We start from the raw sequence: 54,742 nt of genomic DNA, 5'->3' as shown, positions 1-54,742 counted from the left end.
CACGGCAAGTGCGAACTCGGAGGTGAGCAGCGCCTCGACCTCCGGCGGCGTCCGGTCGAGTTGCAACACGTACATCGTCGGGACACTATCGCGCAAGCGGGGTTAAACCTTGTCAGTTCGCCCGGTATCCGGCGTCTCAGCTAGGGGCGACGGGTCCGGTCGGGGGACGGGCCACCGAACGCTGATGTGCCTCGGCGTCGACGGGGAGACATGGACGCCGGACGCGTGGCGTTTCTGGCCGTCGCGTTCCTCACCCACGGCGCCGTCGGCTACGCGCTCGTCCGGGCGTTCACCGACGTCGATCCGGCGGTCGGGTTCGTCCTCGGGATCGTCCCCGACGCCGACTTCCTTTTCCCGGCGGCGTGGGGCATGCCGTTCGTCCACCGAGGGATCACGCACACCCTGTTGTTCGTCGTCGCGGTCGTCGCCGTGACCTCCCCGTGGCGCTCCCCGAGGCGGATCGGACCCGCGAGCGCGCTGGCGGTGGGCTCGCACCTGGTGATCGACTCGGGGTCGGCGATGGGCGTGGCGTGGCTGTTCCCGCTGGGGATCCGCGCGAGCGGGGACCTGCCCGTTCACGGGCCGGCGGGGACGCTCGCGTTGTGGGGCCTCTCGGTCGGGCTGCTCGTGTGGAGCGGCGAGTGAGGCGTCACGCCAGCGTGCGAGCGCTGAACGCAGCCATCGACCCCCCACCGATCAGCACCGGCAGCCAGTAGATCGTCCCCCGGTAGATCAGGACGGCCGCGGTGACGGTGGCGGCCGGGAGCCCCGTCGTCGGAACCAGCAGCGCGACGAACGCCGCCTCGATCCCGCCGAGTCCGCCCGGCAGCGGGGCCGCCCCGGCGAGGTTTCCGAGCGGGATCACGAAGATCAGGACGTACACCGGGACGACGTGGCCGATTGCCGCGAACGCGGCCAGCAGCGCGGCGGCCTGCAGGAGCCACCCGAGCAGCGAGAGGCCGAACGCGACGGCGAGGCGTCGGCGCTGGGCGGCCATCCGCTCGATGTGCTCGAAGAACCGCTCCATGCGCCCCGAGAGGTCCTCGGCGACGGCGTCGGGGTCCGAGGGGCCGACCGGGAGTCGGGCGACCCTGTCGGCGACGCCCTCGGAGACCCGGTCGACGATCTCGCCCTGATAGCGCCAGGCGAGAAACAGGAGGGCCCCGACGGCGACGACGACCCCGAGCGCCGACGCGACCGCCGTCTGGAGGCGTTCGCCGACGATGGCGGTCGTCGCGTAGTAGCCGACGCCGACCAGGATCAGCGAGAGCGAGGAGACGACGTTGAGCACGTCCACGGTCGCGATGCCGACGAGGCCGGTCTCGTAGCGGGCCTTCGAGACCTTCGAGATGAGCAGCGCCGCGACCGGTTCGCCGCCGGCCTGCCCGAACGGGGTGACGTTGTTCGCGAAGACGGCGCTGGCGTAGACGAAGAACACCCGCACGACCGGGATGGCGACGTCGAGGGTCTCGAGCACCGTCCGGAGCACGAGCGCCCACGCGCCGAGCCAGAGGAGGGCGACGGCGAGCGTTGCGGCGACCAGTGACGGCTCGGCGCTCGAAAGCGAGTCGAGGACGTCGTCCGCGCCGACGAGGAAGAACAGGCCGACGAAGAGGGCGATCGCCCCCGCGAAGCCGACGATCAGCGCCCGCCAGTTTCGACCGTTCATACCCGATGGAGGGTGGAACTCACCTTGAAACGTCTGATCCGCGTCGAGGGGGCGAGCGCGTGTCGACCCATTTATCGGCGTGGGGCACCGACCCACGGCGAGATGGGCCGGCACACGCCAACCAACGTCCTCTTCGTCGTCCTCGATACGGTTCGGAAAGACCGCCTCACGCCCTACGGCTACGACCGGCCGACCACGCCGGAACTGGCCGCCGTCGCCGAGGAGTCGGCCGTCTTCGAGTCGGCCGTCGCGCCCGCGCCGTGGACGCTTCCGGTCCACGCCTCGATGTTCACCGGCCTCTACCCGAGCCAGCACGGCGCGGATCAGGGCAGCCCGTATCTCGAGGAGGCGACCACGCTGGCGTCGGTCCTCTCGACGGCGGGCTACGACACCGCGTGTTACTCCTCGAACGCGTGGATCACGCCCTACACCGAACTCACCCGCGGGTTCGACGATCAGGACTCGTTTTTCGAGGTCCTGCCCCAGGACCTGCTCTCGGGGCCGCTCGCGCGGGCGTGGCGGCTCGTCAACGACAACGACCGGCTCAACGAGATCGCGACTCGAATCGTCCGCCTCGGTGCCCAGGCCCACGAGAAACTCGCCAGCGGCGAGGGCGCGGACTCGAAGACGCCGGCAGTAATCGACCGGACGAGGTCCTTCATCGAGGGCAGCGAGAGCGAGGCGGGGTGGTTCGCGTTCGTCAACCTGATGGACGCCCACCTGCCGTACTACCCGCCCGAGGAGTACCGCGAGGAGTTCGCCCCCGGCGTCGATCCCTCGACCGTGTGCCAGAACTCGAAGGAGTACAACTCCGGGGCGCGCGACGTCGACGCCGAGGAGTGGGAGGCGATCGGCGGGCTGTACGACGCCGAGATTGCCCACATGGACGCCGAACTCGGGCGGCTGTTCGGGTGGCTGCGCGAGACCGGCCGGTGGGAGGACACCACGGTGATCGTCTGTTCGGATCACGGCGAACTCCACGGCGAACACGACCTCTACGGCCACGAGTTCGCACTCTACGAGGAGCTGATCAACGTCCCGCTGATCGTCAAACACCCCGAGATCGAACCGGGACGGCGCGAGAGACTCGTCGAACTGCTCGACCTGTATCACACGACGCTGGACGCGCTCTCGGCCGACGCCGGGGGCGTTCCGGGCGCGGTCGGGTTCGATCCCACCCGGTCGCTTCTGTCGAGCGAGTACCGGTCGTTCGATCGCGTTACCGACCCCGACGTCGGCCAGCGCGCGGTTCTCGGCGGGGAGGGTGAAAGCGAGGACTACGCGTTCGTCGAGTACGCCCAGCCGGTGATCGAACTCCACCACTTGGAGGAGAAGGCGAGCGAGGCCGGGATCACGCTGCCCGAGGATCATCGCGCCTACGCCCGAATGCGCGCCGCCCGCGGGGAGGACGCGAAGTACGTTCGGGCCGACCGGATCCCCGACGAGGGCTACCGCCTCGATACGGATCCCGAGGAGCGCTCGCCGCTCGCGCCCGCGGACGACGAGCGGGTCGCTGCCGCCGAACGGGCGCTCTCGCGGTTCGAGGGCGAGGTCGGCGGCGCGTGGACCACGCCCGCGGAGGCGAGCGCGAGCGACGCTCTCGACGAGGCGGACGCGGAGACGAAAGACCGCCTGCGGGAACTGGGCTATCTGGAGTAGTACGTCGGATCCGATCCGGCACGAACGGGTCGAAACCAACAGGAATACATTCTCCTGACGGGAAACTACGGGAACTAATGGAGGACCAGCGCTTTCTCGAATCCGACTGGGACTACTGCGTGGTGCTGGACGCGTGTCGCTACGACGTCTTCAGCGAGGTCTACGGCGAGTACCTCGACGGGACCCTCGAGAAACGCCGCAGCGTCGGCTCCTCGACGCCCGAGTGGGCCTACCGGACCTTCACCGACCACCACGACATCGCGTACTTCTCGGGCAACCCCTTCATCAACAGCCTCGGCATCCCGCTGAACGAACTCAAGTGGGGGGCCAGTTGCGACTACGAGTGGGCCGCCGCCGACCACGTCAGCGAGGTGTTCGACGTCTGGAAACACGGCTGGGACGAGGAACTGGGGACCGTCCCCCCGGGGAGCCTCGAGGCCGCGTTCCGCGAGCACCCCGGGGCCGTCGAGCGCGCCGAGCGGACGGTCCTGCACTACATGCAGCCCCACGCGCCGTATCTCGGGCGCGGCAAGGGCCAGAAGCTCAAGCAGATCCGCAAGGGGATCGACCAACAGGGACGGGAGGCGAGCGCCGACGGCGGCACGCTCTCGGGGATCGGCGACACGATCCGCCCGAAGGTCGAGAGCGCCCTCGACGGGAGCACGTTCGCCCAGAAGGCGGGGCTGTGGCTGGAACTCGATCCCACAGAGCTAGTGCGAAACGGCACCCGCGAGGCGGCGATGGAACTCTACGAGGAGAACCTCCGGATCGCCCTCGAATCGGTCGCCGATCTCGTAGAGGACCTCGACGGGTCGGTGGTCGTCACCGCCGACCACGGGGAGGCGTTCGGCGAGGAGGGCGTCTGGGAACACCACATCGAGACGCCCATCCCGGCGCTCGTCGAGGTCCCCTGGCTCGAACTCGGGTGATCGCACGCCGTCGATCGGCCGGGTATGTTGTGATTCCAACATCACCGAGTCCGGGTTCGACGGCGGCAGACCGGTCGAGAGCGGCCATCGGCGAGCCGATACTGAAAGATTGATGGTATCGCTTTCGAATCAGCTAGTGGGAGCCGGGATGAACGTCAGTCACTACTTCGAGTTCGAGGACGTCGTCACCGGCGGGATCCGCGAGTCCGTCAGACACCAGCGGAAGATGCTGCGTCAGGTGGGTATCGACGCGACGACGACCCCGTCGCTCGGCTCGGACGTGCTGCACCTCAACCTCATGGGCCCGCGGTCGGTCTGGTACGCGAGGCGGGCGCGTGCCCGCGGCGTGCCAGTGATCGCCCACACGCACGTGACCGCGGAGGACTTCGGCGACAGCTTTCGCTTTACGAACGCGCTCGCGCGGCCGCTCGAACCGTACCTCCGGTGGGCCTACGGGCTCGCGGACGCGCTGGTCTGTCCCTCGGAGTACAACCGCCGGCTGATACGCCGGTACACCGACACGCCGACGACCGTGATCTCGAACGGCGTCGACCGGGAGAAACTCGAGGGATTCGAGGCCCTCGAATCGGAGTACCGCGAGCGCTACGACCTGTCGGCGCCGACGGTCTTCGCGGTCGGGCACGTCCTGAAGCGAAAGGGACTCGAGAGCTTCATCGAGACGGCCCGCCGGATGCCCGAACTGGACTTCGCGTGGTTCGGCCCTCTCGACCTCTCGCTGAAGGGGCGCTCGACGACGAAACTGATCGAGAACTCGCCGGAGAACTGCACGTTCACGGGGTTCGTCGACGACATCCGCGGCGCGTACGCGGCGGGCGATGTCTTCTTCTTCCCGACGCGCGAGGAGAACGAGGGGATCGCGCTGCTGGAGGCGATGACCACCGGCCACCCCGCGGTCGTCCGGGACATCGAGACGTTCTCGTGGCTGACCGACGGCCACGACTGCCTGAAGTCGTCGGGATCGTTCGTGGACGAACTCGAGTCGTTGAAGGACCCCGAACGGCGAGAGCGCCTCGGGGCCAACGCGGCCCGGACCAGCGAGCGCTTCGCCCTCTCGAACACGGCCGGTGAGCTCCACACCCTCTACGAGGAGGTGGTCTGAGTGCGGATCGGCTTCTTCACCGACAGCTACTTCCCGGAGATCGACGGCGTGACCTACACCATCCAGCTCTGGCGCGAGCGCCTGGAGGACGCCGGCCACGAGGTGCACGTCGTCTACCCCGACGGCGAGTACGACCCCGACGAGCGCGAGCTCCCGGTCCGGTCGCTTCCGAACCCCTTCTACAGCGGGTACCGCATCCCGCTGTTCAGGCGGCCCTCGACGCTTCCCGAACTCGATCTCGTCCACTGTCACGGCCCGGCCCCGGTCGGCCTGCTGGGGCGGTACTACGCGCACAGACACGACCTCCCCGCGATCTACACCCACCACACGCCCCTCGAGGAGTACTTCCACCAGAGCGTTCGATCCGACCGGCTGGCGCGGGCGCTGGGGCGGGCCTACGTCCCGCTCGAGAACGCCTTCCTGCGGAGCTTCGACGCCGTGACCGCCTCGACCTCCCGGATCGACCGCGACGTCGAGCACGTCGAACTCCCGGTCGGCATCGACATGGACTTCTTCGCGCCCACGGACGAGCGGTGGTACCCCGACCGGACGGTGATCGGCTACAGCGGCCGGCTCAGCATGGAGAAGAACGTCCGCGAGGTCCTCCGGGCCGCCGAACGCCTCCCCGAGTACGACTTCGTCGTCGTGGGCGAGGGGCCGTTCCGCGAGCGCCTCGAGGAGCGCGCCCCGGCGAACGTCGAGATCCGGGGCTTCCTCCCGCGGGAGGACCTACCCGCGTTCTACACGTCGATCGACGCCTTCGTCACCGCCTCGACCGCCGACACGCTGGGGCTGTCGACGCTCGAGGCCAACGCCTGCGGGACCCCGGTCGCCGCCGTCGACGCGCCGCCGTTCGACCGCACGATCGGCCCCGACAACGGCGTCCGCTTCGAGTACGGCGACCTCGACTCGATGGTCGAAGCCATCGAGACGTGTCTCGACGCCGAGCGGGAGACGCGGGCCGCCGTCGAGCGCTACTCGATCCACCACACCATCGACCTCCTCGAAACCCTCTACAGGAACGTCGCGGGTACGACCGCTCCGACCCCCACGGAGGCCACCCGTCGGACCCCCTCGCGGCGGCGACTCACCGGCGAGACGAACCGAAAGGGCTGAGGCCGAACCGTGAGAACGGGACACGCATGGTCACGACCGCGACGAGCGCGCACCGCACGGTCGCCGTCCGGGGCGGCTCGGGACGCCGCCGAGGGACGCCGATCTGAATGGCCGAGCCGATCCTGGGGGTCGGGCTCGCCGCCCTCGCCGCCGTCGCGTGGGCCGGCCAGTACGTCTTCGTCCGCCTCGCCACGGTGGAGGGCTCGACGACCGACGCCGTCGCCGTCGCGATCGTCTGTAACGTCGCCCTCGTCGTTCCGGCCGCGCTCGTGTTCTCCGAGCCCGCCTCGATCGGGGGACCCACTGTGGTCCTCGCGTTCGTCGCCGCGGGCCTCGCCGGGTCGCTGTTCGGTCGGCTCTGTCAGTTCCGCGCGGTCGAGACGATCGGCGCGAGCCGCGCCGCCCCGGTGGTCGCCTCGACCGCGCTGTTCTCGGCCGCCGTCGCGGTCGCCGTCCTCGGCGAGACGCTCACGGCCCCACACGTCGTCGGGATCGTGCTCGTGGTCGGCGGCGTCTCGTACATCTCGTGGACGACGGCGACCGACCCCGCCGACCCGCGGCCGATCCGCGAGGTCGGCCTCTCGCTCGCGTTGCCGGTGCTGGCCGCGCTGTTCTTCGCGGTCGAACCGGTCCTCATCTCGTGGGGGCTCGCGGCGGGCGCCCCGGTCGTTTCCGGTCTCGCGATCGCGGCCGTCGCGGCCGCGATCGGCTTCTTCGGCTACCTCGCCTTCACGGGGGGCCTCCCGACCCCGACCCGCCTCGCCGGCCCGAGCCTGCGGTGGTACGTCGGCGGGGGCGTCGCCAGCACGGTCGCCCTGCTCGCGTACTTCCTCGCGCTCGAGGTCGCCCCCGTCGTCGTGGTCGTCCCGATCGTGCAGGTCTCGCCGCTCGTGGTGCTGGCGCTCTCGGCGGCGTTCCTGCCCCGGGGGCTCGAGCGCGTGACGTGGGACCTCGCGGTCGCCGCGGCGGTCGTGGTCGTCGGCGCGGTCGTCGTCTCCGTGTCGGGGTGATCAGTCCGCTCCGGGACCCGAGATCCCGTCGCCGACGGCGATCCGCCCGGAGTCGACGATCCGCGCCCGGAGGCCGCCGCGATCGACGAGCGCGTCGTGGAGGCCGTCGATGTCGAGCAGGCGTTCGAGGTACGAACAGGGGGCACACGGCTCGACGCCCTCGCAGACGACGGCCCCGACGCGAAAGCGCTCGCCGACCAGCGGGTCGAGCGCGACCCCTCGCGTCGTGAGGTTTCGCCGGTGGGCGCCCGCGGGGAGGTCGATCCCGGCCTCGCGTTCCAGCGCCTCGATCGTCTCGGCCTCGATGAGCGTGAGGTCGCGTGCGGTCCGGCGCGCCGAGGCCGAGTACGTCCCGCGCTCGGCGAAGTACCGATCGCCCCGAAGCCCGCGACCGGCGATCGCCTCGACGGTCTCGCGTGGTCGCATCGGGGCGCCGGCTTCGGGCGCGACGTGGATCGCACGGACGGTTCCGAGGGGGTCCATCACCCCGTAATGGGGCCGATCCGCCATCAATCGTGCTATCCGATAGCGACCGAACCGGCGAGGCGAGCGGTGGGCCCCGCTCAGGGGTCCGCGTCCGTCGCGTCGCGGTAGCGATCGCTCGCCGTCGCGATCCGGTCGTGGTACTCCTCCCGGTCGATCTCGCCGGCGTCGAACAGCTCCTTCGTGGTCTCGACGGCCTCGACGAACGCCGCCTCCGCCGGGGGGAGGTCCGGATCGCCCGTCCGTAGCTCCGCCGCGAGTTCCGTAACGTCCATCGTCTCGACCGACCCGAGGGCCCGCGCACGTATCTATCGGCCGGTTCGTGACTCATGGGGAGCATCGTAGACGTCCGTAGAGTTCCTGCCCGAGGATCGAAACACGGCGTCACCCCTCGTGAGTCACGATATGCGGTTGGCCACGATAATCCCTATCGCACCCACGATACGCGCCGAGCGCGTCCCGTCGAGAGCCGGCCGGGATTCCGAGTGGCGCGTCGCTTCGAAGGGTTGATTTCGGTCGCTCGCGTCCGAACGGTCGATGCTTCGGGAACGGCTGTCGGCGTATCGGGACGCGATCCGGTCGGAACTGGAGGCGGTCTCGGCCGAGGACCACCCGCCACACGACATCGCCGCCAGCTTCGCCGTCGGCGTCTTCATCACGGCGCTGCCGACGCTCGGGACGGGACTGCTCCTGTTCGTCCTCATCGTCGCCCTCTTCGACCGCGTGAGCAAGCTCGCGCTGTTCGCCTCCGTCGTCGTCCTCAACCCCGTCGCGAAGTGGGGCGTCTACGCGACGAGTTTCTGGCTCGGGACCCTCCTGCTCGGGCCGGTGCCGGGCGTCTCGTTCTCGGAGGTCTCCTTCGACGCGGGACCCGACATCGTCGCCCGCCTGCTGCTCGGGAACCTCGTTCTCGCGGTCGTCCTCACCGTCGTCGGATACGTCGGCGTCCTCCGACTCGTCCGCCTCTATCGCCGCCGCGACGTCCTCGTCGGCGACCTCCTGCCCGAGCGACTCTCGGAGTGAGGCGGGCGACGGGTCAGGTGTCGGCCGTCCCCGCCCTCGAACGGATCGACCGCTCGCTCGCGTCGTACTCGGTCGGGCTGTAGCGCTCCGTGACGACCCAGTAGACGCCGACGCCGACACAGAACAGGGCGACGCCGACGAGCGACCCGACCCGGAACGCGAGCGCGCCGTGGCTCAGCGGCAGCGCGAGGATCGTCCCGACGAACATCAGGGCGACGCTTCCGGCCTTGACGCCCGCGAGGGGTCGGTTCCCGCAGTGGGGACACGCCGGGACGTCCGTCTCGATCAGGTCGCCACAGCGTTTACAGGGCGCACGGTCCCGCCGGAGGTGCGTAGTCGCCCTCGTTCCGGAGGTCGATCCCGCCATGTTACGCGGATCCCCGTTCGTTCTCGATCCCTATATATCTCCTATACGCCGCATTTTCGGCCTTGGGACGCGTTATCCGGGATCTCATCCTCGTGTAGGCGATGGTGCGGCGAGATAAAGATATTTTCTAGGAGATCTATATAGCACGCGGTTCCGATCGCCTCGTTCGGGGCCGGATCCGCCCGCGGCCTCAGCGCTCGAACTCTATGGCCGCGCGCTGCACCGCCACCTTTTTCGCCTCGGGATTCGCTCGGCGTGAAAATCTGGACCAAAAAGCTCTCGCTTCGCTCGCGGTCTATCTCGAAAACTCGATGGCCGCGCCCTGTCCGAACCCGACACAGAGCGTCGCGAGCCCCCGCTTCCCGTCGCGCTTCTCGAGTTCGTGCAGCAGCGTCACGGGGAGGCGCGCGCCGCTGGCACCCAACGGGTGGCCCAGCGCGATCGCCCCGCCGTTGACGTTCAGGCGCTCGGGATCGATGCCGAGTTCCCGACGAGAATACTCACACTGGCTCGCGAACGCCTCGTTGATCTCGACCAGGTCGTACTCGTCGATTCCCCTTCCAACCCTCTCGAGCAGTCCCTCGGTCGCCGGGACGGGGCCGATCCCCATGACCGTGGGATCGACGCCAGCGACCTCGTTCGAGCCGACCTCCGCGAGCACATCCAGTCCGTGATCCTCCGCGAACGCGCGGCTGGTCACGAGCGTGGCGGCCGCGCCGTCGGTGATCTGGGAGGCGTTGCCCGGCGTGACGGTGCCGTCGCCCTTGAACACCGTCGGCAACCCGCTCAGGGTCTCCATGTCGGTATCGCGCCGTATCCCCTCGTCCTCGTCGACGGGTCCCTCGGGGGTCTCGATCGGAACGATCTCGTCGTCGAACCGGCCGGAGTCGGTCGCGTCGGCGGCCCGGCGGTGGCTCCGCAGCGCGAACTCGTCCTGTTCCTCCCGGGAGACGTCGAACTCCTCGGCGACCTTCTCGGCGGTCATCCCCATCTCGAGTTCGCCGACGTTGTAGGCCTCGGCGAGTCGCGGGTGGAGGTGCCCGTAGGACTCACCGTCCATCGGCACGTTCGACATGGACTCGACGCCGCCCGCGATGACGGCCTCGCGCTGGCCGGCGCGGATCGCATCGGAGGCGGAGATGATCGCCTGCATCGAGGAGGCACACCAGCGGTTGATCGTCGTCGCCGGGACGCCCTCGCCGAGTTCCGAGAGCAGCGCGATCACGCGCGCGACGTTGTTGTCCTGCTGGCCGCGCTGCTGGGCACAGCCCCACATCAGGTCGTCGATCTCCTCGCTGCTCAGCCCGGTGTCGGCGAGGATCTGGTCGATCAGGGGAATCGAGAGGTCCTCGCTCCGGACCTCGCTGAAGACGCCGCCCTCCTTGCCGAAGGGGGTACGAACGGCTCGCGCGATCACGGGGGTGGTATCCGATGACATTACCCGTGTTTTGGACGGCACGGACTTAAACGGCGGCACAACTCCCGGAACCGGGAGAGGAGTTCATCGCTCGAACGGGGATCGCAAGCAGACCTCGTGGCCGTCCGACCGGCACTCGGCGAGGCGCTCGCGGGCCCACGCCACCGCCGCGCCCGCCTCCGTGGTGATCGCCCCGCGGACGTTGCCGCTCGCGTCGTAGACGCCGATATAGACCAACGCGTCGTCGAGGAGGACCAGTCCCATGTTCGGACAGAGCGACTCGGCGAGGCGATACAGGGTGAAGTTCGGGGCCGAGAGCGCATCGCGCAGTTCCTCGTCGTACTCCGTGCGGAGCCGTTCGATCAGCGGCGCGTCGAGGAACAGTTCGATCTCGGTGTCGGTTCGCGTGACCTGCTGGTGGAACAGCGAGACGTGCTGGGGAAACGCGAGCGGCGAGTAGCCCACGATGCGCTCGGCGTCCTCGACCAGCCGTTCGAGTTCGCGGACGGGTTCGTGGGGTATCGGATGGTCCGAGTGAACGACCTCCGCCCCGGCGAGGACGTCGGTATCGATCCCGGCGTCGGAGGGGAGGTGAACGAGGAGGTCGCGGGTGAGACAGAGGCGGTCGTACCGTTCGAGCAGCGCCTCGAACTCCCGGTGGGCGAGGTCGCCGACGAGCGTCAGCCGGCACCCCTCGGCGGTGCGCTCGACCACGCCGGCCGCTTCGAGTTCGCGGACCGCCCGGTCGACCGTCTGTCTGGAGACGTCGAGTCGCCGTGTGAGCGCGCGTTTGTCCCGCGGACCGTCCTCGAGACACTCGATGACCGCCTCCCGCCGCTGGACGGTTTCGAGGAGGCCGTGCGCTGGAGTGGTCATAGGTAGCAATTACCGCCCGCCGACAAAAGGGTACCCCACCGACGGTGTACCGGCCGTGGAGGAGCGTATCTCCGGACCGATTCGAGGTCCTGCTCGACGTATTCGACGGTAGTTCGTATCGTCACCGACGGTATATCCGCGCGGTCGCTCCCGGAAACAGATGTCGATGGCGTTAAGAATCCAGGGTGATAACTGTGTTGGGAATGAGTAATTCGGCGCTTTCGGTGGTCGAGTTTCTACTGACGGCCCACGCCTACAGCACCGACCGGCGCTTCGACGAGAACGACCTCCCCGCAGAGTACCGGAAGGTGTTCTGGGAGGGCGGGACGATCGAGCGGCCGCTCTCGGTGACCGAGGAGAACGCCCGGGAGGCCACGGGCGTCGACGAGCCGTGGGAGGCGGTCTCGGACCTGCTTTTCACCCAGCGGGCGGAGTTCTCGGGCGAACTGACGCTCTCGGATCCCGACCTGGCCGCCGACTGGTTCGCGAAGCGGACCGACGAGGGGCGACTCGCGGAGAACCCGACGCTCTCGGGGTTCTACGAGGGCCGGGAGATCGACGTACCCGTCGACTACGAGCGCGCACGCGAGAACGCCCGCCCGATCCAGGCCGACCGCGTCTGGATCGACAACCTGCTTTCGACCTACTTCGATCCCGACGACGAGGAGGAGGCGGAGATGCTCGACCTCGTCGACATCCGCGCGCCCGAGGAGATCGAGATGACGCTCGAGGACCTCGTGCTGACCGCCCAGCAGGAGGCCGAGATCGAGAAGATCGTCAAGGCCATCGAGCACCGCGACTACCTCGCGGAGATCGGCCTGCGAGAGATCGGCAAACTCCTGTTCGTCGGGCCGCCCGGAACGGGCAAGACGACCACCTCGCGCGCGCTCGCCCACGATCTCGACCTCCCGTTCGTCGAGGTCAAACTCTCGATGATCACGAGCCAGTACCTCGGGGAGACGGCCAAAAACGTCGACAAGGTCTTCGAGGTCGCGAAACGCCTGTCTCCCTGTATCCTCTTCATCGACGAGTTCGACTTCGTCGCGAAAACCCGCCGCTCGGACGAACACGCCGCGATCAAGCGCGCCGTGAACACGCTGCTCAAATCGATCGACGAGGTGAGCCTGATCCAGGACGACGTGCTTCTCATCGGGGCGACCAACCACCCCGACCAACTGGACGCCGCGGCGTGGCGGCGCTTCGACGAGATCGTCAACTTCCCCAAGCCCGACGAGGCGATGCGCGCGGACATCTTCTCGGTGATCACCCGCGAGATGGACATCACCGGGTTCGACCCCGGGGAGATCGCCGCCGAGACCGAGGGACTCACGGGGAGCGACCTCCGGATGGTGCTCCGCGAGGCGGTGTTGGAGGCGCTGACCGAGAACCGCCGCACGCTGACCCAGCGCGACCTCCTCGACGCGGTCGCGGACTTCGAGGAGCGCGACACCCTGAAGGACCTCGACATGATCGAGGGCGACCACGAGGCGCTGGTCGCCGGTGGCTCGCCGAGCGACGGCCACGATCACGACCACTGATGGAAGTGACGCTGTTGGGGACCGGCGATACCACGGGGACGCCGACGCCGGGCTGTGCGTGTGACACCTGCGAGCGCGCGCGCGACCTCGGCGTCGAGCGCAGTCGCTTCTCGGTCCACGTCACCAACGAGGAGACCGGCGAGTCGCTGCTGGTCGACGCCAGCCCCGACTTCCGGTACCAGTTCCTCACGCAGGACGTGCCCCTGCCCGACGCGATGGTCATCAGCCACATCCACTTCGACCACCTCGACGGGCTGGGCAACGCCTACCGGCTGTTCGAGGATTTACCGGTCCACGCCGCAAACGAGGTCGACCCCAAAACGGGCGAGAGCGTCGCAGACACGATCCGCGAGAAGTACGCGTACCTCGACCGGATCACCGTCCACGACCACGCCCCCTTCGAGACCTTCGAGACCTGCGGGTTCGACCTGACGCTGGTGCCGGTCGACCACCCGCCGCTGGTCTGTTACGGGCTCACGATCGAGAAGGGGGACACGAAACTCTCGCTCACGGGTGATACGAGCTACGACCTGCCCGACCGATCCAGGGGGGCGCTTTCCGACCCGGACCTCCTGCTCGCCGACGCGATCGTCCCGGCGTCGCTGTGTGAAACCCACCCAATCGGTGGCCGCCACCACGACCCCGAGGGGGTGGCCCGCACCTTCGGCACCAAACACATGACCCGCGAGGGGGCGCTCTCGCTGGCCGAGGAACTGGACGCCGAGCGGACCCGTCTCGTCCACCTCGCGCACTTCTACCCGCCCGAGGAGGCCTTCGAGGAGCCGCTGGCGGTCGACGGCGAGCGATACGAGCTCTGAGTCGGTCGTCCGATCACCGGCTCTCAGCGCTCGAAAGCGGGCCCTCGCGGCGGGTCTCCGTTTCGGCGCGCGGACGCAGTCGCAGCGCCAACCCTTTTCGTCGGTATTGGCCTTCCACCCGCAATGAACCGACGAGATTTCCTCAGATCCGCCGGAGCGACCGCGGTCGCCGTCGGCGTCGCGGGCTGCTCGACCTCCGAGTCCGGGAACGTGAACGTCGAGGACGGTCGATACCCGTACCCCTCGATCCCGGAGCGCGCGCTCGACGGTTGGGAGCTGACGGACAGGCGCGCCGAGCACTCCCGCCGCCGATTCGCCGGAACGGGGCTCGATCAGCACACCCGGACGGAGCTCTACGAGTTCGCGCGCCTCTCCGAGGAGGTGGCCGAGAAGACGCTCGGGCAGTTCGAGGGAGACCTCGGGGTGTTCTTCGCGTCACGAATCACGTTCGAGGGATACGCCTCGTATCTCGCCGACGCGGGACGGGTCGCGGACGGGGGCCTCGGGGAGATGACGGCGGAGATGGAGGCGATGGGAATCACGGACGTGACCGAGGTCGAACCGACCGATCCGCGGCCAACCGCGGCCGACGGGCAGGCGCTCCGGGAGGTGGTCGGAGCGTATCCGGTCGAGGACCTCTCGCTCGAGGCGGAACTACCGGGGGACGCCCGCCGGACGTTCGAGGTCGAGGGCGGAGAGGTACCCGTCCGGGGCTTCCTGACCGCCTGGAAGACCGGCCGACGGACCGCCTACGTCGCCGGTGGCGCGTACCCCGACGGCGACTTCGTGCGCGAGTCCCCGGTGAGCGTCACCGGCGACGGGCGGGGAGACGGCATCGACGTAACGGTGAGCGTCGCCCTCGGCCTCGATCCCGAGGCCTACAGAGAGGAACTCGTCGGGCTCGTCGAGCGCGTGGAGTGATGGGGGATCGGACGGAGGGGCGGGCGGTCCCTGCGAGGTCGACCTCCACGTTCACGTCGCGGCACGACGTACCCCTCGCGCATGGTGACGAAACGGGGGCGTGAGCTATGGACCCACGAGGAGCCGCTTCGGTTCCTCGGATTCGAGATCGGCCGGATCATGACCGTGATCCGGCTCTCGACGGGCGGCCTGTTCGTCCAGTCGCCGGCGGAGCTGACGCCGGCGCTACGGCGCGCGCTCGACGACCTCGGGGAGGTCCGGTTCGTGGCCCCGGCGAGCAAGCTCCACGGCCACCTGTACATGGAGCAGTACCGGGAGGCGTATCCCGACGCCGAGCTGCTGGCCGCGCCGGGGCTTCCGGCCCGGCGGCCCGACCTGCGGTTCGACGCGCTGCTGGGCGATACGCCCGACCCGCGCTGGAGCGCCGACATCGACCAAGTGGCGGTCGCGGGCAACCGGTGGCTCACCGAGATCGCCCTCTTCCATCGGCCCAGTCGGACGGTGATCCTCGGCGACGTGGGGTATCACATCGACGGGAGCTTCCCCGTGAAAACGCGGCTGATGGCGCGGGCCGCGGGGGTCTACGACCGGGTGGGTCCGACGCTCGACTACCGGTGGACGATACGGAACGAGGCGACGTTCCGCCGGGCGGTCCGGGACGTCCTCGCGTGGGAGTTCGACCGGGTGGTCCCGGGCCACGGGACGGTCGTCGAAGGCGGCGGGAAACGCGCCGTGATCGAGGGGTTCGAGTGGGTGCTGTGAGCCCGGCGGACTAGAGGGAATCGATCTCGCACAGCAGTTCGGCGAGGCGCTCGCCCGTCTCGGTGAGGCCGTAGCGCACCGCCGGCGGGGAGGCGTCCTCGACCTCGCGGGAGACGACCCCCGCCGATTCGAGGCGTTTCAGTCGGTCCGACAGGGTGCTCGTGGGGACCTCGGTCGAGCGCTCGATCTCGTTGAACCGCGCCTCGCCATCGGCGAGGTGAGCGACGATCCGTCGGGTCCACTTACACTCCAGCACGTCCCAGAGCTCTCCCGCCATCGCTTCGATATCGTGGACCTACTCGCTTGGCTCTTACTCCTCCATTTACGCCACCGTCCGTGGTAGGTAGTGGCGCGATGGCCCAGGAGATACCCGGCTACGACTACGGCGACGAATCGCTCCCCGAGGCGCCCTACGACGAGGAGGACCTCGAGAAACTGCAGGCGACGGTGATGTTCGACGCCGAGGACGAGGAGGCCCTCAGGGAGGCCGGCGAGGTGCTCGAACCCCAAATCGAGGAGATCCTCGACCTCTGGTACGACTTCGTGGGCGCGAACGACCACCTCGTCTACTACTTCACCGACGGCGAGGGCAACCCCGACGAGGAGTACCTCGATCGGGTTCGCGCGCGCTTCGGCCAGTGGATACGGGACACCTGCAATCCCCCCTACGACCGGGAGTGGCTGGACTACCAGTACGAGATCGGACGTCGCCACACCCGCGAGAGGAAGAATCGAACGGACGACGCCGACGCCGTGGATCACATCCACGCTCGGTACCTCATCGCCTTCATCTACCCGATCACGGCGACGATCCGGGAGTTCCTCGAGAACGGGGGTCACGACGAGGGAGAGATCAACGACATGTTCCACGCGTGGTTCAAGAGCGTCACCCTCCAGGTGACGCTGTGGACCCAGCCGTACTTCCCGGAGGGCGACTGGTGACGGTTTAGGATCGCCGAAAACGGAAAGGACTATGTACCTTTAGGCGGGCCTAAACCGTATGGCAGGTAGTTCGCAGGAAGGGACGAGGCGGCGGGACGTACTGCTGGCCGGCGGGTCGGCGATGGGGCTCGCGCTCGCCGGCTGTGTCGGCGGTGGCTCGGAGGGGGAGGGCGGCGGAAACGACACCGGCGGCGGTGGCGACGGCGGCGGGTCGTACACCGTCTCGATGGCACCGGCCGGCGACGTCGAGTTCGAGTCGGTGCCCGAGCGGGTCGTGACGTACTTCCCGGGGTACGCCGACATGTGCGTCGCGCTCGGCGTCGAGGAGACGCTGATCGCGATGGCCGAGACCGATCGGTATCACACGGGCTACTACGACGAACTCGACGGGGTTTCGATCGACAAGGGAGGGCTACAGGACATCCTCGGCGAGAGCGGGATCGACAGGGAGATCTTCTACGAACTCGGCGCGGATCTCCACCTGATCGACCCGCAGTGGCTCACGAACAACGAGTTCTTCGGCCTCGACGAGAGCGACGTCGAGGACGTCCGAACGAACGTCGCCCCCTTCCTCGGCAACACGATCTTCCGGCGCACCGACGAGTGGCACGACTACGAGTACTACACGCTCTACGAGGCCTTCGGGAAGGTCGCGCAGGTCCATCAGGAAGGGGAGCGCTACGAGGCGTTCGCGGGCTTTCACGACGAGTTCGTTTCGGGCGTACAGGAGCGACTGCCCGAGGAACGCCCGAACGCGCTGTTGGTGTTCGGCGACGGCGACGAACCCGAGGCGTTCTCGCCGTACCGCCTCGCCGACGAGGGGACCAACAAGAAGCAGTTCCACGACCTCGGGATCGAGGACGCGCTCGCGGGCACCGGTATCGAGGGACTGTCGACGACCGACCGCGGACAGATCGACTACGAGACGATGCTCGAGGTCGACCCCGACACCCTGCTCATTCGGGGCCACGAGGACAAGTCGGCCGCGGAGTTCGCCGACACGGTCGTGGCGTTCATGGAGGACCACCCGGTCGCGAGCGAACTGACCGCCGTCCAAGAGGGGAACGTATTCCGCGGCGGGCCGATCTATCAGGGGCCGATCCAGAACCTCTTTACGACCGAGCGCGCCGCCCACGATTTCTTCCCCGAGGAGTTCGGCGACGAGGAACTGTTCGACCGGGCCCGGGTCGCGGAGATCGTCGCCGGACGATGACGACCCACGTCGGACGAGCGCGAAGGCGGGTCGCTCGCGAACGGGACGCGGTCGAGGACAAACGCGCGGCCTACGACCGGTTTCGCTCGCGGCTGGAATCGATCCCGGCGCCCGATACCGCCGGGACGGGCGGGACGCTCGTCTCCACGGGGAGCACGTCGACGACCCGACCCGTCCGCGAGGCGTTCGCGGAGACGGTCGCGCCGGTCTGTGAGGAGCGCCTGGTCGGGGAGTTGCTCGCGGCGGAACTCGGCGAGGGGATCGCGACGGCGTTGACCACGGACGGGGCCTCGCCGCCGCTTCGTCGCGCGATTCGCTCCGAATCCGACCGGCGGCGGGCCGAACTCGACGCGATGAACCGCGCGCTCGACGCGGAGGCCGACTCGCTCGACCGCGCGGACGAAACCGTCGAGGCGATCCGCGAGTGGCTGATCGCGGCCAACGAGACGGCGCTCTCCTCGTGTGGGTTCGAGGCGCTCTCGGAACGCCACGCCCGTCTCGAGGGGTTCCGCGCCGACTGTGAGGCGCTCGTGCGCGACCGCCAGGCACATCTGAGGCGGACCACCGGTGCCGACGGGCAGGCGGGGGTGCGCCACCACGACCTCCGCGGGTATCTCTACGAGGGATTCCCGGTCGATCACCCCGTGCTCGTGACCGCGACGCGCCTCGACGGGCTGTCCGAGGAGTGCCAGCGCGCGGTTCGAGCGCACCTCGTGAGGCGGGTCTGAGATGCCAGCCTCGGAAGGGACGCCGACCGAGCGCTCGGCCCGATTGGGGCGGTTCGCGTGGCTCGCCGACGCGCAGTTGCTAGCGCTGGCGCTCGCGAGCACGCTGATCGTCGTGCTGGCGGGGCTCGCACAGGTCAGCTTCGGCACGTACTCGATGAGCCTCGTGGGGGCCTGGCGGGCGGTCTTCGACCCGGCGGTGTGGACGGACCCGGGGGTCCTCCTCGGGTTCCTGCTCGGCGAGGACCTCGCGGGCGCGCTGGGGCTCTCGACGGCGGCCGACCTCTCGCGGGAGACGCTGATCGTCTGGAACATCCGCCTGCCGCGGGTGCTCGTCGGCGCGTTCGTCGGGATGAACCTCGCGGTCTCGGGGGCGATCTTCCAGGCGGTGACGCGAAACGAACTGGCGAGCCCGTTCATCCTCGGGGTCTCCTCGGGTGCGGGGCTGGCGATCCTGCTGACGCTCGTGGTGTTTTCCGGACTGTCGACGCTGCTGCCGCTGGTGGCCGCTGTCGGCGGGGCGCTCGCCTTCCTGCTCGTCTACGCCATCGCCTGGAAGGGCGGGACGAGTCCGGTCAGGCTGGTGCTCGCGGGCGTCATCGTCGGCACGGTCTTCAACTCGTTGCAGACGGGCATGTTCTTCTTCGCCGACGACATCGGGGTGGTCCAGAACGCCATCGCGTGGACGACCGGTTCGCTCACGGGGACCGACTGGGCGCAGGTCCACACGATCCTGCCGTGGACGCTGGTGGCGATGGCGCTCGCGCTCGTGAGCTCCCGGCAGCTGAACGTCCTCCTGCTGGGCGAGCGCACGGCCAGCGCGCTCGGCATGTCGGTCGAGCGAATGCGGTTCGCGCTCTCGGGCGTCGCCGTGCTGGCCGCGGCGGCGAGCATCGCCGTCGCCGGGATCGTCGGCTTCGTGGGCCTGATCGTCCCCCACGTGGTCCGAAACGTCGTCGGCAGCGACTACAAGCGACTGGTGGTGGGCTGTCTGTTCGCCGGGCCGGCGCTGCTGGTCGCCGCCGACGTGGGCGCGCGACTGGCGCTGTCGCCGACTCAACTCCCCGTCGGGATCGTGACCGGACTCGTCGGCGGGCCGTACTTCCTCTATCTGATGCGAAAGAAAGAACGACTCGGTGAGATCTGATGACCGACCACGCACACACGGACCCACGGACGCGACTGGACGCACCGGCCGCCTCGAGAGGCATCTCGTCGACCCCCGCTGACGGCGAAACGGGGCCGACGTTCGCCGGCGAGGAACTCGTCGTCGGCTACTCGAGGGGCGAGCCGGTGATCGACGGCGAGTCGCTCGTCGTCCCGCCCGGCGAGGTGACCGCGCTGGTGGGACCGAACGGGTCGGGAAAGAGCACGCTGTTGAAGGGGCTCGCGAACCAGCTCTCGCTCGACGGCGGCTCGGTCGTCCTCAACGGCCGGGAGATCCACCGGTTGGGGACCAAGGAACTCGCGCGAAAGCTCGGACTGCTCTCCCAGGAGAACGACGCGCCGGGGTCGATCGGCGTCGAGGAACTGGTCTATCACGGTCGCTACCCCCATCGGGGCTTCTTCGATGGCGTGAGCGAGGAGGACGACTGTGCGGTCCGGGACGCGATCTCGCTCGCGGGGATCGACCACCTGCGCGGTCGGGAGGTGAGCAGCCTGAGCGGCGGGCAGAAACAGCTCGTCTGGATCGCGATGGTGCTGGCCCAGGACACCGACGTTTTGTTGCTCGACGAGCCGACGACGTTCCTCGACCTGCACCACCAACTGGAGGTGATGGAGATCGTCCGCACCCTCCGGGAGGAACGCGAGATCACGGTCGTGCTCGTGCTCCACGACATCGAGCAGGCCGCCCGTCACGCCGACTACATGGTCGCGCTCGAAGGGGGGACGATCCACGCCCGCGGCACCCCCGACGAGGTCGTCACCGAGGAACTGCTCGCGGAGGTGTTCCGCATCGAGGCGACCGTCGAACCCGGGGACGAGGGGCCACGGATCACGCCTCACGGCCCGCTCCACGGCTAGAAGCGGTCGAGGCCGACCTGTCGGCGTCCCTTCCCCTCGGGCTCCGCGACCCACGGGGTTCGGCGCTCGCGCTCGGCCCGGAGGTCCACGGCGGGCGCCTCGGCCGACTCGTAGCCGGGACACGAGGGGCCACACTCGCCGGGGTCGACGATCCGGTCGTAGTACGAACAGCGGGGCACGCTCGCGCCCGCGACCTCGTCGACGGCCCCCCGGGCGCACGCCGGCGGCTCGATCCGCCAGCCCTTGCCGTAGGCGCGCTCGGCGATGCGCCGTCGCCGCCTCGCCTTCTCGGCGGGCGAGACGATCGCGACGTCGGTTCGAAGCGGCGTTCGCTCGCGGAGTTCGACGCCCCAGTCGTCGGAATCGAGGGGCGTCGGCTCCCTGATCTCCTCGCGTTGGCCGTCGACGAACCGCCAGACGCCCACCGCCTCGGGGATCCGATTGAGGTGGGCGCGCGTGACGTAGCTCCCGGTGGCGAGGACAACCCGATCCGCGAGGCCCAGGCTCACGTCGAGTCTGAGTTGTCGGTCGAGGTCGCCCGGCGAGGCGAGGTCGGGCTTGTTCTCGATCGCGGTGATCGGACCGAACCAGTCGGGATACCGGGTCGTCTGGCGGACGTACTCGCGCCCGCCGCGTCGTTCGCGCTCGAAGAAGCCGACCTCGACCGCGCGATCGACCATCTCGCGGGCGCGGTCGGGGTGGAGGTCGAACGCCCCCTTCCAGTAGCGCGCCTTCCCCGTCCCGACGTCGGCCTCGATGGCCGGCCCCGGAATCCGCTCGGGCGTGATCGCCGCCCGTTTCTCGAACTCGGGTCCCGGGGCGAGGTGGACGATATCGAGGATCCGGCTCCCCGGCGAGGCGACCGCCCCGCCGAGTTGGCGGGCGACGATCCCTCCCTCCCGTTCGAGGTGGGCACACAGCGACAGTTCGAAGCCGAACTCGCGCACGGTGCGGGTAGGGAGTCGAGCGAGAAAAGGCCGCCGGAGCGACAGGCCTAACCCCTCGCTCCCGAACCATCGGGTATGCAGGGCTACTCCCGTCGGGCGTTGCTCGCGAGCGCCGGCGCGCTCTCGACAGGCGCGCTCGCGGGCTGTCTCGGCGGCGACGGCGGCGGTAGCGGCTCGGAGCGCGAGTGTTCGGGCGAGCAACGCAGCGTCGAGGTGCCGCCCGCGGGCGACCCCGAGAGCGGCGTGACGCTCGCGGTCTACGAGGACTTCGCGTGTCCGGGCTGTGGGGAGTTCTCGCTCAACGTCCTCCCCGGGATCAAAACCGACTACGTCGAGCCCGGACGGGTCGCCTACGAGCACCACGACCTCCCGATCCCGGTCGACGAGGAGTGGTCCTGGAGGGTCGCCAACGCCTCGCTCGCCGTCTTCGAGGACGCGGGCGCGGGGGCGTACTACGCGTTCGTCGAGGAGGTCTTCCAGTACCAGGGCGAGTACTCCGAGGGGACCGTCGCGGGGCTCGCCGCCGAACTCGGGGCCGACGAGGAGGCGGTTCGGGCGGCGATGGAGGAGGAGCCGTTCTGCGAACGGCTCAACGAGAGCCGCGCCGAGGCCACCGAGCGCGGGGTCGAAGTCACGCCGACCGTCTTCGTCAACGACCAGCAGTTGGAGGCGCCCGGCGACGAGGAACTCCGCGAGGCGATCGACGCGGAACTGGCCTGACCCGGTGCGAACCAACGGGGCTAACTGTCCACGCCCCCGAGCGACGCACATGGACCGGCGTACGTACCTCGGCGCTGCGGCGGCGACCGCGGGGGCCTTCGCTGCCGGCTGTCTGGGGCGCGGGGCGGGGAACACGTCCCTCGGCGAACCCGACGACCAGGGCGCGGACAGCGAGGACCTCCCCTACCCCGCCTACGGCGAGGAGTTCCCCGAGTCGACGCTTCCCGATCCCCTTCGGAACGAGGAGGTCTCGACGGCCGAGTTCGAAAGCGAGCGGACCGTCCTGATGACGTTCATCTACACGCACTGTCCCGACGGGATCTGTCCGGCGCTGACGCAGGTGCTCCGCCACGCGCAGGCCGACGCCGTCGAGAACGGCTACGAAAGCGACGTCGCCTTCCTCGCGGCCACCTTCGACCCCGAGCGCGACACCGCCGAGGTCCTCCGGGAGTACGGCGACCAGCAGGGCGTCGACTACGAGGCCGAGAACTGGCACTTCCTGCGCCCCGAGAGTCCCGAGCGCGCCCGCGAGGTCGTCACCGACACCTACGGCGTCCAGTTCGAGCGGGTCGACCCCGACGAGTTGGGGGACGAACACGCGGGCCACGACATGGGCGAGTACGGCTTCGACCACTACCCGATCACCTACCTCGTCAACCGCGAGGGCTACGTCGAGCGCGCCTACACCGGGGTGCCCGAGGGCTCGCGCGTCGTCGAGGACTGCTCGACGGTCGCCGAGGGCTGATGCGCCGTCGAGACCTGCTGGCGGGCGCGGCGAGCGTCGGGGTCCTCGGGCTGGGCGCGTGGACGGTCGCCTCGAACTCCCTGGGGAGCGGCCACGACCCCGTGACCCTCGAGACGATCGAGGCCCCCGGCAGCGAGGCCGGCGAGGTGCAGGTACCGGAGTCCGGACGGGTGAACTTCCTCGACTTCTTCGGGACGTGGTGTGGCCCCTGCGAGACGCAGATGCCCGCGCTGGTCGAGGCCCACGAGCGGGTCGCGGACACGGACGTCCAGTTCGTCTCGATCACGAACGAGCCCGTCGGCACCACCCTGCCGCCCGAGGAGGTCGCCGAGTGGTGGGCCGCCCACGATGGAGCGTGGACGGTCGCCCACGACGCCGACCACCGACTGACCGAGCGCCACGACGTGACACGGCTGCCGACCGCGGTCGTCCTCGACGCCGAGAACACGGTGACGTGGACTCACACGGGGTTGGCCGACGCCGACGAACTGGTCGCGGCGATCGAGGACGCCCGGTAGATGGCCGACCTCGAACTCCTCGGAACGATGGGCTTCGCGTTCGGGGCCGGCGTCGCAACGTTCTTCTCGCCGTGTGCGTACCCCCTGTTGCCGGGCTACGTCGGCTACTACGTCTCGCGGGCCGAGACGGGGACTCGAAGACCCGTCGGCGGCGCACTCCTCAGGGGATTGGCCGCCGGTGCGGGCGTCCTCACCGTCTTCGGCGCGCTCGCGGCGCTCGCCGTCGGGGTCGGGCAGGCCGGCTTCGAGCGCCTCGTGCTGTTCGAGCCCGTCGTCGGGGCGGCGCTCGTGGGCGCCGGCCTGCTCGTCGTCCTCGGTCGGGGCCCCTCGCTCCGGGTCGTCCTGCCCGAGCGGCGGACCGGCGTCCTCGGGTTCGCCGTCTTCGGCGCGGTCTACGCGCTCGCGGCCGCCGGCTGCGTCGTGCCGGTCGTGCTGGGGGTGTTCCTGGGGGCGGTCGCCCGGCCGCCGCTGGAGGCGGCGCTCGTGGTGGGCGCGTACGCGGGCGGCGTGAGCCTGCTGATGGTGGCGGCGACCGTCGCCACCGGCGTGGGGGTGGCGCTCGGCACCGAACGGCTGGTGGGCTACGGCGAGCGCCTGAAGCGTCTCGCGGGCGCGGTCATGGTCGTCGCCGGTCTCGGCCAACTGTATCTCTCGGTGGTCGTCCTCGACGTGCTCTGATGGGGATTGTCGGAGCTACCCGTCCATCTCAAACGAAGGAAGCGAGTCCCGTCGGTCGATTCCTCCGGACGGAATCTATGAACTCCTATGATAACCCCTATGAGGGGGTCACCGGTCGAGGGAGAGGAGCGCGGTGAAGAGGACGGCCGCACCCGCCTCGGCGGCTTTCGAGACCAGCGCGTAGGCGTCCCCGCGGAGGTGGTCAGCGAGCGTGCTCAGCGTATCGTCGTTGCCGTCGCTCCGATCGTGTCCGTTGTGGTCGTGCCCCTCGTGGCTGTGGCCGTGGTCGCCTGTTCCGTGGTCGTGACCGCGGCCGCTGTCGTGGGAGTGGGTCCCCGCTCCGTGGTCGTGACCCGTCTCGATCCCGAGGGTCGATTCGGCGACACCGAAGCCGTGGACGTCGGCGTACGCGAGCAAGAACAGCACCATCAGTCCCACCCCAGCCGCATATGCCGTCGTGGCGGCCGGCGTCAGGGCGATCACGCCGAGCAGCGCGAGCGCCGCGAGGCCGCCGAGCAGGTACAACGCGGGCAGGAGCGCCGATTGAGGGGTAGAAAACGCCTCTGCGAGGCCGGTGACGCCCAGAGCGAGGTGGATGGCCGCCGAGACGAACACCAGAACGCCGGCGACCGGGAGGAGTCGGTTTCGCATCTCGGGAAGAGATCGTCGGCGAGCCCCATCGTTCTACTGGTTCGATCGGCGAATCCGCCACGAACCAGGACGAACGTGGCGATCCGGGGGGACCGGCCGCCGAACGAGGGTGTTTTTACCGGGCCGCCTGTACGGAAAGCCGAGAGATGGACCCCGAACGCCACGGGACCCGACGGCGCGTCCTCGGCCTGATCGGCGCGCTGGGCGTCGCGTCGCTCGCCGGGTGTACGGACGACGAGGACGAACCCACCGACGGAGAGGGCGACGGCGAGGACGGCGGGAGCGAGGGGACGGGCCCCAAGGAAACGGGCGAGGAGTCGGAGGCCGACGAAACCGGCGCCGAGAGCGGCGAGGAACACGGCGCGCCCGAGGATGGCGGGGGCGGATCGCCGAACGTCGAGGGGACGAACCTCTTCGTGCGGGTGGTCGACGGGGAGGGGGCCGCGATCGAGGGCGCGGTCGTGCGGATCACCGGCGGGTCGCTCGACGGCGAGGAGTTCGCGACCGACGCGGACGGACGCGTCATCCGACGGAACGTCGAACCGGGCGAGTACACCGTCACGGCGTCAGTCGGCGACCGGGAGGACGAACGGCGAGCGACCGTCGAGGAGGGCGACGACGAGGCACTGACCTTCACGTTTTCGGCCGCCTCGGAGGGGGGAGAGGACGGATCGAACGGAAACGCGGGGGGCGAAACGGGCGGCTGACCGACACGCGTCCGGAGGGACGAGAGAGCGAGGTTCGGGCCGGGCACGGGACCCGTTCACACGCTCGGAAGGGGAGAGAACAGTAGGTTTATCAGTCGTTCGGGGCGAACAGTCATCAAATTACTATGGAGGCTTCATTGGCGGAGAAACAACGGCAACCGGAGGTGAACATCGGACTGGTCGGCCACGTGGATCACGGGAAGACGACGCTGGTACAGGCGCTCAGCGGGTCGTGGACCGACCAGCACTCCGAGGAGATGAAACGCGGGATCTCCATCCGACTCGGCTACGCGGACACGACGTTCCGGCGGTGCCCCGGCCTCCCCGAACCCGACTGTTACACGATCGAGGAGACCTGCCCCGACGGATCGGAGAGCGAGGTCGTCCGCACGGTCTCCTTTGTCGACGCGCCGGGCCACGAGACGCTGATGGCGACGATGCTCTCGGGCGCGTCGATCATGGACGGCGCGGTGCTCGTGGTCAGCGCCACCGAGGACGTCCCCCAGCCCCAGACCGAGGAACACCTGATGGCGCTCGACATCATCGGGATCGAGAACGTCGTCATCGCCCAGAACAAGGTCGACCTCGTCGAGCGCGACCGGATCGAGCGCAACTACGAGCAGATCAAGGAGTTCGTGTCCGGTACCGTGGCCGAGGACGCCCCCATCGTGCCGATCAGCGCCCAGCAGGAGGTCAACATCGACTACCTCATCGGCGCGATCGAGGAGGAGATCCCCACCCCCGAGCGCGACCCCGACGCCGACGCGCGGATGCACGTCGCCCGGAGCTTCGACATCAACCGGCCCGGAACGACGTGGGAGGACCTTACAGGAGGGGTGATCGGCGGCAGCCTCGTCTCCGGGCATCTCGAGGTCGGCGACGAACTCGAGGTGCGCCCGGGTCGCGAGGTCGAGGAGGGCGGCCAGTCGTCGTGGCAACCCATCCGCACGGACGTCCGCTCGATCCAGGCCGGCGGCGAGAGCGTCGACCGGGCGGTGCCCGGCGGCCTCCTCGGGGTCGGCACCGGCCTCGACCCCAGCCTGACGAAGGGCGACGCGCTCGCGGGCCAGATCGCCGGCACCCCCGGCACCCTTCCGCCGACGTGGGAGTCCTTTACGATGGGCGTCGACCTCCTCGATCGGGTGGTCGGCGCGGAGGCGGGCGACTCGATCGACGAGATCTCCACGGGCGAGCCCCTGATGATGACGATCGGCACCGCGACCACGGTGGGCGCGGTCACGAGCGCGCGCGACGGCGAGTGCGAGGTGAAACTCAAGCGGCCGGTCTGTGCGCCCGTCGGCGCGAAGATCGCCATCAACCGCCGGGTCGGCACGCGCTGGCGGCTCATCGGCATCGGCACCCTGACGGAGTAGATGGCCGTCGTCTGCATGGACACCAACGCGCTGATGATGCCGGTCGAGTGCGACGTCCGGGTGTTCGAGGAGCTAGAGCGCCTGCTGCCCGAGGCCGACCCCGTCGTCCCCGACGCGGTCCTCCGGGAGCTTCGGAACCTCGCGGGCGGGGCGAGCGAGGAAGGGGTCGCCGCCGCGGTCGGGTTGGATCTCGCGGAGCGGTGTCGGCCGATCGGGGTCGAGGAGTCACACGCTGACGACGCCATCGTCTCGCTCGCGCGGGCGGGCGAGTGCGACTACGTCGTCACGAACGACGGCCCGCTGCGCGAGCGCCTGCTCGACGCCGGCGTTCCAGTAATTGGTTTAAGGGGCCGGAACGAACTCGCAGTCACTCAGCCATAACATGTATAAACGGGTTACACTCACGGACACGGTCGAGGTCCCGGCACGGGAACTCGGCAGCGTCACGACCGATCAGATAAAACGGCTACTACAGGACAAACTCGAGGGGCGGATGGACTCGGACGTCGGGAGCGTCGTCACGGTCATCGAGGTCCACGACATCGGCGAAGGGGTGGTCCTCCCGGAGCGCGAGCGCCACGAGGGATCGGTCTTCTACGAGGCGGAGTTCGACGCCGTCACGTTCGACCCGGCGATGCAGGAGGTCGTCGACGGAACGGTGGTCGAGGTCGTGGAGTTCGGCGCGTTCGTCGGGATCGGCCCCGTCGACGGCCTGCTGCACGTCTCGCAGATCTCCGACGAGTATCTCTCCTACGACGCCGAGAACCAGCAGCTCGCCTCGACGGAGTCGAATCGCACCCTCGGAGTCGACGACGCCGTCCGCGCCCGGATCGTCACGAAGAGCATCGACGAACGAAACCCCCGGGACTCGAAGATCGGCCTGACCGCGAAACAGCCCGGCCTCGGAAAGCACGGCTGGCTCACCGAGGAACACGAAGCACGCCAGCAGGCCGCGGGTGACGACTAGATGGCCCGCAACCGGAAGGTCTGTCGGGACTGCCACCGCGTCGTCGACCCCGACACCAACGCGTGTCCGTCGTGTGGGTCGACCTCCTTCACCGAGGACTGGGCGGGCTACGTCGTGATCGCCCACCCCGAGGAGAGCGAGATCGCCCGCGAGATGCAGGTCACCGAGGCGGGCGAGTACGCGCTGAAAGTCCGCTGATGGCCGACACCGAGGCCGAGATCGTCCTCCGACTGCCCGACTCGCTTCGGGGCGCGTTCAAAGAGCCGATGGGGGCGATAGAGACCGACGCCGAAGTGCTGGTCGGCGATATCTCGGGTCCCCTGATCGCCGTCGGGGACGTCGTCACCTACCACTTCGAGCGGATCGGCCACACCCCCGACGTCGCCGTGATCGACGGGCTGACCGAACGAGACACGGTCGAGCCCGAGGTCGCGGACGTCCTCGAAGCCAGCGGTGCCCGCCGCATCGAGGCGACGAACCCCGCCGCGGCGCTCTCGGCGTCGATACTCCGGGCGCTTCGGGAGGCGGTCGGGAGCGAGGAACCGGTCGCCATCGACGTCGAGGGCGAGGAGGATTTAGTGACCCTCCCCGCGCTCGTGCTGGCACCCGAGGGCGCGAGCGTCGTCTACGGACAGCCCGGCGAGGGCATGGTCCACGTCCGGGTCGACGAGGGGACGAGAGAACGGGCACGCGACCTCCTGGAGCGCATGGACGGCGATCACGGGCGGCTGTGGGAACTGCTCGAAGGATGAGTGCTCGCTCTCCGAACGCGTCCCTCGAAGTCGCCGGAACGGTTAAGCCGGTCGTGCACACAAGTGTATACATGAGCGAGACCGAGTACCGGAACGTTCGACTCACCGAGGAAGCCTACAGACGGCTCGAAAGCCGAAAACGACCCGGGGAATCGTTCTCGGACACCGTCGAACGGATCGCTGGCGAGCGATCCCTGCTCGATCTGGCAGGGATCCTCACCGACGAGGAGGCCGAAGAGATGCGCGAGGCGATCGAAGAGAGCGAGGGTCGCTCGCACGACCGTCTCGATCGGCTCGCGGATCGGTTGGACTCGTGATCGTCGATACGGACGTTCTGATCGACGTGATGCAGGGCGACAGCCGGGCAAAACGGAGGATCGAGGATATAGAATCCCAGCGAATCCCGCTCCGTATCTCGTCGGTATCGCTGTTCGAGCTGTATCACAGCGTCGAACGGGTGAAGGAGTCCGCGGATCGACGACGGCGGATCGAGGCGGTGCTCGACTCGAAACCGACGTATTCGGCCGACGACGCCGTGATGAAGAAAGCCGGCCGTATCGACGGCCGACTCGCGACCGACGGACAGGCTGTCGGGATGGGTGATACGATCATCGCCGCGACGGCGCTCGTCCACGAGGAGCCCGTCCTCACGCGGAACGTCGATCACTTCGAGCGGATCGACGGCGTAGTGATCGAGTCGTACTAGCGACACGAGCGGAAGAAAGACTCGAGGATGCTGGATCCACCGACCGACGACGGTAGCGATCGCCCGCGCGAAACGTCGGGGAGCGACGCCGTCGAGTCGGAGGAGGTCACGTTCGGGCGCCGCGGGGTCCGGGCGGGATTTCTCACGGCGCTTCCGATCGCCCTCGGGGTCGGGGGATACGGGGTCGCCTTCGGGGTGCTGGCCGCCAGTGCGGGCCTGAGCGCCGTGGAGGCGGGGCTGATGAGCGCCACCGTCGTCGCGGGGGCCTCACAGATCGTCGCCGTCGAACTCTGGGCCGACCCGATCCCCGTCGTGACGGTCCTGCTCGCGGTGTTCGCGATCAATCTCAGATACTCGCTGATGGGGGCGGCCCTCCAGCCGTGGTTCAGCCGGCTCTCGGCGAGGCAGGCCTACGGCAGCCTCTTTCTGATGGCCGACGAGAACTGGGCGCTGACGATGCGCGATCTGGGCTCGGGCAGCGGCCGGGGAGCGTTCCTGCTCGGTAGCGGCATCGCCGTCTGGTCGTTCTGGGTCGCCTCGACGGTGCTTGGAGTCCTCGCCGGCGGGGCGATCGGCGATCCCTCCATGTATGGGATCGACTTCGTCCTCGCGGCCGTCTTCGTCGCGCTCGCCGCGGAGCTCTGGGAAGGTCGGGAATCGCTCGTTCCGTGGACGGTCGCGCTCGCGAGCGCGCTGCTGGCCGCCGAACTCCTCCCCGGCCAGTGGTACATCCTCGTCGGAGGCGCGGTCGCCGGCGTCGTCGAGGTGATCCGCTACGATGGCTGAGGCCCTCTCGCTCGATCCACGGGTGGTGGGCGTGATCCTCGCGATGGCCGTCGTGACCTTCCTCACGAAGGTCGGCGGGCTGTGGCTGTTGAGCCGATTCGAGGTGAGCGACCGGCTCGAAGCCGGGATCTCGGTCCTGCCCGGCGCGATCGTGATCGCGATCCTCGGGCCGGAACTCGCCTCGGGCGGGCCCGCCGAGTGGGCCGCGGCGGGGCTGACGCTGGTGGTGATGTGGCGCACCGGGAACATCCTGCTCGCGCTGGTCGCGGGCGTGGTCGGGGTCGTGGCGTTCCGAGCGGTCGTCTGAAAAAGCGCACACCGCGAGCGAGCGGATGCGAGTGAGCAGTTTTTTTAGTGCAGGTTTTTGCAAGGGTTCGAGCGCCCGAAGGGCGCGAGAATCCGCAGTAAAAACGTGCGTGTGTCAGATCTCGTTGAGCTTTCTGAGCAACTGCCCCTCGTACTCCTCGTCGGACTGCATCCCCTTCATCTCCAGGACGTTTCGCTCTAGCTTGTCGAGCGCGACGTGGAACGCGGAGTTCGCGCCGTAGCCCTCGCCGGAACCGGCGACCTGTCCGCGGTTGGTGCGCAGGCGGATCTGACAGTGGATCAACGGGGTGCCACGCAGTTTCTCCTTGTGCTCCTGGAACCGGACGTGGGCGTGGTGGACCTGCATCCGGCGGTACTTGTCGGTGACGCTGGTGATGTCCGCGCGGATGTCCTCCCGCGAGAGCGTATCCAGCAGGTCGATGTTGGTGATCTGGACGTCCATGTGCTCGTCCTCGGTGAACGTCAGCGCCCGCAACACGTCCGTCTTGGTGACGACGCCCGAGACCTGCCGGTCGTCCGCGTCGGCGGTGACGATCAGGCCGTTGTAATCGTATTCGAGCATCCGGTTCACGGCGGCGCTGACGGCCTCCTCGGCGTCGGCGGTCTCGACGGGGCTGTTCATCACGTCGTACACGGGTATATCGAGGATGCGTTCGAGGTCGCCCGCCCGGTCCCCGACGGTCGCCTTGTCCATGTCGCGGATGATCACGTCGCGCAGGTCGTGAGTGGTGACGACGCCCTCGAGTCGGCCGTCGTCCGCGAGCACTGGAAGGCGAGAGATGCCGTGTTCCCGGAGCAGGTTGATCGCCCGGCCGACGGTGGTGTCGCGGTTGATCGAGACGACGTCCTCGGTGTAGATCTGCTCGACGGTGATCGCGTCGAGGTTCTCGAGGACGCTCTCGAGGATCGCGTCGGCGGTGACGATCCCCCACAGTTCCTCGTCGTTGAAGACGGGCGCGACCATCGTCCCGCCCTCGACGAGCATCCGTGCCACCTCGCGGAGATCCTCCGCGCGGTCGATCCCCGGCGCAGAACGCATGAACGCCGAGGCCTTCGTGTTGTCCTCGACGTGCGACTGGAGGATCTGGCGCTCGGTCACGATGCCGGCGTACTCGCCGTCGTCGGTGATCACGATCGCTTTGGGGTTGGTCTCCTCGAAGGCAGCCCGGATCTTCCCGAAGCGCTCGCCGACGTCGGCTTCGGTGTAGTCAGTGGTCGCTATATCGGCAATATCCATCGTATCGGATGCACTTGGCCGTCCACCGTAATCAACGTTAGTCATTCCCACGGCGATAGGGTTTAGCACATCCCATCCCTCGCGTGCGGTATGCGAGTCGACATCACCGTCCTCGGGCGCTACACGTATCTGGCCACGATCGTCTTCTGGGGGGCGATCGCCGGGGGGTTGCTTCACCGGGCGGGAGCGCTGGGACGCGCCGCGAAGACGATCCTCGTGCTCTACCCGGTCGCGTACGTCTGGGACTGGTACACCCTGGAGGTCGGCGTCTTCGACATCGTCGAGCGCACCGGGATCGAGGTCGCCGGCATCCCGATCGAGGAACACTGCTTCATCGTCGTCGTCCCCTCGCTCGTGCTCGGGTTTCACGAGACGCTCCACGACGTCCCGGAGTCGGCGTGACCCGTCCGGACGACCGACGCGGGACGTAAGCACTAGCTCCTACGACCGGCCCGTCAGCCGATCCGCTCGCCGCAGTCGAAACACGAGTCCATTCCCGCGGCGTTGATCGTCCCGCAGTCGGAACAGCGGATCGTCCCCGGGGTAGTACCGGTGACCTCCTCGACGAACCCCGCGAGCGAGTGCGAGCGCTCGACGTTCCGAAGTTCCTCCTCGGTCATGAGCCGGTAGATCAGGTCCTCGTCGCGCATCCGCTCGAGCAGGCGCACCAGCCCGAGGAACATGAGCGTCGGCGTGACGATCACGAAAACCGCGACCGCGAGCCGGAAGGCGAGGTCGAGGCCGGCGATCTGCATACGGCCCCCTGGGGCTACAGGCAGTAAGCGGTGTCGCCCGCCCTACTCCGGCGAGGCGGCGGCGAACCCGCCCTCTGAATCGAACTCGATCTCTCCGGGCTCCTCGACGAGGCGCAGATCCTCACGCTCGCGGGCGGCCTCGCAGAGCGCCTCGGAGGCGTAACAGCGCTTCAGGCGCATCGTGTCCGTTACCCGAAGGACGCGCGCGTCCGGGCCCGCGATGGGGCCGATGGTGCCGAGGGCGGCCGTCAGCCCCGCCCTGTCGCTTTCGACGACCGGCGGGAGGCGCACTCCGCGAACCGTGCTCGCGGTGATCGCGTTGATCAGCGTCTTCGACGGGTCGAGCCCCTCGAAAACGCTCTCATGAGCGAAATCGGCAGCGCCCATGCCCATCGCGTTGCCCTTCGTTTTCTTCGTAAAGCCGCGGACGTAGATCCGCTTTACGTCGGGTGATTCGGGCTCGGGCTCGTTGATCGTGAAGTGGCGCCGGCCGGTGACGTTGGTGTCCATCCCCTGTCCGCTGACGTCCTTGCCCAGTTGGTCGACGACGAGGACATCCAGCCCGTCGAACGGGAGTTTCGGCATGCGTTCCCACGCGACCTCGAGGAGTTCGGCCTCGCGCTCTAAGAAGCCCGACGGGGGGATGCCCTCGATCCGGTCGGTGTCGTCGTGTTCGTTTTCGACGACCGCGACGCCGCCGGCGACCGGCAGTCGCTCTAAGAGGATCGCGGTGATCTCGGGGAGCATGTTGCGCAGGCTCCAGTCGACCGCCCAGTCGTGGGCGACCTTCGCGCCGCGCTGTTTACCCATCCCGATGACGAGCATCTTCGAGAGCCCGCTCTCGACGGGTCCTTGGAAATCCGTGTGGGGTTTGATCCGGTTGACTGGGATGATGGCCTCGGCCTCGACGGCGTTGGCGTCGGCGTACACGGGTACGTCGCGCTCGGGCGTGCGCCCGACCTCCACGACCTCCATCGTCGCGCGAATCGGGCACCCCACCGACTCCTCGGTGACGCCGAGCGTCGAGAGCTTGTCGACCTGCCCCTCCGCCGTCGCACCCCCATGGGACCCCATCGCCGGGAAGACGAACGGCTCGTAACCCAGTTCGTCGACGCCCCGAACCACCCCGCGGACGATCTCGGGGAGGTTCGCGATTCCCCGGCTACCGGCCCCGATCGCCACCTCGCCGCCCGCGGGAACTTCGTCGAACGGGAGGTCTTTGACCGCTTCCGCCGCCCGGTCCTCGATCTCCGACTCGGGGATGGGATCCGTCTCCCAGACCTGCTCGATCACGCCCATCCGCGGGAACTCGACCTCCCCGCAGGCTTCTCGTACTGTCTCCTCGGGTACCACGAGATCGGTTGGCATACCCGGTGGAAGGGGGCGAGGGGGTAAAGAAACCGGTGGGGTTGGATGGGAAACGGAGTCAGTCGTCCGACCGAGAAGAGTCCTTCGTGACGGCGGCGATGAAGACGTTCGTATCGACGAACAGCCTCATACGTCCTCGCGCATCTCACGGACCGCCTCCACGGAATCGAGGTCGACATCCACCGCCAACTCCGAGAGGGAATCGCCCAAGGACTGTCCGTCCTCGGGTGCTTCCCGGAGAAATTCGGCGAAATCGTCCGCGGTGAGACTCATAAGGGATGATTGTCGGGCCGAGGACAAAAGGGTTGGTGGCCGGAGCAATCCAGATCCGTTGTTATAAATCTCCTCTGTGCGGGAATTCGACATCCCTGCAGGCCTCTCGGATGGTTTCTTCGGATACCGCGAGATCGGTTGGCCTACCAAGTCAAGGGGGCGAGGGAGTAAAAACCCTAGTAGCACTACTATATATAGAAAAATATATATTATAATTCGCTCTGAAAATGGTCTTTTTGTTCTATTTGGTTTGACCAGCGTAGGTGGTAGAGTAAGTAAGGATCTGGAATTGTAAGCCGACCTTGCCCACTACTATCATCCCACTCAAGCGGTTGTTCTTTTGATAGATCTTCAACCATTAATTCATTCATCTTTTTACAGGCCCTATTTATACTTGAGCCGCTAGGTGAGTTCCCAATGCAAATACGATCCACTCGTTCTTTTAGTTCTTCATAACTATAGGAGAGTTTTGGCGGATCCCCAGAGATCGCCTTCAAAATAGCCCGATATACGTCTCCACTACCATTAGCAAAATCAAATGTGTTTCTTGGTTCTCCTCGAACTTTCGGACCATTGTCTAAGAGTTCGATTGTTCTTCGATGATCGGAGTGCTTTACAACATCTTTTAATATTTTTGTTATTTCTTCTCTATGTATATCGATAGGTGTTGGTTGCGATTTCGATTCGTTAACACCCAATTCATAACATGCTGATAAGCATAATTGTTGCATTAATTGAGGGGATCCTGCAGATTCTTTCACAAATGTTCGGATTACATCAGATGGGAAATCTACGTTTAGCACATCAAATCCCAAATCTGCAATTCTTCTAAGTTCAGAATCTTCCCAGAATTCCATTGAAATTATCTGAACTCTACCTCTGAGATCTGGATCTGCCTTAGTAAGATCGTCACTTCTGTGGGGAACCAGAGCGACACAGATTGAAATTTGTTCCTCAGTCATTTCCTTAATAGTACCTGCGATCTCTTCCTGAAGATTTTCATTTTTTACTTTATGGAAATCGTCAAGTAGTAATATATATTCACTTTCTTTTAGATATTCAATAACATCAGATATGCTGTTGACAGTGTAACGCTTGGTATGCCCCCCTGATTTAGTCGAAGTAGCACTAACTTCTGTTTCTTGCCTAACTCCACCGATAGAGGGTAACTTCAGATCCAATCCGAACAAACCTCTTGTTGACAATTCATCCATCTTTTCAGAGTACGACTCTGTTTCTGAGGGGGCACCAAGTTCATTAAGTATTTTTCTCCAGAGTTGATTTGTATTGTTAACGCCACTTAGCTTTACGTTTATTAAATTTGCATCCCCTACAACTCTTCTTACCAAAACCGTCTTTCCTGACTTTGAAGGGCCAGAAATTGAGACGACTTTGCCAGGAGTTTTTAGCCCCCTTCGTAACTGTTCTTCAAATTCATTGTCGCCTCTATCAACATAAGTGTATGTTGGCAAGGTTCCTGGTACGAAAACCTCTTGAACAGAGGGATTTGACATAATTCTCCGTTCGTAAAGTGAGGATATAACATTAGTGATAATCAACTAATGTCCATAGATATTTTTCAGAAAATACTAATAGGAGATAGATTTGAACCTCAGTCGTTCCGCTCGCTTCGCTCGTCGTGTTGTACTGCCAGAAATGGGTTGGGGCGGATTTGAACCGCCGGCCTCCTCCATGTCAAGGAGGTGTCATAGCCAGACTAGACCACCAACCCTCGCTGCCTCGTGCAGTTCCGGGTAGCCCGCCGGAGTAATTGAAGCTTTCGACTCGGGGAGCGAGGAAGGGGAAAACGACGACACGCTTAAGTTGATGTACTGATTTGTGCATTACAAGACGAAGACGTACATTGGAGTTCACTCATGAAGGACACCATCGAGCGAGTCACGGAGGGCGAGGACCTGACACAGACAGAGGCACGGGAAGCGGCGGCGGCGGTCTTCGAGGGCGCTACGGAGGCCCAGATCGGCGCGCTGCTGACGGCGCTGCGGGCGAAGGGTGAGACCGAGGCGGAGATCGCGGGCTTCGCGGAGGGGATGCGCAACGCGGCCCGGACCATCGCGCCAGACCGCACGCCGCTTGTGGACACCTGCGGGACCGGCGGGGACGACTACGACACGATCAACGTCTCCACCACGAGCGCGGTCGTCGCGAGCGGCGCGGGCGTCCCCGTGGCGAAACACGGCAACTACTCGGTCTCCTCGAACTCGGGCAGTGCGGACGTGCTGGAGGAACTCGGCGTGCAGATCGACGCCGAACCGCCGGCCGTCGAGCGCGCGATCGAACGGCAGGGGATCGGGTTCATGCTCGCGCCCGTGTTCCACCCCGCGATGAAGGCCGTGATCGGCCCGCGAAAGGAGTTAGGAATCCGCACGGTGTTCAACGTCCTTGGGCCGCTGACCAATCCCGCGGGCGCGGATGCACAGATCGTCGGCGTCTACGACCCCGACCTCGTCCCGGTGCTCGCTCGCGCGCTCGCGCACATGGACGTCGAACGAGCACTCGTGGTCCACGGCGCGGGCCTGGACGAGATCGGGATCCACGGCGAGACCCGCGTCGCGGAGGTCGACGGAGGCGAGATCGAGGAGTACACCGTATTCCCGGCGGACCTCGGCCTCGACACCCACCCCGTGAACGCGGTTTCCGGCGGCACGCCCGCGGAGAACGCCGCCGACCTCGAAGGGATCGTCGCCGGCGAGGTCGGCGGCGCGAAACGAGAGATCATCCTCGCGAACGCGGGCGCGGCGATCTACGTCGCCGGCGAGGCCGATACCCTCGAGGAGGGCGCGGAGATCGCCGCGAACGCCATCGACGAAGGGCGAGCAGCGAAGAGACTCGAATCGATGCGCGGGACGGTCGTCCAATGACGCGGGTGAAGGTCTGCGGGCACACCCGCGAGGCGGACGTTGCGGCTTCAGTAGAGCGGGGCGCGGACGCGATCGGCGTCATCAGCGGCGTTCCCGTCGACAGCCCTCGCGCCGTCGATGGCGAGCGGGCCGCCGAACTCCTCGAACGCGTCCCGCCGTTCGTGACCGGGGTGCTCGTGACGATGCCCGACGCGCCCGAGGAGGCGGTCGATCTGGTCGAGCGCACTCGTCCCGACGCCCTCCAGATCCACGGCCCGTTTTCGCCGGCCGATCTCGAGGAAGTGAGAGAAACGATCTCGCGGCCGGTGATCAAATCGGTCGACGCGGACGACCCCCAGCAAGCCCACGAGTTCGACGCGATCGCGGACGCCCTGCTGGTGGACTCGACCGACGCGAGCGGCGCGGGCGGCACCGGGCGGACCCACGACTGGGAGCGTACCCGAGAACTCGCACGCGAACTCGACTCGCCGGTGATACTGGGGGGCGGGTTGACCACCGAAAACGTCGCGGAGGCGATCGACCTGACGAGCGCGTTCGGCGTGGACGTAGCGAGCGGGGTCGAACGCGACGGTGGCGTGAAGGACCACGGGGCCGTAGAACGGTTCGTCGAGCGAGCGAAGCGACCGGGATCGGAGGTGCCGGCGAGATGATCGACCGGGGGGCGTTCCGCGAGCGAGCGAGCGTCGAGGAGCCGTCGGTCGTCCACGTCGGGGCCGACCTCGACGCCGAGACGACGCCGCTCACGGCGTACGCCGCGCTCGGTACGGAGGACGGCTTCCTGCTCGAGAGCGCCGAGAAGGTCGCCTCCTCGGATCCCGACGGTGCGTTTCAGCCCGCGAGCGCAAGCGCTACCCGCCACGCACGGTACTCGTTCGTCGGCTACGACCCCGAGGCGGTCGTCACCGTGCGGCCCGATTCGACGACGATCGACGTGCTGGGCGACGAGCGCCTGTCGCGCCTCGTGGAACCGAACGGCGGCGATACCCTCGATACCCTCCGGGAGGCCTTGCCGGCGATCCCGAGGATCGGGTTTCCTGACGACGGGCACCTTCACGGCGGCCTCGTCGGCTTCCTGGCCTACGACGCGGTCTACGACCTGTGGCTCTCGGAGGTCGGTATCGACCGACCCGAAAGCGGGACGCCCGACGCGCAGTTCGTCCTCAGTACGAAGACGCTCGTCTTCGACGAGGTCGAGGGGACGCTCTCGCTGTCGCTGACCCCGATCGTCTTCCCCGAGGACGACCCCGACGACCTGTACGACGCGCTCCGTGAGGAGGTCGAACGGGTTCGGGAAACGCTCGACCGGGCCGACGAACCCGAGACGGGCGGGTTCGTCCGCGAGGACGAACGTGCGGGTCCCCGCGAGGAGTACGAGGAGGTGGTCCGAGAAACGAAAGAGCACGTGCTGAACGGCGACATCTATCAGGGCGTGCTCTCGCGAAAGCGCGAACTCGTGGGCCGGATCGATCCGCTGGGGCTCTACGAGGCCCTGCGGGAGATCAACCCCTCGCCGTACATGTATCTGCTCGGCTATGGCGAGCGAACGGTCGTCGGCGCGAGCCCCGAGACGCTGATCTCGGTCCGCGACGGACTGGTGACGAGCAACCCGATCGCGGGCACCTGCTCTCGCGGATCGAGCCCGGTCGAGGACCGCCGGCTCGCGGGAGAGATGCTCGCCGACGACAAGGAGCGCGCCGAACACACGATGCTCGTCGATCTGGCGCGAAACGACGTCCGGCGGGTCTCGAAGCCGGGATCCGTGCGGGTCGAGGAGTTCATGAACGTGCTGAAGTACAGCCACGTCCAGCACATCGAGAGCACCGTCACCGGCGAACTCGTCGCCGAGGGAACCTCGGCTGCCAGAAGGACGGAGTCCTTCGATGCGTTCGACGCCACGCGGGCGGCGTTTCCCGCCGGAACGCTCTCGGGCGCGCCGAAGATCCGCGCAATGGAGATCATCGACGCGCTCGAGGGCGCTCCGCGGGGGATCTACGGCGGCGGCGTCGGCTACTACTCGTGGACCGGCGACGCAGACACCGCCATCGCGATCCGGACGGCGACGATCGAACACGGCGAGCGGGATCGAATCACCGTCCAGGCGGGTGCGGGGCTGGTCGCCGACAGCGACCCCGCCGCCGAGTACGAGGAGACCGAGAAGAAGATGGGCGGCGTCATAGAGGCGATCGAGCGCATCGAGACCGAACCCGAGGAGGTGCTCCAGTGAGCCTCGCCCGCGCGAAGCGCGTGCTGTTCGTCGACAACTTCGACTCCTTCACGTACAACCTCGTCGAGTACGTCTCCGAACAGGGCGCGGCAACCGAGGTGCTCAGAAACACCGCCACGCTCGAGGACGTACGGGACGTCGACCCCGATGCGATCGTGATCTCCCCGGGGCCGGGCCACCCGAAGAACGACCGCGACGTGGGCGTCACCCTGGACGTCCTTCGGGTGATCAGTCCCGAGGTCCCCACTCTCGGAGTGTGCCTCGGCCTCGAAGCCGCCGTCTACGCCTACGGCGGGAGCGTGGGGCGCGCGCCCGAACCCGTCCACGGGAAGGCCTTCCCCGTCGACCACGACGGCCGGGGCGTCTTCTCGGGGCTGGAACAGCGGTTTCAGGCCGGACGCTATCACTCGTTGATCGCCACGGAGGTGCCGGCGTGCTTCGAGGTGACGGCGACGACCGATCACGGGGTCGAAGCGACCGGAGGCTCGTCGGACGAGCGGAGCGAGTCCGACGGTGGCGAGGAGCTGGTGATGGGGATCCGCCACCGCGAGTACCCCATCGAGTGCGTCCAGTTCCACCCCGAGAGCGTGCTCACGGGCGTGGGCCACGACGTGATCGGGAACTTCCTACACCAGCGCGAACACTGAGGGGAGGACGACGGTCACGGCGTAGAAGGCGAGGATCGCCGCGGTCGTCACGGCGACGAGTCGCCACGCGAGGCGGAGCAGGAACCGCCCGATGAGGACGACCACCACGAGCGCCGCCAGCACGAGCAACACCATGCTCGAATCGGCGGCGAGGGCGGCCTCTAGCGGGATCTGCTCTTCCATACCCTTCCCCATTATTGTCTGAATAAATAAATGTTCCTGTCCGATCGGGGACGTTCACTTTCACGACGAGTTGTCACCGCTGGAGATCAAGACCGGGCCAGAGACATCTCCGATCCGGTGTCTCCTGTTCGCTTTCACTTTCGCTCCACATCGGACAGTATTATGTCTCAGACCGTGCAGATAGCGCTAGGAGGCGATCGACCGGCTCGAATGGGATTGGAATTCATTCACGTCCTAGCCGTCGGTACGTTTAATGAATGTCAATGATTGGCAAAAGAAAGGACTTATCTGGACAGGTGGGAGTGGCTATGGTGGGTTCCGACCCCGGCCCTGTCTAACAACCACCCGCGGCTCCGACGGTGCCGGGTTCTTCGAATCCACCCAACAGAGGTAGCTATGGAGATCAACTACCACATCCGGCTCCCCGGACCGTTCGACCGAAAACGTACCGCCCTCGAGATCATCTACTACGTGGTCCGGATCGTCTACGTTACGATCCTAATCGTCGCGACCCTGTTCGCACTTGGAGGCATAGTAGCATAGGGTACGATCCTCGCCGCGTCTGAGAACCGGCCCTGTCTAACAACCACTCCAGAGTACAGGCCGACTATTGTTAAGACTACCGATCAGGTTCTATTCCCGGCACTCAGACCTGTACTCCTCCGTTTGAGGGCTTGCGCATGAGCCGCGGGGCATATAGGAGTTCTTCGATCTGGCGCATGGGTTGAGGGGAGAGGGGCCTCTTCGAGGCAGAGAAACGCGACGTCGAGATCACCGTCTTGCCCGACTAACTCAAACCAGCCACTCCCGGCGCGACGAACTCGTACTGGAGATATATGGAGCTGGCACCACCGCCGAGGGCACGGAGTCGTTCACTTTCACGGCAAGTCGTCTCCGCTGGAGACCGAGACCGGGCCAGAGACATCTCAGATCCGGTATCTCCTGTCCGCTTTCACTTTCGCTCCACATCGGGCAGTATTATGTGTCCGACCACGTAGGTAGCACTAGGAGGCGATCGACCGGCTCGAATGGGATGGGGAATCCATTCACGTCCTAGCCGTCGGTACGTTTAATGAATGTCAATGATTGGCAAAAGAAAGGACTTATCTGGATGGATTGGAATTGAAACCTCGTTCGAAATGTTCCGCGCCAGAATACCCGTACCCCGTAGCAACGTTCGACAGACTGGCCCTTCGCTCGAGCAGGTGGTCCGCGCGTGAGCCGCGCGGACCTCGACGCCGAGGAGATCACCCTGCCGGTAAAGCGCACCGAGGGCGACACCCTAGAGGAGCGCCTGACGGCCAACGCCTACCGGAACATCCTCCCCGCGCGCTACCTCCGGAAGGACGCCGACGGCGAACTGGTCGAGAGCCAGGAGGACCTCTTCGCCCGGGTCGCGCGCAACATCGCGCTCGCCGAGGCGGTGTTCGAAGCCGAAAAGCGTGACGTCGAGATCACCGTCTCGCCCGACCAACTCAAACCCGGCCACCCCCGGCGCGACGAACTCGCGGCGGAGGTGTTCGGTAGCGAGGCACAAAGTGCCTCGGACCGTTCGAGCGGGCAAAGCCCGCGAGAAGAAGCCGGCACCACCGCCGAGGACGCGGCGGAGACGGAACTGTCGGTCTACAACGTCAACAAGTTCGCCTACGACACGATCGTTCCCGACCTCCCCGCGGAGATCCGCGAGCACGTCGAGGCGAAAGCGGAGGAGTTCCAGACGCTGATGGAACGGCTCTCGTTCATCCCGAACTCGCCGACGCTGATGAACGCGGGCGACGAACTCCAGCAGCTCTCCGCCTGCTTCGTCGACTCGCCCGACGACGACATCTCGGACATCCACCAGACCGCGAAGGAGGCCGCCGAGGTCTTCCAGTCGGGCGGCGGCATGGGCTATGCGTTCTGGCGACTCCGCCCCTACGGCGACAGCGTCGGAAGCACGGGAGGAATCGCCTCCGGCCCGATCACGTTCATGCGCACGTTCGACCAGATGTGCGAGACGATCGCCCAGGGCGGGGCGCGCCGCGGCGCCCAGATGGGCGTCATGCGCGTCTCGCACCCCGACGTCATCGAGTTCATCCACGCGAAGAACAAGGACGTCTCGCTGGCGCACACCCTGAAGCTCAACGACCCCGACGACTACACCTACACCACGTTCTCGGAGGCGCTCAAGGAGGCGCGCGAACTGATCGACGACGATGGAAAGGTCCCGAAACACCTGCGCAACGCCGTCGAGGGCCACCTCTCGAACTTCAACATCTCTGTAGGAGTTACCGACGGGTTCATGGAGGCGCTCTACAACGACGAGGAGTTCGTCTTCGAGAACCCCCGAACCGAGAAACCCCACATCGCGACCGCCGAGACGAAGGAGATGTACTCCCGGTACGGCCTCGGCGAGCACGTCGAGGTGGGCGAGGAGCTCTCGATCCCCGCCGACCTGATCTGGGAGCGCATCGTCGACGGCGCCTACGAGAACGGCGAGCCCGGCGTGATCTACCTCGAACGGGTGAACAAGGAACACTCCTTCGACGTCGAGAAACACCCGGACCACCGCATCCTCGCGACGAACCCCTGCGGCGAACAGCCCCTCGAGGAGTACGAGGCCTGCAACCTCGGGCACATCAATCTCTCGACGCTCGCGGCGCTCGACGCGCCCGACTGGCGGGTCTGGCACGCCGAACACGAGGCGGAGTTCGACTCGCTCGACGCGGCGGTCGAGGCCTACCTCGAGGAGGCGATCGATCTCGAGGAGTTCGACCGACGGATCAGACTGGGAACGCGCTTTTTGGAGAACGTCGTCACGATGTCGGACTTCCCGGTGCCCGAGATCGAGCAGAAGGTGCGCGAGATGCGAAAGATCGGCCTCGGTGTGATGGGGCTGGCCCAACTGTACATCCAGCTGGGCGTTCGCTACGGCAGCGAGGAGGGCAACGAGATCGCCGGCCAGCTGATGACCCACATCAACCACGGCTCGAAGCGCGCGAGCCACGAGCTCGCTGGCGAGCGCGGCTCGTTCGAGGACTGGGCCGACTCGAAGTACGCGAACCCCACCGAGTACCGCGAGTGGTTCGAGAAGCAGACCGGCGAGGACGCCGACGACTGGGCCGATGGCTACCCCATCAGGAACCACAACACGACGACCATCGCGCCCACCGGAACGACCTCGATGGTCGGCAACACGACGGGGGGCTGTGAGCCCATCTACAACGTCGCCTACTACAAGAACGTGAGCGACGACGTGCAGGGCGACGAGATGCTCGTCGAGTTCGACGACTACTTCCTCCGGGTGCTGGAGGCCAACGACATCGACGTCGACGCCGTGAAGGAGGAGGCCCAGGAGCAGATGGCGAACAACGGGTTTGACGGCGTCGAGGGGCTTTCTACCGTTCCGAACGCCATCGGCGAGCTGTTCGTCGTCACCGCCGATCTCGCGGGCAAGGATCACGCCGCCGTCCAGTGTGCCTGCCAGGAAGGCGTCGACAGCGCCATCTCGAAGACGTGTAACTTCCCCAACTCCGCGACGAAGGAGGACATGGAGGAGGTGTATCGCTACATCTACGACAACGGCGGCAAGGGCGTGACCGTCTACCGGGACGGCACCCGCTCGAAGCAGGTGCTGACCACGCGGGCGGACAACGCGGAGTTCGCCGACGAGGAGGAGGCCGCGGAGGCGCTGGTCGAGCAGATCACCGAGGTCTTCGGCGGGATCGACGAGTTCCTCACCCACGAGGAGGTCCGCTCGGTTCTCGAAGGCGACCTCGACTTCACCCCCGAATCCGGCCAGTACGCCACGAAACGAGCGCGTCCGGACGTCCTCTACGGCGTCACCCAGCGCATCGACACCGGCTACGGCAAGCTCTACGTCAACATCAACGAGGACGAGAACGGCCGGCCGTTCGAACTGTTCGCCAACATCGGCAACTCGGGCGGGTTCACCGCGAGCTTCACCGAGGCGCTCGCGAAGACCATCTCGACCGCCCTGCGGTCGGGCGTCGACCCCGAGGAGATCGCGAGCGAACTCCAGGGGATCCGCTCGCCGAAGGTCGCCTGGGACAAGGGCCAGCAGATCAACTCGATCCCCGACGCGATCGGCACCGCGATGCGGCGCTACCTCGACGGCGACATCGAACGCGCCTACCCCAAACAGCAGAACCTCACCGAACTGGAGGACGCCGACGACGAGTCCGACCGACCGCGGAAGCGACCGAGTTCCGACGGCGGCCTGGAATCACGGAGTGATTCCGGAGTAGACCGGAGTCCATCGGACTCCGACGGTAGGGCCGCGGTCGAATCGGGTTCCTCGGAGGACGCCCACCAGGACCTCATCGACGCGGGCGAGAGCCCCGAGTGTCCCGACTGCGGGTCGATGACGCTGTACTACTCGGAGGGCTGTAAGACCTGCGAGTCCTGCGGCTGGTCGGAGTGCTGACGTAGTCGCCTCCCCGATTTTCCCGGTTGCGAACGGACAGCGACCGCTATCGGCGGCCATCCGACGACAAGATTTAATAACGAAGTATACGGTTTCCGTGTATGGATCGCGACAGTGCGGAGCCGAGCGTTCGGCGACTCCCGGGGGAGCGGACCCGAGAGTGGATCGAGTACCACCACCGCTACTCCGCGCCCAGCGAGCACGCCCACGAGTTCGCCTGGGACGTCACCGGGGACGCGGAGGGCCCGTTCTGCACCGACCTCGACGGCAACGTCTTCCTGGATTTCACCTGCCACATCGGGGCCGCGCCGCTCGGGTACAACAACCCCAAAGTTCTGGACCGGATGGCGGAGTTCGACCTCGTCGACCCGCTGAAGATCGCCGGCCAGGACTTCTACGCCGGGTCGCCGGGCGGCCCCGTCGAGCCCGAGGTCCCGGGGGCGGCCCAGCTCATGGAGCGCCTCGTGGAGATCTCCTCGCAGTACGACATGGACACCGTCTTCCTCTCGAACTCGGGCGCGGAGGCCATCGAGAACGCGTTGAAGATCTCATACGCGAACACCCCCGAGCGCAAGTACGGGATCACCTTTCTGGGTGCCTTCCACGGCCGGACCGTCGGAACGCTCTCGCTGACGCGGGCCGGCGACGTCTACACCCGCGCGTACCCCGAGATCGCCGGCACCCGGACGGTGCCCTTCTGCGAGGACCGCACCTGCGGGGAGTCGACGTGTTCGTGTGGGTTCTTCGCGGGCGGGCGCTCACAGCTCGAACGCATGCTCGATCCCGAGCGGGGCTACCTCGATCCCGCCGAGGTCGCCTTCCTGATACTCGAACCGATCCAGGGTGTCGGGGGCTATCGGTTCCCGAGCGACGCGTTCATGGAGGAGGTACAGCGGACCTGCGAGACCCACGACGTCCACCTGATCGTCGACGAGATCCAAAGCGGACTCGGTCGGACGGGGAAGATGTGGGCGTCGGACCACTACGCCATCGAGCCGGACGTGATCTGTAGCGCGAAGGCGCTTCGCTCGGGGGCGACGATCTCCCGCTCGGAGATCTTCCCCGAGGAGAAAAACAGGTTGGGATCGACGTGGGGCGGAGGCGACGTGATCGCCGCCCTCCAGGGGGCGCTGACCATCGACGCGATCCGCGACCACGATCTGCTCGACAACGCCGTCGAGCGCGGTCGGCAGGTGAAGGAACTGCTCCGCGACGCCGACCCCGAGGGCGTCACGGACATTCGGGGAAAGGGCCTGATGCTCGCCGTTGAGTTCGACTCGAAGGAACGGCGCGACGCCGTCGTGAAGGCGGGACTCCGGCGGGGCCTGCTCACGCTGGGGTGTGGTCACAGCACGATCAGGCTGCTGCCGCCGCTCGACGTCACGGAACGCGAGATAGAGTTGGGGATCTCGATGTTCCGCGAGGCGATCGCCTCGGCGTGATTACACGGTTTTCGTTGCTAGAGTACACAAAAAGCATAAGTGCCGGGGCCGAGAGGTCGGTCTTGGTAGTGATTACCGTGCAGGTGTTCGAGAAAGCGGAGTACGAACGTCGGGTGGAACGGACCAAAGAGCGCATGCGGGAGGCGGGGATCGAGACCCTGTTCGTGAGCGATCCCGCGAACATGAACTACCTCTCGGGCTACGACGGCTGGTCGTTTTACGTCCACCAGGGGCTCGTCGTCTCGCTGGACCACGACCAGCCCGTCTGGATCGGCCGCGAGATGGACAAGAACGGCGCGAAGGCGACCGTCTGGATCGACCACGAGAACCTCTACGCCTACAGCGACGACCACGTCCACTCGCCCGTGGACAAGCACCCGATGGACGTCGTCGCGCGGGTGATCGAGGGGATGGGTCGGGGAGACACCCACGTCGGCGTCGAGATGGACGCCTCCTACTACACCGCCAAGTCCCACCAGCGTCTTCGAGAGCGACTGCCGGAGGCGACGTTCTCCGACGCGACGCTGCTGGTGAGCTGGGTCCGCGTGGTGAAATCCGAGCGGGAGATCGAACTAATCGAGGAGGCTACCCAGCTCTCGGAGGCCGCGATGCAGGCCGGGATCGATGCGATGGGCGAGGGCGTCCCGGAATCGACGGTCGCCGCCGAGATCTATCACACCCTCGTCGCCGGGACGGAGGCGTTCGGCGGCGACTATCCGGCGATCGTCCCGCTGATGCCCTCGGGCGAACACACGGGGACGCCCCATCTCACGTGGTCCGACGAGCCCTTCTCGAACGGGGATCCCGTGATCGTCGAACTCGCGGGCTGTCGCCACCGGTATCACTCGCCGCTGGCGCGGACCGCCGTGGTCGGCGAGGTCCCCGAGGAGATGGGACGGGTCGCCGAGGTCGTCGTCGAGGGGCTGAACGCGGCGCTCGATACGGCCGAACCGGGCGTGACCTGCGAGGAGGTCGAACTCGCGTGGCGCGAGTCGATCGCGAGACACGGCATCGAAAAGGAGGATCGGATCGGCTACTCGATGGGGCTTGGCTACCCGCCGGATTGGGGCGAGCACACCGCGAGCATCCGACCCGGCGACGAAACCGTTCTGAAGGAGGACATGACGTTCCACATGATCCCGGGGATCTGGACCGACGAACTCGGCGTCGAGATCAGCGAGTCGTTTCGCGTGACCGCGAACGGCGCCGAGCGGTTCTCCTCGTTTCCCCAGCAGGTGTTCTCGGTCTGAGCACGGTCCGGGCGGGAGGCCGTCGCGGTAGTGACCGTCCGTATTGTGGCGTGATAACGTTTCTATCGCCCGATATCGACATAAAAAAGTAGTCGACCCCCGATCGACCGAGTGAGAGCGGCCGTCGTGCAGGAAGGTTCTCAACATGGTAGACACATACGACCTCGTCATCGTCGGCGGAGGCATCAGTGGGGCATCGCTGCTCTATACCGTCTCGAAGTTCACCGACATCGAACGGGTAGCGCTTCTGGAGAAGGAGGAGGAAATCGCGGCGATCAACTCCCACCACACGAACAACTCCCAGACGCTGCATTTCGGGGACATCGAGACGAACTACACCCGCGAGAAGGCGGAGGAGGTGAACGAGGGCGCCCAGATGCTCGCGGGCTACCTCGAATCGGAGGACCCCGACCGCGGGATCCACAGCAAGCGCAGCAAGATGGTGCTCGCGGTCGGCGAGGAGGAAGTCGAGGAACTCACGACGCGGTACCACGACGAGGGCTTCTCGGACCTGTACCCGAAGCTCAGGGCGATCGACCGCGAGGAGATCGCGGAGATCGAGCCGAAGGTCGTCGAGGGGCGTGACCCGGACACCGAACTGCTGGCGCTCCAGACGCCCGACGGCTACGTCGTCGACTACGGCCAGGTCGCCGCGTCGTTCGTCGAGAACGCGCGAGACGAGGCGGGCGTCGACGTCTACACCGGTACCGAGGTCGAGCGGATCGACGAGACCGACGACGGGTTCATCGTCGAGACCGATTCGGGCTGGTTCGAGGCCGAGGCGACCGTCGTCGCGGCGGGTTCCCACAGCCTCCAGGTCGCAAAGGAGATGGGCTACGGCGAGGACATGTCCCTGCTCCCGGTCGCGGGGAGTTTCTTCCTCGGGAACGACCTCCTGAACGGCAAGGTCTACACCCTCCAGATGCAGAAGCTCCCGTTCGCCGCGATCCACGGCGACGCGGACGTCCACGACGACTCCATCACCCGCTTCGGGCCGACCGCCAAACTGGTGCCGGAACTCGAGCGCGGGGAACTCTCGACCGTCGGCGACTTCTTCGACGTGTTCGGAATGAACGTCGACTCCGTCCTGAGCTACGGCAACGTGCTGGCGGATCGGGTCCTGCTGCCGTACGTGCTGCGGAACCTCGTCTACGACGTCCCCGAGGTCGGAAAGCGAGCGTTCCTCCCGCACGTGAAGAAGGTCGTCCCGAGCGTCGAACTCGACGACATCGAGCGGGCGAAGGGCTACGGCGGGGTGCGCCCCCAGATCGTCGACACCGAGCGAAAGACCCTCGACATGGGCGAGGCGAAGATCACCGGCGACGGCGTCATCTTCAACATCACGCCCTCGCCGGGCGCCTCGACCTGTCTGAAGAACGCCATGCGCGACACCGAGCAGGTGATCGACTTTCTCGACGGCGAGTTCGAGTTCGACAGCGAGGGGTTCCGAAACGAGACGATCGGCAACTTCCCCCGGGAGGAGGGGTCGGACCCCGACCGGCGGATCGGGGGCGCGGTCAGTCAGGTCTGAGAACCACGTTCTCGAGGTCGCCGTTCCCGTCGAGCGCCGCGACGTTTCCGGCGACGATCTCCGCGAGCCGTTCCCAGTGTTTCGGGGTGTGCCCGCCCGTATGCGGGGTTATCAGGACGTTCTCGAAGCCCCACAGCACGTGCTCCGGCGGCAGCGGCTCGGGGTCGGTCACGTCGAGGGCCGCGCCCCGGATCGAGTTGGTCTGGATCGCCCCGACGAGCGCGTCCGTGTCGACGATCGGCCCGCGGGCGGTGTTGATCACGATCGCCTCCGGCGGCAGGGTGGCGAACTCGTCCTCGCCGATCAGCCCTCGCGTCGTCTCCGTCAGCGGGCAGGCGATCACCAGGTAGTCGGTGCGCGCGAGCGCCCCGTGGAGGCTCTCCCCGTCGAACCCGATCACCTCGTCGGTCGGCCCGCCCTTCTCCGGCGAGTAGCGGACCCCGATCGTCTCGACCTCCATACCCGAGAGGCGCTGGGTGAGCGCCCTGCCGATCGACCCGAGGCCGACGATCGTCACCGTACTGCCCGTCAACTCCCCGGACCGGAAGTGCCGCCACTCCCGGTTCCGCTTGCGGCGCCAGCCCTCGTGGAGCCGGCGGGCGAACACGAGCATGTTCCCCAGAACGCCCTCCGCGAGCCCCGGGGCGTGGATCCCGCCGGCGTTGGTCACCGTCACCCCCCGCTCGCGCAGCGCCTCTGTCGGGAGGTGTTCGGTGCCCGCGAAGGCACACGCGAACAGTTCGATCTCGTTGGCGTGCGCGAGCAGGTCTTCGTCGATGCGAACCCCGGTGGCGACCCGGGCGCCCTCAATCAGGTCGCGCTCCTCGGCGGGGGTTCGTGCCCGGCGGACCTCGTGGCCGGGCAAACGTTTGCGCAGTTCCTCGGCGTACGGTTCGGTCGAGAGCCCCTCGGTTCCCTCGCGCAACACGACGACGTCCGGTGTGTCCTCGCTCATGGCTATCACTCCTCCCGATCGGACGCCCGGCGCTAAAAACTTCGTATTCGCTATCAACGAATTCTGTGTATTTTTAAGTGACTGGAGCGACGAGTTCGCGAGAGAATGTCACGGACGATACGCGACGGGATGAGCGAGTGTAGACGGACGTTTCATCGGTTCCCCGAACCGGCGTGGCGGGAGTTCTACACGACGAGCCTGCTGGTCGACGAGATCGAGAGGATGGGTGTCGACGAACTCGCGGTGGGTCGCGAGGCGATGGCCTCCGACGAACGGATGGCGGTTCCGAGCGACGAGGAGTTGGCGACGTGGTTCGAGCGGGCGCGTGCGGCCGGCGCGCGCGAGGACGTCCTCGAGGCCTGCGAGGGGGGACATACGGGCTGTGTGGCCGTCCTCGACCGTGGCGAGGGCCCCTCGATCGGGCTCCGGGTCGACATCGACGCGCTGTTCGTCGAGGAGGCCTCTGACGAAGGGCACCTCCCCGCACGCGAGGGGTTTCGCTCCGAACACGAGGGGCTGATGCACGCCTGCGGGCACGACGCACACATGACGATCGGGCTGGCGGTCCTGGAAGCCGTCGCCGAGAGCGACTTCTCGGGAAAACTCACCGTTTTCTTCCAGCCCGCAGAGGAGGAGGGCGGCGGCGGGCGGCCGATGGCCGAGGGACCCTACACGGAGGGTATCGAGTATCTGCTCTGTGTCCACGTCGGCCTCGACCACCCCACGGGCGAGGTCGTCGCGGGGATCGAGAAGCCGCTCGCGATGAGCCACCTGAACGTCGGGTTTCGCGGTGAGTCCTCGCACGCGGGACAGGCCCCCGAGAGGGGGGCCAACGCGATCCAGGCGATGGCGACCGCCGTGAGCGAGGCCTACGGGATCCCGCGCCACGCCGAGGGGATGACGCGGGTGAACGTCGGCCGGGTCGAGGCCGGCACCGCGAGCAACGTGATCGCCGAGGACGCGGCGATCGTCGCGGAGGTGCGCGGCGAGACGACCCGATTGATGGAGTCGATGAAGGAGCGCTTCGAGCGGGTCTGTACGTCGGCCGCCGAGATGCACGGCTGTGAGGCCGAAGTCGAGATCCACAGCGAGTCGCCGCGGGCGGACAGCGACCCCGAACTCCGCGACCTCGTTCACGGGGTCGCGAGCGGGGTCGAGGGCGTCGACAACCCGGTCAGGACGGCCGATTTCGGTGCGAGCGAGGACGCGACGTTCCTGATGGAGGCGGTCCAGGAGGCCGGCGGCCTCGCCTCCTACGCCATCGTCGGCACCGATCACCCCGACAGCCACCACACCCCGCACTTCGACGTCGACGAGCGGACGCTGGGGATCGCCGTCGACGTGCTGACCGAGTCGATCGAGCGAATCGCCGACGAGCCCCCCTAGTCGGTCAGCTCCTCGATGCGCCGGTCGCGTTGGGTGGCGGCCTCCTCAGCCCGCCGTGCAAAGTGGTCCATCTGCCCCTTGATCTCCTCGCGCAGCGGCGCGGGCGAGAAGTCCTCGCTCTCGGCGAGCAGGCGGACGAACGCGCGCAGTTCCTCGTCGGTGATCTCCTCGAACGCCCCCTGATCGAGCTTCTCGACGACCTCGTCGACGTCGATCCGGCCGACGGGATCGACGTTGAACTCGACGTTCACCATGCGGTACTCCGAGCCCGCCAGCTCCTGTTCGCCCTTCGAGACGCCGCGGGCGAGCATCTGTTTGAACGGGGTGGAGTAGCCCATCGTCCCCAGATGCAAGAAGGCGAGCGTGTCGGTGATCCCGCGGGTGTAGGCGTCGCGTTCGGCGTCCTCGGGGTCGAACACCGTCTCGCGGTCCCGTTCGTCGAGGTGCTCGAAGAGGATGGTGAAATCGAGTATCGCGTTCCTGACCCGGCGGCGGATCCGGTTTCGCTTCTGTTTCTTCGAGTGGTCGGTGTAGTCGGTCTTGCGCCCGAGCAGGAACTCCCGGTCGCTCGGGGTCAGCACGCCCCGGTCGCGGTCGGGGTCGAACGCGAGGTCGGCGACCGACTCGCCCCCTCCGTGGCTCTCGTCGTCCATACACAGAAACTGTGTACGCGAATGGAAAACGGTTCCGGATGCAGGCGTTCAGTCGTCGTCGGCCGCGGGTGGTGCGTCCTGTGGCGCGGAGCGCTCGGGGCGCGAGCCGACGATCCACGCGCCGTCCTGCAGGATCACGCGGCCGTGGGTCGCGCTGAAGTGCTTCGCGAGGCCGAGCAGGGCGAGGAAGCAGACGAACGCGAACGGTGCGCCCGTGATGATCGCCGCCGACTGGAGCGCCTCGATCCCGCCGAGGATCATGAGGATCGCCGCGGTCATTCCCAACACCACGCCCCAGAAGATCCGGTTGATGTTCGAGGGGCTGGCCTTGCCGCCGGTGGTCATCATCGAGACGGCGAGCGTCGAGGAGTCCGCGGAGGTGATGAAGAACGTCGTCACGAGGATCATGAACGCGACCATGAAGACGGTCCCGAGCGGGAACGCGTCGAACAGGATGAACCCGGAGACCTCCGGACCGGCCTCGCCCGCGATCACCGCGCCGAAGTCGGCGACGCCGTTGTGCTGGGCCCAGACGGCCGTGCCGCCGACGAACGTGAACCACGGGATGGTCGCCGCGGAGGTCGCGGCGATGCCCGTGAACGCGACCTCCCGAACCGTCCGACCGCGGGAGATCCGCGCGATGAAGAGGCCGGCGAAGGGCGACCACGAGAGCGCCCACGCCCAGTAGAAGACGGTCCACGCGTTGGCCCACTCGGTGCCGCCCTCGACGCCCGCGCCGGTGAAGAGGCTCATCGAAACGAAGTCGGTGACCATCCCGCCGAACGCCTGCGTCCCCAGCAGGACGAGAAACACCGACGGGCCGATGAGGAACGTCGCGACCATGAGGACGACGAAGAGGATCATGTTGAAGTTCGAGAGCCGCCGGATCCCCTTGTCGACGCCGAGCACCATCGAGATCGTGAACAGGAGCGTCATCATCGTCACCACCAGCAGGATGCCGGTGTTGCCGAGGTCGATCCCCCACTGGAAGTTCAGCCCGCTGATGAACTGGCTGCCGATGAACCCCAGCGACGTCGCCACGCCGCCGATGGTTGCGAACACCGCGAGGACGTCGATGGCCTTCGCGGCCGGCCCGTCCAGGTTGTCCCTCCCGAGGATCGGCGTGAGCGCCGAAGACACCCGCAGAGGGACGTTCTCGTAGTTGTACGCGAAGTAGCCGATGGCGATGCCCATGATCGTGAACACCGCGAGTTGGGGCAGCGCCCAGTGGAAGAGCGTCTGCTGGATGGCGATCGTCATCGCCTCGGCCGATCCCCCCGAGACGTCGAACAGCGGCGAGGGCTCGGCGTAGTAGAACAGCGCCTCCGTCGGCCCCCAGAAGACGACGCCCGCGGCGAAGCCCGCCGAGTAGAGCATCGAGAAGAACGAGAGGAAGCTGTACTCGGGCGGGTCGTCGCCGAACTTGATCTTGCCCCACGGGCCGAGGATCAGGAAGATCAGGAAGAGGACGATCAGGAAGACGATAACGAGCAGCGCCCAGTTCAGATAGGAGAGCATCGCGCTGTTGAGGGCCGAAATGCCGTTGACGACGGTGCTCGGGCTGATGAAGTACAGGGCGATGACCCCGACCGTCAGCCCCGCCCCGAAGAGGAAGACGGGGACGTCGAGTTCCTCGCGGAATCGCCCGATCGCACCCGAGTCGTCCGCGTTCGACACGATCAGTACCCCCCGACGCCGTGGCGAGCGTCGATTCCCCGCGTCTCCCGGCACCTATTTCGTCTCATGATGTGTGTTGTCACCCACCGACCACAATCGTGAAGGACCGTTATAACGATTCCGATTACTGTAGATAGCATACACGTATTGCGTATACTAGGGCAAGAAATAGATAGAAAAAAAGGGCGTCGAGCGTCAGGCCGACTGCGCGGGGGTCGCGTGTTCGATCGCCTCACAGACCACGTCCATCGCGGTTTCCGCGAGGTCGCGGGTGAGCACGAGCGGCGGTAGCAGCCTGAGAACGCTGCCGTGTCGGCCCGCGGTCCAGACGAGCACGCCGTGTTCGTAGCAGTACTGCTGGATCGCGTCGACGGCGTCGTCGGCGGGCTCGCCGTCCGCGCTCGCGAACTCCGCGCCGATGAACAGGCCCTTTCCGCGGACCTCTGCCAACAGTTCGTTGTCCTCGCCGGCCTCACGGAGTCGCCCGCGGAGATAGTCGCCCAGTTCGCGAGCGTGGGCCAGCAGGTCGTGGGCCTGGATGTACTCGATGGCCCTCGTGCCCGCGCGCATCGCGACGACGTGGCCCCGATAGGTACCGGCGTGGTCGCCGGGACCCCACGTGTCGAGTTCCTCGCGGTACATCGTCGCCGAGAGGGGGAAGCCCGCGCCGCCGAGGGCCTTCGCCATCGTCATCGCATCGGGCGTGACGTCGTAGTGCTCGCAGGCGAACCACTCGCCCGAACGCCCCAATCCTGATTGAATCTCGTCGAACACCAGGGGAAGGGCGTTGTCGTCGGCGATCTCCCGGAGCCCCTCGAGGAAGCCCTCCGGCGGGACGACGACCCCGCCCTCGCCCTGGATCGGCTCGGCGAAGATCCCCGCGGGGTTCGCGAGCCCGCCGTAGGGGTCCTCGACGATCGCGCGCACCTCCTCCAAGGCGTCCTTCACGGCGTCGTCCTCGCTTTTGCCCTGCCGAAGCGGGTAGGGATACGGCGCGTGGACGACGTCGGGCAGCAGCGGCGTGTAGTGGCCCTTGAACTTCTTGTTCGAGGTGAGGCTCATCGGGCCGCTGGTCGGGCCGTGGTACGCCCCCCGGAAGGCGATCAGGCCGGTACCGCCCGTGTTGTACTTCGCGAGCTTGATCGCGGCCTCGATCGCGTCGCTGCCGGTCGGCCCGCCGAAGATCACCCGGTTGTCGCCCGCGAGTTCGCCCGGCGCGATCTCGTCGAGCGTCTCGATGAGTTCGAGGCGCGCTTCGGTGGGGAAGTCCACCGTATGAACGAGCTTGTCGGCCTGCTCGTGGACCGCCTCCATCACGTATGGGTTCGCGTGGCCGACGTTGAGCACGCCGATACCTGCAAAG

61 protein-coding genes and 1 tRNA gene (2 of these 62 running past the window's edge) are annotated in these 54,742 nt (G+C 67.0%); 41 read left to right on the top strand and 21 right to left on the bottom strand.

Going from position 1 to position 54,742, the window contains the following annotated elements:
- On the bottom strand, positions 1–75 hold the 5' portion of the coding sequence (locus QRT08_RS09960; RefSeq protein WP_286045794.1) for a DedA family protein. The gene continues 468 nt to the left of window position 1, outside the view; only the first 75 of its 543 coding nucleotides appear in the window; the start codon lies at positions 73–75; the stop codon falls past the left edge of the window.
- Positions 76–210: 135 nt separating this feature from the next.
- Between QRT08_RS09960 and QRT08_RS09955 the strand changes: the two genes are divergently transcribed.
- Complete coding sequence (locus QRT08_RS09955) at positions 211–645, top strand: metal-dependent hydrolase (RefSeq protein ID WP_286045793.1); 435 nt, start codon at positions 211–213, stop codon at positions 643–645.
- 4 nt (positions 646–649) lie between these two features.
- On the opposite strand, the gene QRT08_RS09950 is transcribed toward QRT08_RS09955, so the two are convergent.
- The gene (locus tag QRT08_RS09950; protein WP_286045792.1) at positions 650–1,669 is read right to left on the bottom strand and encodes a lysylphosphatidylglycerol synthase transmembrane domain-containing protein; all 1,020 of its coding nucleotides are present in this window, start codon (positions 1,667–1,669) and stop codon (positions 650–652) included.
- Positions 1,670–1,771: 102 nt separating this feature from the next.
- Between QRT08_RS09950 and QRT08_RS09945 the strand changes: the two genes are divergently transcribed.
- From QRT08_RS09945 to QRT08_RS09925, 5 genes are all read left to right on the top strand, one after another.
- Positions 1,772–3,328, top strand: coding sequence for a sulfatase (locus QRT08_RS09945; RefSeq protein WP_286046229.1), 1,557 nt, complete (start codon positions 1,772–1,774; stop codon positions 3,326–3,328).
- Between the two features lie 77 nt (positions 3,329–3,405).
- On the top strand, positions 3,406–4,257 hold the full coding sequence (locus QRT08_RS09940) for a hypothetical protein (RefSeq protein WP_286045791.1): 852 nt from the start codon (positions 3,406–3,408) through the stop codon (positions 4,255–4,257).
- Between the two features lie 148 nt (positions 4,258–4,405).
- Positions 4,406–5,377: a glycosyltransferase family 4 protein gene (locus tag QRT08_RS09935; RefSeq protein WP_369684836.1), complete on the top strand. Its 972-nt coding sequence runs from the start codon at positions 4,406–4,408 to the stop codon at positions 5,375–5,377.
- A complete protein-coding gene (locus QRT08_RS18805) occupies positions 5,378–6,493 on the top strand; it encodes a glycosyltransferase (protein WP_286045789.1) in 1,116 nt (371 codons plus the stop codon). It abuts the gene before it with no gap.
- Positions 6,494–6,600: 107 nt separating this feature from the next.
- Complete coding sequence (locus QRT08_RS09925) at positions 6,601–7,503, top strand: EamA family transporter (RefSeq protein ID WP_286045788.1); 903 nt, start codon at positions 6,601–6,603, stop codon at positions 7,501–7,503.
- Here the strand turns inward: QRT08_RS09925 and QRT08_RS09920 are convergent, their stop codons facing one another.
- On the bottom strand, positions 7,504–7,986 hold the full coding sequence (locus QRT08_RS09920) for an MOSC domain-containing protein (protein WP_286045787.1): 483 nt from the start codon (positions 7,984–7,986) through the stop codon (positions 7,504–7,506). It lies immediately after the preceding gene.
- An 80-nt stretch (positions 7,987–8,066) separates the two neighbouring features.
- Positions 8,067–8,261 (bottom strand): hypothetical protein, encoded by a 195-nt coding sequence (locus QRT08_RS09915; RefSeq protein WP_286045786.1) that lies wholly within the window; start codon positions 8,259–8,261, stop codon positions 8,067–8,069.
- Positions 8,262–8,523: 262 nt separating this feature from the next.
- On the opposite strand from QRT08_RS09915, the gene QRT08_RS09910 reads away from it, so the two are divergent.
- Complete coding sequence (locus QRT08_RS09910; protein WP_286045785.1) at positions 8,524–9,009, top strand: DUF2062 domain-containing protein; 486 nt, start codon at positions 8,524–8,526, stop codon at positions 9,007–9,009.
- Positions 9,010–9,022: 13 nt separating this feature from the next.
- Here QRT08_RS09910 and QRT08_RS09905 read toward each other — a convergent pair whose 3' ends face one another.
- The 3 genes from QRT08_RS09905 to QRT08_RS09895 form a co-directional block, all read right to left on the bottom strand.
- Positions 9,023–9,376 (bottom strand): hypothetical protein, encoded by a 354-nt coding sequence (locus QRT08_RS09905; RefSeq protein ID WP_286045784.1) that lies wholly within the window; start codon positions 9,374–9,376, stop codon positions 9,023–9,025.
- Positions 9,377–9,671: 295 nt separating this feature from the next.
- Entirely contained in the window at positions 9,672–10,814 is a 1,143-nt protein-coding gene (locus QRT08_RS09900) for a thiolase family protein (protein ID WP_286045783.1), read from the bottom strand.
- Positions 10,815–10,877: 63 nt separating this feature from the next.
- Entirely contained in the window at positions 10,878–11,669 is a 792-nt protein-coding gene (locus QRT08_RS09895) for a helix-turn-helix transcriptional regulator (protein WP_286045782.1), read from the bottom strand.
- A gap of 203 nt (positions 11,670–11,872) precedes the next feature.
- Here QRT08_RS09895 and QRT08_RS09890 point away from each other — a divergent pair, with 203 nt between their 5' ends.
- From QRT08_RS09890 to QRT08_RS09875, 4 genes are all read left to right on the top strand, one after another.
- Complete coding sequence (locus tag QRT08_RS09890) at positions 11,873–13,207, top strand: ATP-binding protein (RefSeq protein ID WP_286045781.1); 1,335 nt, start codon at positions 11,873–11,875, stop codon at positions 13,205–13,207.
- Positions 13,207–14,025 carry an MBL fold metallo-hydrolase gene (locus QRT08_RS09885; protein WP_286045780.1) on the top strand — a complete coding sequence of 273 codons (819 nt, stop codon included), beginning with the start codon at positions 13,207–13,209 and terminating at the stop codon, positions 14,023–14,025. The genes QRT08_RS09890 and QRT08_RS09885 overlap by 1 nt, the downstream gene beginning before the upstream one ends.
- A 123-nt stretch (positions 14,026–14,148) precedes the next feature.
- Complete coding sequence (locus QRT08_RS09880) at positions 14,149–14,946, top strand: twin-arginine translocation signal domain-containing protein (RefSeq protein ID WP_286045779.1); 798 nt, start codon at positions 14,149–14,151, stop codon at positions 14,944–14,946.
- 81 nt (positions 14,947–15,027) lie between these two features.
- Positions 15,028–15,708: a DUF4336 domain-containing protein gene (locus tag QRT08_RS09875; protein WP_286045778.1), complete on the top strand. Its 681-nt coding sequence runs from the start codon at positions 15,028–15,030 to the stop codon at positions 15,706–15,708.
- 10 nt (positions 15,709–15,718) lie between these two features.
- Here the strand turns inward: QRT08_RS09875 and QRT08_RS09870 are convergent, their stop codons facing one another.
- Entirely contained in the window at positions 15,719–15,985 is a 267-nt protein-coding gene (locus QRT08_RS09870) for a winged helix-turn-helix transcriptional regulator (protein ID WP_286045777.1), read from the bottom strand.
- Between the two features lie 77 nt (positions 15,986–16,062).
- On the opposite strand from QRT08_RS09870, the gene QRT08_RS09865 reads away from it, so the two are divergent.
- From QRT08_RS09865 to QRT08_RS09845, 5 genes are read left to right on the top strand one after another with little or no spacing between them, the layout of a single operon-like run.
- Positions 16,063–16,650 carry a protoglobin domain-containing protein gene (locus QRT08_RS09865; protein ID WP_286045776.1) on the top strand — a complete coding sequence of 196 codons (588 nt, stop codon included), beginning with the start codon at positions 16,063–16,065 and terminating at the stop codon, positions 16,648–16,650.
- Between the two features lie 58 nt (positions 16,651–16,708).
- Positions 16,709–17,863: an ABC transporter substrate-binding protein gene (locus QRT08_RS09860; protein ID WP_286045775.1), complete on the top strand. Its 1,155-nt coding sequence runs from the start codon at positions 16,709–16,711 to the stop codon at positions 17,861–17,863.
- Positions 17,860–18,591, top strand: a complete 732-nt coding sequence (locus tag QRT08_RS09855; protein ID WP_286045774.1) for a DUF7260 family protein — start codon at positions 17,860–17,862, stop codon at positions 18,589–18,591. The genes QRT08_RS09860 and QRT08_RS09855 overlap by 4 nt, the downstream gene beginning before the upstream one ends.
- A 1-nt stretch (position 18,592) precedes the next feature.
- Complete coding sequence (locus tag QRT08_RS09850; protein ID WP_286045773.1) at positions 18,593–19,735, top strand: FecCD family ABC transporter permease; 1,143 nt, start codon at positions 18,593–18,595, stop codon at positions 19,733–19,735.
- On the top strand, positions 19,735–20,613 hold the full coding sequence (locus QRT08_RS09845) for an ABC transporter ATP-binding protein (RefSeq protein ID WP_286045772.1): 879 nt from the start codon (positions 19,735–19,737) through the stop codon (positions 20,611–20,613). The genes QRT08_RS09850 and QRT08_RS09845 overlap by 1 nt, the downstream gene beginning before the upstream one ends.
- On the opposite strand, the gene QRT08_RS09840 is transcribed toward QRT08_RS09845, so the two are convergent.
- Positions 20,610–21,560 carry a DUF5787 family protein gene (locus QRT08_RS09840; RefSeq protein WP_286045771.1) on the bottom strand — a complete coding sequence of 317 codons (951 nt, stop codon included), beginning with the start codon at positions 21,558–21,560 and terminating at the stop codon, positions 20,610–20,612. The two genes, QRT08_RS09845 and QRT08_RS09840, sit on opposite strands and share 4 nt — an antisense overlap.
- A gap of 75 nt (positions 21,561–21,635) precedes the next feature.
- Between QRT08_RS09840 and QRT08_RS09835 the strand changes: the two genes are divergently transcribed.
- Genes QRT08_RS09835 through QRT08_RS09820 form a run of 4 tightly spaced genes read left to right on the top strand, consistent with a single transcriptional unit; the run spans position 21,636 to position 24,221 of the window.
- Positions 21,636–22,280: a DsbA family protein gene (locus QRT08_RS09835; protein ID WP_286045770.1), complete on the top strand. Its 645-nt coding sequence runs from the start codon at positions 21,636–21,638 to the stop codon at positions 22,278–22,280.
- A gap of 49 nt (positions 22,281–22,329) precedes the next feature.
- The gene (locus QRT08_RS09830) at positions 22,330–23,025 is read left to right on the top strand and encodes an SCO family protein (RefSeq protein WP_286045769.1); all 696 of its coding nucleotides are present in this window, start codon (positions 22,330–22,332) and stop codon (positions 23,023–23,025) included.
- Complete coding sequence (locus QRT08_RS09825) at positions 23,025–23,543, top strand: TlpA family protein disulfide reductase (protein ID WP_286045768.1); 519 nt, start codon at positions 23,025–23,027, stop codon at positions 23,541–23,543. Before QRT08_RS09830 ends, QRT08_RS09825 begins: the two co-directional genes overlap by 1 nt.
- Positions 23,544–24,221, top strand: a complete 678-nt coding sequence (locus tag QRT08_RS09820) for a cytochrome c biogenesis CcdA family protein (protein WP_286045767.1) — start codon at positions 23,544–23,546, stop codon at positions 24,219–24,221.
- A gap of 108 nt (positions 24,222–24,329) precedes the next feature.
- On the opposite strand, the gene QRT08_RS09815 is transcribed toward QRT08_RS09820, so the two are convergent.
- Positions 24,330–24,872: an FKBP-type peptidyl-prolyl cis-trans isomerase gene (locus QRT08_RS09815; protein WP_286045766.1), complete on the bottom strand. Its 543-nt coding sequence runs from the start codon at positions 24,870–24,872 to the stop codon at positions 24,330–24,332.
- A gap of 146 nt (positions 24,873–25,018) precedes the next feature.
- Here QRT08_RS09815 and QRT08_RS09810 point away from each other — a divergent pair, with 146 nt between their 5' ends.
- The 10 genes from QRT08_RS09810 to QRT08_RS09765 all read left to right on the top strand — a co-directional run bounded on the left by QRT08_RS09810 (position 25,019) and on the right by QRT08_RS09765 (position 30,470).
- Positions 25,019–25,579 (top strand): carboxypeptidase-like regulatory domain-containing protein, encoded by a 561-nt coding sequence (locus tag QRT08_RS09810; protein WP_286045765.1) that lies wholly within the window; start codon positions 25,019–25,021, stop codon positions 25,577–25,579.
- Positions 25,580–25,704: 125 nt separating this feature from the next.
- The gene (locus tag QRT08_RS09805; RefSeq protein WP_369684829.1) at positions 25,705–26,952 is read left to right on the top strand and encodes a translation initiation factor IF-2 subunit gamma; all 1,248 of its coding nucleotides are present in this window, start codon (positions 25,705–25,707) and stop codon (positions 26,950–26,952) included.
- 15 nt (positions 26,953–26,967) lie between these two features.
- Positions 26,968–27,333, top strand: coding sequence for a PIN domain-containing protein (locus tag QRT08_RS09800; RefSeq protein ID WP_369684835.1), 366 nt, complete (start codon positions 26,968–26,970; stop codon positions 27,331–27,333).
- A gap of 1 nt (position 27,334) precedes the next feature.
- On the top strand, positions 27,335–27,919 hold the full coding sequence (locus QRT08_RS09795; protein ID WP_286045763.1) for a DNA-directed RNA polymerase: 585 nt from the start codon (positions 27,335–27,337) through the stop codon (positions 27,917–27,919).
- A complete protein-coding gene (gene spt4, locus QRT08_RS09790) occupies positions 27,920–28,117 on the top strand; it encodes a transcription elongation factor subunit Spt4 (protein WP_286045762.1) in 198 nt (65 codons plus the stop codon).
- Positions 28,117–28,671, top strand: a complete 555-nt coding sequence (locus QRT08_RS09785) for a GTP-dependent dephospho-CoA kinase family protein (protein WP_286045761.1) — start codon at positions 28,117–28,119, stop codon at positions 28,669–28,671. The genes spt4 and QRT08_RS09785 overlap by 1 nt, the downstream gene beginning before the upstream one ends.
- A gap of 71 nt (positions 28,672–28,742) precedes the next feature.
- Positions 28,743–28,988: an antitoxin VapB family protein gene (locus QRT08_RS09780; RefSeq protein ID WP_286045760.1), complete on the top strand. Its 246-nt coding sequence runs from the start codon at positions 28,743–28,745 to the stop codon at positions 28,986–28,988.
- Positions 28,985–29,377 carry a type II toxin-antitoxin system VapC family toxin gene (locus QRT08_RS09775; RefSeq protein WP_286045759.1) on the top strand — a complete coding sequence of 131 codons (393 nt, stop codon included), beginning with the start codon at positions 28,985–28,987 and terminating at the stop codon, positions 29,375–29,377. The genes QRT08_RS09780 and QRT08_RS09775 overlap by 4 nt, the downstream gene beginning before the upstream one ends.
- 27 nt (positions 29,378–29,404) lie before the next feature.
- Positions 29,405–30,163, top strand: a complete 759-nt coding sequence (locus tag QRT08_RS09770) for an AzlC family ABC transporter permease (protein WP_286045758.1) — start codon at positions 29,405–29,407, stop codon at positions 30,161–30,163.
- A complete protein-coding gene (locus QRT08_RS09765; protein WP_286045757.1) occupies positions 30,156–30,470 on the top strand; it encodes an AzlD family protein in 315 nt (104 codons plus the stop codon). The genes QRT08_RS09770 and QRT08_RS09765 overlap by 8 nt, the downstream gene beginning before the upstream one ends.
- Before the next feature lie 114 nt (positions 30,471–30,584).
- Here QRT08_RS09765 and QRT08_RS09760 read toward each other — a convergent pair whose 3' ends face one another.
- Positions 30,585–31,727 carry a CBS domain-containing protein gene (locus QRT08_RS09760; protein WP_286045756.1) on the bottom strand — a complete coding sequence of 381 codons (1,143 nt, stop codon included), beginning with the start codon at positions 31,725–31,727 and terminating at the stop codon, positions 30,585–30,587.
- 90 nt (positions 31,728–31,817) lie between these two features.
- Between QRT08_RS09760 and QRT08_RS09755 the strand changes: the two genes are divergently transcribed.
- Positions 31,818–32,129 carry a lycopene cyclase domain-containing protein gene (locus QRT08_RS09755; RefSeq protein WP_286045755.1) on the top strand — a complete coding sequence of 104 codons (312 nt, stop codon included), beginning with the start codon at positions 31,818–31,820 and terminating at the stop codon, positions 32,127–32,129.
- 53 nt (positions 32,130–32,182) lie between these two features.
- Here QRT08_RS09755 and QRT08_RS09750 read toward each other — a convergent pair whose 3' ends face one another.
- The 5 genes from QRT08_RS09750 to QRT08_RS09730 all read right to left on the bottom strand — a co-directional run bounded on the left by QRT08_RS09750 (position 32,183) and on the right by QRT08_RS09730 (position 35,855).
- Entirely contained in the window at positions 32,183–32,482 is a 300-nt protein-coding gene (locus QRT08_RS09750) for a zinc ribbon domain-containing protein (RefSeq protein ID WP_286045754.1), read from the bottom strand.
- Positions 32,483–32,524: 42 nt separating this feature from the next.
- Complete coding sequence (locus QRT08_RS09745; RefSeq protein ID WP_286045753.1) at positions 32,525–33,850, bottom strand: nickel pincer cofactor-dependent isomerase, group 22; 1,326 nt, start codon at positions 33,848–33,850, stop codon at positions 32,525–32,527.
- A 126-nt stretch (positions 33,851–33,976) separates the two neighbouring features.
- Complete coding sequence (locus tag QRT08_RS09740) at positions 33,977–34,123, bottom strand: hypothetical protein (protein ID WP_286045752.1); 147 nt, start codon at positions 34,121–34,123, stop codon at positions 33,977–33,979.
- A 209-nt stretch (positions 34,124–34,332) separates the two neighbouring features.
- Complete coding sequence (locus tag QRT08_RS09735) at positions 34,333–35,637, bottom strand: hypothetical protein (RefSeq protein ID WP_286045751.1); 1,305 nt, start codon at positions 35,635–35,637, stop codon at positions 34,333–34,335.
- 143 nt (positions 35,638–35,780) lie between these two features.
- Positions 35,781–35,855 (bottom strand) — tRNA-Val (locus tag QRT08_RS09730).
- A 145-nt stretch (positions 35,856–36,000) separates the two neighbouring features.
- Between QRT08_RS09730 and trpD the strand changes: the two genes are divergently transcribed.
- The 4 genes from trpD to trpG are packed head-to-tail and all read left to right on the top strand — an operon-like array spanning position 36,001 to position 39,876.
- Positions 36,001–37,005 carry an anthranilate phosphoribosyltransferase gene (gene trpD, locus QRT08_RS09725; RefSeq protein ID WP_286045750.1) on the top strand — a complete coding sequence of 335 codons (1,005 nt, stop codon included), beginning with the start codon at positions 36,001–36,003 and terminating at the stop codon, positions 37,003–37,005.
- The gene (locus tag QRT08_RS09720) at positions 37,002–37,655 is read left to right on the top strand and encodes a phosphoribosylanthranilate isomerase (RefSeq protein ID WP_286045749.1); all 654 of its coding nucleotides are present in this window, start codon (positions 37,002–37,004) and stop codon (positions 37,653–37,655) included. The genes trpD and QRT08_RS09720 overlap by 4 nt, the downstream gene beginning before the upstream one ends.
- Positions 37,652–39,229, top strand: a complete 1,578-nt coding sequence (gene trpE / locus QRT08_RS09715; RefSeq protein ID WP_286045748.1) for an anthranilate synthase component I — start codon at positions 37,652–37,654, stop codon at positions 39,227–39,229. The genes QRT08_RS09720 and trpE overlap by 4 nt, the downstream gene beginning before the upstream one ends.
- On the top strand, positions 39,226–39,876 hold the full coding sequence (gene trpG / locus QRT08_RS09710) for an anthranilate synthase component II (RefSeq protein WP_286045747.1): 651 nt from the start codon (positions 39,226–39,228) through the stop codon (positions 39,874–39,876). Before trpE ends, trpG begins: the two co-directional genes overlap by 4 nt.
- On the opposite strand, the gene QRT08_RS09705 is transcribed toward trpG, so the two are convergent.
- Positions 39,856–40,059: a DUF8029 family protein gene (locus QRT08_RS09705; protein WP_286045746.1), complete on the bottom strand. Its 204-nt coding sequence runs from the start codon at positions 40,057–40,059 to the stop codon at positions 39,856–39,858. The genes trpG and QRT08_RS09705 overlap by 21 nt on opposite strands.
- A 396-nt stretch (positions 40,060–40,455) precedes the next feature.
- Here QRT08_RS09705 and QRT08_RS09700 point away from each other — a divergent pair, with 396 nt between their 5' ends.
- The 5 genes from QRT08_RS09700 to QRT08_RS09680 all read left to right on the top strand — a co-directional run bounded on the left by QRT08_RS09700 (position 40,456) and on the right by QRT08_RS09680 (position 48,708).
- On the top strand, positions 40,456–40,602 hold the full coding sequence (locus tag QRT08_RS09700) for a hypothetical protein (protein WP_286045745.1): 147 nt from the start codon (positions 40,456–40,458) through the stop codon (positions 40,600–40,602).
- A 673-nt stretch (positions 40,603–41,275) separates the two neighbouring features.
- Positions 41,276–44,485: an adenosylcobalamin-dependent ribonucleoside-diphosphate reductase gene (locus QRT08_RS09695; protein ID WP_286045744.1), complete on the top strand. Its 3,210-nt coding sequence runs from the start codon at positions 41,276–41,278 to the stop codon at positions 44,483–44,485.
- A 101-nt stretch (positions 44,486–44,586) separates the two neighbouring features.
- A complete protein-coding gene (locus QRT08_RS09690) occupies positions 44,587–45,927 on the top strand; it encodes a class-III pyridoxal-phosphate-dependent aminotransferase (protein WP_286045743.1) in 1,341 nt (446 codons plus the stop codon).
- A 71-nt stretch (positions 45,928–45,998) separates the two neighbouring features.
- Positions 45,999–47,177, top strand: a complete 1,179-nt coding sequence (locus QRT08_RS09685; protein WP_369684834.1) for a M24 family metallopeptidase — start codon at positions 45,999–46,001, stop codon at positions 47,175–47,177.
- A 145-nt stretch (positions 47,178–47,322) separates the two neighbouring features.
- A complete protein-coding gene (locus QRT08_RS09680; protein ID WP_286045742.1) occupies positions 47,323–48,708 on the top strand; it encodes an FAD-dependent oxidoreductase in 1,386 nt (461 codons plus the stop codon).
- Here the strand turns inward: QRT08_RS09680 and QRT08_RS09675 are convergent.
- Entirely contained in the window at positions 48,695–49,663 is a 969-nt protein-coding gene (locus QRT08_RS09675; protein ID WP_286045741.1) for a D-2-hydroxyacid dehydrogenase, read from the bottom strand. The two genes, QRT08_RS09680 and QRT08_RS09675, sit on opposite strands and share 14 nt — an antisense overlap.
- A gap of 105 nt (positions 49,664–49,768) precedes the next feature.
- Between QRT08_RS09675 and QRT08_RS09670 the strand changes: the two genes are divergently transcribed.
- On the top strand, positions 49,769–51,049 hold the full coding sequence (locus QRT08_RS09670) for an amidohydrolase (protein ID WP_286045740.1): 1,281 nt from the start codon (positions 49,769–49,771) through the stop codon (positions 51,047–51,049).
- Here QRT08_RS09670 and QRT08_RS09665 read toward each other — a convergent pair.
- The 3 genes from QRT08_RS09665 to QRT08_RS09655 form a co-directional block, all read right to left on the bottom strand.
- Entirely contained in the window at positions 51,046–51,702 is a 657-nt protein-coding gene (locus QRT08_RS09665; protein ID WP_286045739.1) for a DUF8102 family protein, read from the bottom strand. The two genes, QRT08_RS09670 and QRT08_RS09665, sit on opposite strands and share 4 nt — an antisense overlap.
- A gap of 48 nt (positions 51,703–51,750) precedes the next feature.
- Positions 51,751–53,379, bottom strand: a complete 1,629-nt coding sequence (locus QRT08_RS09660; protein ID WP_286045738.1) for a BCCT family transporter — start codon at positions 53,377–53,379, stop codon at positions 51,751–51,753.
- Positions 53,380–53,574: 195 nt separating this feature from the next.
- A protein-coding gene (locus tag QRT08_RS09655) for an aspartate aminotransferase family protein (protein WP_286045737.1) crosses the window boundary here: on the bottom strand, positions 53,575–54,742 show its 3' portion. It continues 206 nt past the right edge of the window; 1,168 of the gene's 1,374 nt are visible here — the last part of the coding sequence; the start codon falls outside the window, past its right edge; it ends in the stop codon at positions 53,575–53,577.

This window comes from Halalkalicoccus sp. NIPERK01, from assembly GCF_030287405.1.
Classification (GTDB): Archaea; Halobacteriota; Halobacteria; order Halobacteriales; family Halalkalicoccaceae; genus Halalkalicoccus.
This window is presented reverse-complemented; position numbering and strand designations above follow the sequence as displayed.

Bases quoted from the DNA above. Each gene is read 5' to 3' on its own strand.
- QRT08_RS09865 (WP_286045776.1), top strand. From the start codon at position 16,063: ATGGCCCAGGAGATACCCGGCTACGACTACGGCGACGAATCGCTCCCC.
- QRT08_RS09835 (WP_286045770.1), top strand. From the start codon at position 21,636: ATGCAGGGCTACTCCCGTCGGGCGTTGCTCGCGAGCGCCGGCGCGCTC.
- QRT08_RS09870 (WP_286045777.1), bottom strand. From the start codon at position 15,985: ATGGCGGGAGAGCTCTGGGACGTGCTGGAGTGTAAGTGGACCCGACGG.
- QRT08_RS09665 (WP_286045739.1), bottom strand. From the start codon at position 51,702: ATGGACGACGAGAGCCACGGAGGGGGCGAGTCGGTCGCCGACCTCGCG.
- QRT08_RS09860 (WP_286045775.1), top strand. From the start codon at position 16,709: ATGGCAGGTAGTTCGCAGGAAGGGACGAGGCGGCGGGACGTACTGCTG.
- QRT08_RS09920 (WP_286045787.1), bottom strand. From the start codon at position 7,986: ATGGACCCCCTCGGAACCGTCCGTGCGATCCACGTCGCGCCCGAAGCC.
- QRT08_RS09795 (WP_286045763.1), top strand. From the start codon at position 27,335: ATGTATAAACGGGTTACACTCACGGACACGGTCGAGGTCCCGGCACGG.
- QRT08_RS09800 (WP_369684835.1), top strand. From the start codon at position 26,968: ATGGACACCAACGCGCTGATGATGCCGGTCGAGTGCGACGTCCGGGTG.
- QRT08_RS09910 (WP_286045785.1), top strand. From the start codon at position 8,524: ATGCTTCGGGAACGGCTGTCGGCGTATCGGGACGCGATCCGGTCGGAA.
- QRT08_RS09755 (WP_286045755.1), top strand. From the start codon at position 31,818: ATGCGAGTCGACATCACCGTCCTCGGGCGCTACACGTATCTGGCCACG.
- QRT08_RS09885 (WP_286045780.1), top strand. From the start codon at position 13,207: ATGGAAGTGACGCTGTTGGGGACCGGCGATACCACGGGGACGCCGACG.
- QRT08_RS09740 (WP_286045752.1), bottom strand. From the start codon at position 34,123: ATGAGTCTCACCGCGGACGATTTCGCCGAATTTCTCCGGGAAGCACCC.
- QRT08_RS09770 (WP_286045758.1), top strand. From the start codon at position 29,405: ATGCTGGATCCACCGACCGACGACGGTAGCGATCGCCCGCGCGAAACG.
- QRT08_RS09690 (WP_286045743.1), top strand. From the start codon at position 44,587: ATGGATCGCGACAGTGCGGAGCCGAGCGTTCGGCGACTCCCGGGGGAG.
- QRT08_RS09825 (WP_286045768.1), top strand. From the start codon at position 23,025: ATGCGCCGTCGAGACCTGCTGGCGGGCGCGGCGAGCGTCGGGGTCCTC.
- QRT08_RS09745 (WP_286045753.1), bottom strand. From the start codon at position 33,850: ATGCCAACCGATCTCGTGGTACCCGAGGAGACAGTACGAGAAGCCTGC.
- spt4 (WP_286045762.1), top strand. From the start codon at position 27,920: ATGGCCCGCAACCGGAAGGTCTGTCGGGACTGCCACCGCGTCGTCGAC.
- QRT08_RS09830 (WP_286045769.1), top strand. From the start codon at position 22,330: ATGGACCGGCGTACGTACCTCGGCGCTGCGGCGGCGACCGCGGGGGCC.
- QRT08_RS09705 (WP_286045746.1), bottom strand. From the start codon at position 40,059: ATGGAAGAGCAGATCCCGCTAGAGGCCGCCCTCGCCGCCGATTCGAGC.
- QRT08_RS09680 (WP_286045742.1), top strand. From the start codon at position 47,323: ATGGTAGACACATACGACCTCGTCATCGTCGGCGGAGGCATCAGTGGG.
- QRT08_RS09950 (WP_286045792.1), bottom strand. From the start codon at position 1,669: ATGAACGGTCGAAACTGGCGGGCGCTGATCGTCGGCTTCGCGGGGGCG.
- QRT08_RS09670 (WP_286045740.1), top strand. From the start codon at position 49,769: ATGTCACGGACGATACGCGACGGGATGAGCGAGTGTAGACGGACGTTT.
- QRT08_RS09905 (WP_286045784.1), bottom strand. From the start codon at position 9,376: ATGGCGGGATCGACCTCCGGAACGAGGGCGACTACGCACCTCCGGCGG.
- QRT08_RS09760 (WP_286045756.1), bottom strand. From the start codon at position 31,727: ATGGATATTGCCGATATAGCGACCACTGACTACACCGAAGCCGACGTC.
- QRT08_RS09735 (WP_286045751.1), bottom strand. From the start codon at position 35,637: ATGTCAAATCCCTCTGTTCAAGAGGTTTTCGTACCAGGAACCTTGCCA.
- trpE (WP_286045748.1), top strand. From the start codon at position 37,652: ATGATCGACCGGGGGGCGTTCCGCGAGCGAGCGAGCGTCGAGGAGCCG.
- QRT08_RS09815 (WP_286045766.1), bottom strand. From the start codon at position 24,872: ATGCGAAACCGACTCCTCCCGGTCGCCGGCGTTCTGGTGTTCGTCTCG.
- QRT08_RS09850 (WP_286045773.1), top strand. From the start codon at position 18,593: ATGCCAGCCTCGGAAGGGACGCCGACCGAGCGCTCGGCCCGATTGGGG.
- QRT08_RS09750 (WP_286045754.1), bottom strand. From the start codon at position 32,482: ATGCAGATCGCCGGCCTCGACCTCGCCTTCCGGCTCGCGGTCGCGGTT.
- QRT08_RS09955 (WP_286045793.1), top strand. From the start codon at position 211: ATGGACGCCGGACGCGTGGCGTTTCTGGCCGTCGCGTTCCTCACCCAC.
- QRT08_RS09700 (WP_286045745.1), top strand. From the start codon at position 40,456: ATGGAGATCAACTACCACATCCGGCTCCCCGGACCGTTCGACCGAAAA.
- QRT08_RS09915 (WP_286045786.1), bottom strand. From the start codon at position 8,261: ATGGACGTTACGGAACTCGCGGCGGAGCTACGGACGGGCGATCCGGAC.
- QRT08_RS09675 (WP_286045741.1), bottom strand. From the start codon at position 49,663: ATGAGCGAGGACACACCGGACGTCGTCGTGTTGCGCGAGGGAACCGAG.
- trpD (WP_286045750.1), top strand. From the start codon at position 36,001: ATGAAGGACACCATCGAGCGAGTCACGGAGGGCGAGGACCTGACACAG.
- QRT08_RS09895 (WP_286045782.1), bottom strand. From the start codon at position 11,669: ATGACCACTCCAGCGCACGGCCTCCTCGAAACCGTCCAGCGGCGGGAG.
- QRT08_RS09780 (WP_286045760.1), top strand. From the start codon at position 28,743: ATGAGCGAGACCGAGTACCGGAACGTTCGACTCACCGAGGAAGCCTAC.
- QRT08_RS09900 (WP_286045783.1), bottom strand. From the start codon at position 10,814: ATGTCATCGGATACCACCCCCGTGATCGCGCGAGCCGTTCGTACCCCC.
- QRT08_RS09935 (WP_369684836.1), top strand. From the start codon at position 4,406: ATGAACGTCAGTCACTACTTCGAGTTCGAGGACGTCGTCACCGGCGGG.
- QRT08_RS09925 (WP_286045788.1), top strand. From the start codon at position 6,601: ATGGCCGAGCCGATCCTGGGGGTCGGGCTCGCCGCCCTCGCCGCCGTC.
- QRT08_RS09880 (WP_286045779.1), top strand. From the start codon at position 14,149: ATGAACCGACGAGATTTCCTCAGATCCGCCGGAGCGACCGCGGTCGCC.
- QRT08_RS09945 (WP_286046229.1), top strand. From the start codon at position 1,772: ATGGGCCGGCACACGCCAACCAACGTCCTCTTCGTCGTCCTCGATACG.
- QRT08_RS09875 (WP_286045778.1), top strand. From the start codon at position 15,028: ATGGTGACGAAACGGGGGCGTGAGCTATGGACCCACGAGGAGCCGCTT.
- QRT08_RS09720 (WP_286045749.1), top strand. From the start codon at position 37,002: ATGACGCGGGTGAAGGTCTGCGGGCACACCCGCGAGGCGGACGTTGCG.
- QRT08_RS09940 (WP_286045791.1), top strand. From the start codon at position 3,406: ATGGAGGACCAGCGCTTTCTCGAATCCGACTGGGACTACTGCGTGGTG.
- QRT08_RS09820 (WP_286045767.1), top strand. From the start codon at position 23,544: ATGGCCGACCTCGAACTCCTCGGAACGATGGGCTTCGCGTTCGGGGCC.
- QRT08_RS09810 (WP_286045765.1), top strand. From the start codon at position 25,019: ATGGACCCCGAACGCCACGGGACCCGACGGCGCGTCCTCGGCCTGATC.
- QRT08_RS09855 (WP_286045774.1), top strand. From the start codon at position 17,860: ATGACGACCCACGTCGGACGAGCGCGAAGGCGGGTCGCTCGCGAACGG.
- QRT08_RS09890 (WP_286045781.1), top strand. From the start codon at position 11,873: ATGAGTAATTCGGCGCTTTCGGTGGTCGAGTTTCTACTGACGGCCCAC.
- QRT08_RS09765 (WP_286045757.1), top strand. From the start codon at position 30,156: ATGGCTGAGGCCCTCTCGCTCGATCCACGGGTGGTGGGCGTGATCCTC.
- QRT08_RS09805 (WP_369684829.1), top strand. From the start codon at position 25,705: ATGGAGGCTTCATTGGCGGAGAAACAACGGCAACCGGAGGTGAACATC.
- QRT08_RS09785 (WP_286045761.1), top strand. From the start codon at position 28,117: ATGGCCGACACCGAGGCCGAGATCGTCCTCCGACTGCCCGACTCGCTT.
- QRT08_RS09845 (WP_286045772.1), top strand. From the start codon at position 19,735: ATGACCGACCACGCACACACGGACCCACGGACGCGACTGGACGCACCG.